The organism is Mycolicibacterium holsaticum DSM 44478 = JCM 12374, from assembly GCF_019645835.1.
Classification (GTDB): domain Bacteria; phylum Actinomycetota; class Actinomycetes; order Mycobacteriales; family Mycobacteriaceae; genus Mycobacterium; species Mycobacterium holsaticum.
This window is the reverse complement of the sequence record NZ_CP080998.1, coordinates 1,019,573-1,077,243: the sequence shown is the minus strand read 5'-3', so window position 1 is coordinate 1,077,243 and position 57,671 is coordinate 1,019,573. Positions and strand designations below refer to the sequence as shown.

General features: G+C 66.5%; 50 protein-coding genes and 1 tRNA gene (2 of these 51 running past the window's edge). 30 read left to right on the top strand and 21 right to left on the bottom strand.

Annotated features, from left to right (window positions below; translation table 11 throughout):
- The 3 genes in view from K3U96_RS05285 to K3U96_RS05275 are tightly spaced (at most 20 nt apart) and all read left to right on the top strand, a layout consistent with a single transcriptional unit that may run on beyond the window.
- Positions 1 to 1,050: the 3' portion of an NAD(P)/FAD-dependent oxidoreductase gene (locus tag K3U96_RS05285; protein ID WP_220692301.1), read on the top strand. Its footprint begins 129 nt before the window's first position; the window shows 1,050 of its 1,179 coding nt (coding positions 130–1,179); the start codon falls outside the window, past its left edge; the stop codon is at positions 1,048 to 1,050.
- Positions 1,047 to 1,946 (top strand): RNA polymerase sigma-70 factor, encoded by a 900-nt coding sequence (locus tag K3U96_RS05280; RefSeq protein WP_220692300.1) that lies wholly within the window; start codon positions 1,047 to 1,049, stop codon positions 1,944 to 1,946. Before K3U96_RS05285 ends, K3U96_RS05280 begins: the two co-directional genes overlap by 4 nt.
- Before the next feature lie 20 nt (positions 1,947 to 1,966).
- Positions 1,967 to 3,217: an aminodeoxychorismate synthase component I gene (locus K3U96_RS05275; RefSeq protein WP_220692299.1), complete on the top strand. Its 1,251-nt coding sequence runs from the start codon at positions 1,967 to 1,969 to the stop codon at positions 3,215 to 3,217.
- Here the strand turns inward: K3U96_RS05275 and rsmI are convergent.
- Positions 3,173 to 4,009 carry a 16S rRNA (cytidine(1402)-2'-O)-methyltransferase gene (gene rsmI, locus K3U96_RS05270; protein ID WP_220692298.1) on the bottom strand — a complete coding sequence of 279 codons (837 nt, stop codon included), beginning with the start codon at positions 4,007 to 4,009 and terminating at the stop codon, positions 3,173 to 3,175. The genes K3U96_RS05275 and rsmI overlap by 45 nt on opposite strands.
- 24 nt (positions 4,010 to 4,033) lie before the next feature.
- Here rsmI and K3U96_RS05265 point away from each other — a divergent pair, with 24 nt between their 5' ends.
- A complete protein-coding gene (locus tag K3U96_RS05265; protein WP_220692297.1) occupies positions 4,034 to 5,575 on the top strand; it encodes a dolichyl-phosphate-mannose--protein mannosyltransferase in 1,542 nt (513 codons plus the stop codon).
- A 104-nt stretch (positions 5,576 to 5,679) separates the two neighbouring features.
- Positions 5,680 to 6,546, top strand: coding sequence for a putative endonuclease domain-containing protein (locus tag K3U96_RS05260; RefSeq protein ID WP_220692296.1), 867 nt, complete (start codon positions 5,680 to 5,682; stop codon positions 6,544 to 6,546).
- Positions 6,547 to 6,596: 50 nt separating this feature from the next.
- Here K3U96_RS05260 and arcA read toward each other — a convergent pair whose 3' ends face one another.
- Positions 6,597 to 7,808 (bottom strand): arginine deiminase, encoded by a 1,212-nt coding sequence (gene arcA, locus K3U96_RS05255; protein WP_069405480.1) that lies wholly within the window; start codon positions 7,806 to 7,808, stop codon positions 6,597 to 6,599.
- Positions 7,809 to 7,854: 46 nt separating this feature from the next.
- Here arcA and soxR point away from each other — a divergent pair, with 46 nt between their 5' ends.
- Both soxR and K3U96_RS05245 read left to right on the top strand, forming a co-directional pair.
- Entirely contained in the window at positions 7,855 to 8,289 is a 435-nt protein-coding gene (gene soxR, locus K3U96_RS05250; protein ID WP_069405479.1) for a redox-sensitive transcriptional activator SoxR, read from the top strand.
- 33 nt (positions 8,290 to 8,322) lie between these two features.
- Positions 8,323 to 8,928: an alpha-ketoglutarate-dependent dioxygenase AlkB family protein gene (locus K3U96_RS05245; RefSeq protein WP_220692295.1), complete on the top strand. Its 606-nt coding sequence runs from the start codon at positions 8,323 to 8,325 to the stop codon at positions 8,926 to 8,928.
- Here the strand turns inward: K3U96_RS05245 and K3U96_RS05240 are convergent.
- Both K3U96_RS05240 and K3U96_RS05235 read right to left on the bottom strand, forming a co-directional pair.
- Positions 8,925 to 9,581: a DUF5642 family protein gene (locus K3U96_RS05240; RefSeq protein WP_069405477.1), complete on the bottom strand. Its 657-nt coding sequence runs from the start codon at positions 9,579 to 9,581 to the stop codon at positions 8,925 to 8,927. The two genes, K3U96_RS05245 and K3U96_RS05240, sit on opposite strands and share 4 nt — an antisense overlap.
- Positions 9,582 to 9,610: 29 nt before the next feature.
- Positions 9,611 to 10,261, bottom strand: a complete 651-nt coding sequence (locus K3U96_RS05235) for a DUF5642 family protein (protein ID WP_308206787.1) — start codon at positions 10,259 to 10,261, stop codon at positions 9,611 to 9,613.
- 60 nt (positions 10,262 to 10,321) lie between these two features.
- Here K3U96_RS05235 and K3U96_RS05230 point away from each other — a divergent pair, with 60 nt between their 5' ends.
- Positions 10,322 to 10,633 carry a hypothetical protein gene (locus K3U96_RS05230; protein ID WP_069405476.1) on the top strand — a complete coding sequence of 104 codons (312 nt, stop codon included), beginning with the start codon at positions 10,322 to 10,324 and terminating at the stop codon, positions 10,631 to 10,633.
- Here K3U96_RS05230 and K3U96_RS05225 read toward each other — a convergent pair.
- Positions 10,630 to 12,216, bottom strand: coding sequence for a PE-PPE domain-containing protein (locus tag K3U96_RS05225; RefSeq protein WP_230982372.1), 1,587 nt, complete (start codon positions 12,214 to 12,216; stop codon positions 10,630 to 10,632). The genes K3U96_RS05230 and K3U96_RS05225 overlap by 4 nt on opposite strands.
- A gap of 218 nt (positions 12,217 to 12,434) precedes the next feature.
- On the opposite strand from K3U96_RS05225, the gene lpqN reads away from it, so the two are divergent.
- On the top strand, positions 12,435 to 13,127 hold the full coding sequence (gene lpqN, locus K3U96_RS05220) for an envelope biogenesis lipoprotein LpqN (RefSeq protein ID WP_069405474.1): 693 nt from the start codon (positions 12,435 to 12,437) through the stop codon (positions 13,125 to 13,127).
- Positions 13,128 to 13,139: 12 nt separating this feature from the next.
- Here the strand turns inward: lpqN and pat are convergent, their stop codons facing one another.
- Positions 13,140 to 14,138 (bottom strand): acetyltransferase Pat, encoded by a 999-nt coding sequence (gene pat / locus K3U96_RS05215; RefSeq protein ID WP_220692294.1) that lies wholly within the window; start codon positions 14,136 to 14,138, stop codon positions 13,140 to 13,142.
- A gap of 595 nt (positions 14,139 to 14,733) precedes the next feature.
- Between pat and K3U96_RS05210 the strand changes: the two genes are divergently transcribed.
- From K3U96_RS05210 to K3U96_RS05160, 11 genes are all read left to right on the top strand, one after another.
- Positions 14,734 to 16,482, top strand: coding sequence for an AMP-binding protein (locus K3U96_RS05210; RefSeq protein WP_220692293.1), 1,749 nt, complete (start codon positions 14,734 to 14,736; stop codon positions 16,480 to 16,482).
- A 166-nt stretch (positions 16,483 to 16,648) separates the two neighbouring features.
- Complete coding sequence (locus K3U96_RS05205; RefSeq protein ID WP_069405471.1) at positions 16,649 to 17,128, top strand: hypothetical protein; 480 nt, start codon at positions 16,649 to 16,651, stop codon at positions 17,126 to 17,128.
- Between the two features lie 209 nt (positions 17,129 to 17,337).
- The gene (locus tag K3U96_RS05200) at positions 17,338 to 18,699 is read left to right on the top strand and encodes a UDP-glucose dehydrogenase family protein (RefSeq protein WP_220692292.1); all 1,362 of its coding nucleotides are present in this window, start codon (positions 17,338 to 17,340) and stop codon (positions 18,697 to 18,699) included.
- Between the two features lie 43 nt (positions 18,700 to 18,742).
- Positions 18,743 to 19,678 carry an efflux ABC transporter ATPase subunit, DrrA-related gene (locus tag K3U96_RS05195; RefSeq protein WP_220692291.1) on the top strand — a complete coding sequence of 312 codons (936 nt, stop codon included), beginning with the start codon at positions 18,743 to 18,745 and terminating at the stop codon, positions 19,676 to 19,678.
- Complete coding sequence (locus K3U96_RS05190; RefSeq protein ID WP_069403480.1) at positions 19,675 to 20,418, top strand: ABC transporter permease; 744 nt, start codon at positions 19,675 to 19,677, stop codon at positions 20,416 to 20,418. The genes K3U96_RS05195 and K3U96_RS05190 overlap by 4 nt, the downstream gene beginning before the upstream one ends.
- Positions 20,415 to 21,212, top strand: a complete 798-nt coding sequence (locus tag K3U96_RS05185) for an ABC transporter permease (RefSeq protein ID WP_220692290.1) — start codon at positions 20,415 to 20,417, stop codon at positions 21,210 to 21,212. The genes K3U96_RS05190 and K3U96_RS05185 overlap by 4 nt, the downstream gene beginning before the upstream one ends.
- 55 nt (positions 21,213 to 21,267) lie before the next feature.
- Positions 21,268 to 22,095: a glycosyltransferase family 2 protein gene (locus K3U96_RS05180; protein WP_230982371.1), complete on the top strand. Its 828-nt coding sequence runs from the start codon at positions 21,268 to 21,270 to the stop codon at positions 22,093 to 22,095.
- A gap of 41 nt (positions 22,096 to 22,136) precedes the next feature.
- A complete protein-coding gene (locus K3U96_RS05175; protein ID WP_220692288.1) occupies positions 22,137 to 23,150 on the top strand; it encodes a glycosyltransferase in 1,014 nt (337 codons plus the stop codon).
- A gap of 47 nt (positions 23,151 to 23,197) precedes the next feature.
- Entirely contained in the window at positions 23,198 to 24,073 is an 876-nt protein-coding gene (locus tag K3U96_RS05170) for an FkbM family methyltransferase (RefSeq protein WP_220692287.1), read from the top strand.
- Between the two features lie 176 nt (positions 24,074 to 24,249).
- A complete protein-coding gene (locus K3U96_RS05165; RefSeq protein WP_220693398.1) occupies positions 24,250 to 25,191 on the top strand; it encodes a methionyl-tRNA formyltransferase in 942 nt (313 codons plus the stop codon).
- 121 nt (positions 25,192 to 25,312) lie between these two features.
- Positions 25,313 to 26,113 carry an ATP-grasp fold amidoligase family protein gene (locus tag K3U96_RS05160; RefSeq protein ID WP_230982370.1) on the top strand — a complete coding sequence of 267 codons (801 nt, stop codon included), beginning with the start codon at positions 25,313 to 25,315 and terminating at the stop codon, positions 26,111 to 26,113.
- Between the two features lie 10 nt (positions 26,114 to 26,123).
- On the opposite strand, the gene K3U96_RS05155 is transcribed toward K3U96_RS05160, so the two are convergent.
- A complete protein-coding gene (locus K3U96_RS05155) occupies positions 26,124 to 29,345 on the bottom strand; it encodes an MMPL/RND family transporter (protein WP_220692285.1) in 3,222 nt (1,073 codons plus the stop codon).
- Between the two features lie 278 nt (positions 29,346 to 29,623).
- Here K3U96_RS05155 and K3U96_RS05150 point away from each other — a divergent pair, with 278 nt between their 5' ends.
- The gene (locus tag K3U96_RS05150; protein WP_220692284.1) at positions 29,624 to 30,874 is read left to right on the top strand and encodes a glycosyltransferase; all 1,251 of its coding nucleotides are present in this window, start codon (positions 29,624 to 29,626) and stop codon (positions 30,872 to 30,874) included.
- Here the strand turns inward: K3U96_RS05150 and K3U96_RS05145 are convergent.
- Complete coding sequence (locus tag K3U96_RS05145) at positions 30,864 to 32,174, bottom strand: hypothetical protein (protein ID WP_069405633.1); 1,311 nt, start codon at positions 32,172 to 32,174, stop codon at positions 30,864 to 30,866. The genes K3U96_RS05150 and K3U96_RS05145 overlap by 11 nt on opposite strands.
- 252 nt (positions 32,175 to 32,426) lie before the next feature.
- Between K3U96_RS05145 and K3U96_RS05140 the strand changes: the two genes are divergently transcribed.
- Positions 32,427 to 33,236 carry a phthiotriol/phenolphthiotriol dimycocerosates methyltransferase gene (locus tag K3U96_RS05140; protein ID WP_069405649.1) on the top strand — a complete coding sequence of 270 codons (810 nt, stop codon included), beginning with the start codon at positions 32,427 to 32,429 and terminating at the stop codon, positions 33,234 to 33,236.
- Here the strand turns inward: K3U96_RS05140 and K3U96_RS05135 are convergent.
- From K3U96_RS05135 to pks2, 4 genes are all read right to left on the bottom strand, one after another.
- Entirely contained in the window at positions 33,233 to 34,552 is a 1,320-nt protein-coding gene (locus K3U96_RS05135; RefSeq protein ID WP_084223226.1) for a hypothetical protein, read from the bottom strand. The two genes, K3U96_RS05140 and K3U96_RS05135, sit on opposite strands and share 4 nt — an antisense overlap.
- Before the next feature lie 97 nt (positions 34,553 to 34,649).
- Entirely contained in the window at positions 34,650 to 36,008 is a 1,359-nt protein-coding gene (locus K3U96_RS05130) for a WS/DGAT/MGAT family O-acyltransferase (protein WP_069405635.1), read from the bottom strand.
- A gap of 23 nt (positions 36,009 to 36,031) precedes the next feature.
- A complete protein-coding gene (locus K3U96_RS05125) occupies positions 36,032 to 37,477 on the bottom strand; it encodes a condensation domain-containing protein (protein WP_220692283.1) in 1,446 nt (481 codons plus the stop codon).
- Positions 37,478 to 37,504: 27 nt separating this feature from the next.
- Entirely contained in the window at positions 37,505 to 43,795 is a 6,291-nt protein-coding gene (gene pks2, locus K3U96_RS05120; protein ID WP_268928468.1) for a sulfolipid-1 biosynthesis phthioceranic/hydroxyphthioceranic acid synthase, read from the bottom strand.
- Between the two features lie 1,255 nt (positions 43,796 to 45,050).
- Here pks2 and K3U96_RS05115 point away from each other — a divergent pair.
- The 4 genes from K3U96_RS05115 to K3U96_RS05100 all read left to right on the top strand — a co-directional run bounded on the left by K3U96_RS05115 (position 45,051) and on the right by K3U96_RS05100 (position 48,027).
- Positions 45,051 to 45,671: a superoxide dismutase gene (locus K3U96_RS05115; protein WP_220692281.1), complete on the top strand. Its 621-nt coding sequence runs from the start codon at positions 45,051 to 45,053 to the stop codon at positions 45,669 to 45,671.
- Between the two features lie 97 nt (positions 45,672 to 45,768).
- On the top strand, positions 45,769 to 46,533 hold the full coding sequence (locus K3U96_RS05110) for an SDR family NAD(P)-dependent oxidoreductase (RefSeq protein ID WP_069405639.1): 765 nt from the start codon (positions 45,769 to 45,771) through the stop codon (positions 46,531 to 46,533).
- Between the two features lie 70 nt (positions 46,534 to 46,603).
- Complete coding sequence (locus K3U96_RS05105) at positions 46,604 to 47,206, top strand: TetR/AcrR family transcriptional regulator (protein ID WP_220692280.1); 603 nt, start codon at positions 46,604 to 46,606, stop codon at positions 47,204 to 47,206.
- Entirely contained in the window at positions 47,203 to 48,027 is an 825-nt protein-coding gene (locus K3U96_RS05100; RefSeq protein WP_220692279.1) for a hypothetical protein, read from the top strand. Before K3U96_RS05105 ends, K3U96_RS05100 begins: the two co-directional genes overlap by 4 nt.
- 38 nt (positions 48,028 to 48,065) lie before the next feature.
- Here K3U96_RS05100 and K3U96_RS05095 read toward each other — a convergent pair.
- The 5 genes from K3U96_RS05095 to K3U96_RS05075 all read right to left on the bottom strand — a co-directional run bounded on the left by K3U96_RS05095 (position 48,066) and on the right by K3U96_RS05075 (position 52,399).
- Positions 48,066 to 48,141 (bottom strand) — tRNA-Ala (locus tag K3U96_RS05095).
- 62 nt (positions 48,142 to 48,203) lie between these two features.
- Positions 48,204 to 49,280 (bottom strand): divisome protein SepX/GlpR, encoded by a 1,077-nt coding sequence (sepX, locus tag K3U96_RS05090; protein WP_220692278.1) that lies wholly within the window; start codon positions 49,278 to 49,280, stop codon positions 48,204 to 48,206.
- Positions 49,281 to 49,489: 209 nt separating this feature from the next.
- A complete protein-coding gene (locus K3U96_RS05085) occupies positions 49,490 to 50,143 on the bottom strand; it encodes a GNAT family N-acetyltransferase (protein WP_069405650.1) in 654 nt (217 codons plus the stop codon).
- A gap of 14 nt (positions 50,144 to 50,157) precedes the next feature.
- A complete protein-coding gene (gene glp / locus K3U96_RS05080; RefSeq protein WP_069405643.1) occupies positions 50,158 to 51,420 on the bottom strand; it encodes a molybdotransferase-like divisome protein Glp in 1,263 nt (420 codons plus the stop codon).
- A 67-nt stretch (positions 51,421 to 51,487) separates the two neighbouring features.
- On the bottom strand, positions 51,488 to 52,399 hold the full coding sequence (locus tag K3U96_RS05075; RefSeq protein WP_069405644.1) for a UTP--glucose-1-phosphate uridylyltransferase: 912 nt from the start codon (positions 52,397 to 52,399) through the stop codon (positions 51,488 to 51,490).
- 65 nt (positions 52,400 to 52,464) lie between these two features.
- On the opposite strand from K3U96_RS05075, the gene K3U96_RS05070 reads away from it, so the two are divergent.
- From K3U96_RS05070 to mscL, 4 genes are all read left to right on the top strand, one after another.
- Positions 52,465 to 53,085 (top strand): 5-formyltetrahydrofolate cyclo-ligase, encoded by a 621-nt coding sequence (locus tag K3U96_RS05070; protein ID WP_220692277.1) that lies wholly within the window; start codon positions 52,465 to 52,467, stop codon positions 53,083 to 53,085.
- A gap of 58 nt (positions 53,086 to 53,143) precedes the next feature.
- Positions 53,144 to 53,491 carry an FmdB family zinc ribbon protein gene (locus K3U96_RS05065; protein WP_220692276.1) on the top strand — a complete coding sequence of 116 codons (348 nt, stop codon included), beginning with the start codon at positions 53,144 to 53,146 and terminating at the stop codon, positions 53,489 to 53,491.
- 71 nt (positions 53,492 to 53,562) lie between these two features.
- On the top strand, positions 53,563 to 54,225 hold the full coding sequence (locus K3U96_RS05060) for an SAF domain-containing protein (RefSeq protein ID WP_220692275.1): 663 nt from the start codon (positions 53,563 to 53,565) through the stop codon (positions 54,223 to 54,225).
- A 107-nt stretch (positions 54,226 to 54,332) separates the two neighbouring features.
- Positions 54,333 to 54,794, top strand: coding sequence for a large-conductance mechanosensitive channel protein MscL (gene mscL, locus K3U96_RS05055; RefSeq protein WP_220692274.1), 462 nt, complete (start codon positions 54,333 to 54,335; stop codon positions 54,792 to 54,794).
- A 66-nt stretch (positions 54,795 to 54,860) separates the two neighbouring features.
- Here mscL and mspA (K3U96_RS05050) read toward each other — a convergent pair whose 3' ends face one another.
- The 4 genes from mspA (K3U96_RS05050) to K3U96_RS05035 all read right to left on the bottom strand — a co-directional run.
- Positions 54,861 to 55,505 carry a porin MspA gene (gene mspA, locus K3U96_RS05050; RefSeq protein ID WP_220692273.1) on the bottom strand — a complete coding sequence of 215 codons (645 nt, stop codon included), beginning with the start codon at positions 55,503 to 55,505 and terminating at the stop codon, positions 54,861 to 54,863.
- A 500-nt stretch (positions 55,506 to 56,005) separates the two neighbouring features.
- Complete coding sequence (gene mspA / locus K3U96_RS05045) at positions 56,006 to 56,650, bottom strand: porin MspA (protein WP_220692272.1); 645 nt, start codon at positions 56,648 to 56,650, stop codon at positions 56,006 to 56,008.
- 383 nt (positions 56,651 to 57,033) lie between these two features.
- Entirely contained in the window at positions 57,034 to 57,192 is a 159-nt protein-coding gene (locus tag K3U96_RS05040) for a hypothetical protein (protein ID WP_220692271.1), read from the bottom strand.
- Between the two features lie 58 nt (positions 57,193 to 57,250).
- Positions 57,251 to 57,671: the 3' portion of a MogA/MoaB family molybdenum cofactor biosynthesis protein gene (locus K3U96_RS05035; RefSeq protein WP_372514910.1), read on the bottom strand. Its footprint extends 125 nt past the window's final position; 421 of the gene's 546 nt are visible here — the last part of the coding sequence; its start codon lies off the right edge, out of view; the stop codon is at positions 57,251 to 57,253.

The window sequence follows — 57,671 nt, the reverse complement described above, 5'->3', positions numbered from 1 at the left end:
CGGATCCGGCTGCACCAGCTGGTCGCGGGCAGCGGCGAGGCCACCGTGGACTACGACACCCTGCTGGGTGACGGCGTACGGCTCGTCGTCGACACCGCCACCCGCATCGACACCGCATCGCGCACCGTGGCGCTGGCCTCGGGCGACACCGTGGGATACGACTACGTGATCTACGCGGTCGGCAGCACCGGCGCGGTGCCCGACTCGGTGCCCGGCGCCGCCGAATTCGCCTACCCGATCGCAGAGTTCGAGCTGGCGCAGCGGCTGCGTGCGGCGCTGAACGAGCTGCACATCAGCGCGCCTGTCACCGTGGTCGGTGCCGGGCTCACCGGCACCGAGACGGCCGCGGAGCTGGCCGAGCAGGGCCGCAACGTCACGCTGGTCTGCGGCGGCCGGCTGCTGCCGAGCCTTTCGGAGCGGGGCCGACGCTCGGCGGCCAAGTGGCTGCGCAAGCGCGGGGTCAAAGTCCTCGAATCCGACGTGGTGACCGAGGTTCGGCCGGACGCGGTGGTGTTCGCCGACGGCGCGGTGCGCCCGAGCGCGGTGACCGTGTGGACGGCCGGCTTCGGTGTGCCCGCGTTGGCCGCGGCCTCCGGTCTACGCACCGACGCGCTGGGCCGGTTGCTCACCGACGAGACGCTGACCAGCGTGGACGATCCGCGGATCATCGCCGCGGGCGACTGCGCCTCCCCGTCGGCGACGCCGCTGCGGATGAGCTGCCAATCCGCCACGCAGCTAGGACCGCAGGCGGCCAACACCGTGTTGAGCCGGATCGCGGGCACCGAACCCGCGCTGATGCGGTACGGCTTCGTGGGATCCAACGTCAGCCTCGGCCGTCGCGCGGCCGTCATCCAGTTCGCCCGTCAGGACGACACCGCGGTGCGTTACTACGTCGCGGGTCGGCTCGGGGCAGCGATCAAGGAGTTCGTCTGCAAGGGCACGGTGTGGGGCCTTCGTCTCGAGGCGCGCAGGCCCGGGTCCAGCTTCTGGTTCAAGGGCGGCCCACGCCCCGAACAGCCGGCGCACACCGGGGTAGCGTCGGTGCGATGAACACCGGGCCCGGTGACGAACACGTCGAGCGGTTCACGCTGCTGCGTCCGCTGCTGTTCACGATCGCCTACGAGATCCTGGGCAGCGCAACCGAATCCGACGACGTGTTGCAGGAAAGCTACCTGCGGTGGGCCGAGGTGGACCTGGCGACGGTGAGCGATTCCAAGGCCTACCTGGCCCGGATCGTCACCCGCCAGGCCCTCAACGCTCTGCGCGCACAGACGCGCAGGCGGGAGGACTACGTCGGCCCGTGGCTGCCCGAACCGCTGCTGGTGGATACCGGCGACGCCTCCTCGGATGTGATTCTCGCGGAATCGGTTTCGATGGCGATGCTCGTCGTGCTGGAAACGCTGAGCCCCGACGAACGTGCCGTGTTCGTGCTGCGCGAGGTGTTCGGCTTCAGCCACGACGAGATCGCCGCGACGATCGGCAAGTCCGAGGTCGCAGTGCGGCAGATGGCACACCGGGCGCGCGAGCATGTGCAGTCCCGACGCAAACGGTTCGAGCCGGTCGATCCCAAGGTGTCCGCGGAGATCACCTCCAGGTTCTTCGCGGCGGCCTCGAGCGGCGACGTGGACGCGCTGTTGGAGATGCTCACCGACGACGTCACGTGGACCGCCGACAGCGACGGCAAGGTCAGCGCGGCCCGCAAGCCGATCGTCGGCGCCGAGAAGGTCGCCAAGGTGCTCGTCGGATTGATTCGCGTCGCCGGGGAACGCGGCCGCGTCGAACCGGTGATGTACAACAACGCGCCCGCGCTCAAGCTCTACCTCGGCGACAGCTTCCAAGGCGTCATCACCGTGGAGATCGTCGACGGGCGGATCTCGCACTTCTACGCGATGCGCAACCCGGAGAAGCTGGTAGGCATCGACATCCCGCGCGCGGTCAGCCGGTAGCTCTCTGACACGCTTGACCGGTGCGGATCGAGCGTCTCGGCGAGCTGGGCAGCGCCCCCGCGGTGCTGCGCGCCGTCGCGCTGGCCGCGGCCCGTCGCGGCGCGCCGCCACCGGCCGCGCTGATCGGCGACTGGTTTACCTCCCGCGCGGTCATCGCACCGTCGGTGGCCGTCACGCCCGTCGACCCCGCAGCGGTATTCGACGTCGCCCCAGGGGTATCCGCCGACGCGGTCGGGGGCGGCTGGTTCGGCTACCTGTCGTATCCCGACGGCGCCGCCGACGGGGCCGGGCCGCGCATCCCCGAGGCGGCAGGCGGCTGGTCGGACTGTGTGCTGCGGCAGGATGCCGGCGGCCGGTGGTGGTACGAATCCCTTTCTGGCACAGCGCTTTCCCCGTGGGTCAGCGATGCGCTCGGCGCGCCAGCTGTACATCGGCCGAACACGATCGCATGGGACCAGCCCGACCGCGACGCGCATCGACGCGGGGTGTCGGCGTGCCTGGAGGCGATCGCGGCCGGCGAGGTCTACCAGGCGTGTGTGTGCACGCAGATCCGTGGTCGGCTCACCGGTTCGCCGACGGACTTCTTCGTCGACGCCGTCGAGCGCACCTCCCCGGCCAGGGCGGCCTACGTCGCGGGCGACTGGGGCGCGGTGGCGTCGCTGTCCCCGGAGTTGTTCCTGCGCAGGCGTGGTGAGGCGATCGCGTCGAGCCCGATCAAGGGCACGCTGCCCCGGTATGCCGATCCGTCCGCGCTGCGGGCATCGGTCAAGGACGTGGCGGAGAACATCATGATCGTCGACCTGGTGCGCAACGATCTCGGCCGGATCGCGATCACCGGTTCGGTGACCGTGCCCGAGCTGCTCGCGGTCCGGCCGGCCCCGGGCGTGTGGCATCTGGTGTCGACGGTGACCGCGCGGGTCGGCCTTGACGTGCCGATGGCCGCGGTGCTCGATGCGACGTTCCCGCCCGCGTCGGTGACCGGGACACCCAAGACGCGGGCGCGTCAGCTGCTGCGCGGCTGGGAACCGTCCCGGCGCGGGGTGTACTGCGGGACAGTAGGTTTGGCGTCACCGGTTGCGGGCACCGAGTTGAACGTGGCGATTCGGACAGTCGAGTTCGACGCGGCGGGCAACGCGGTGTTGGGCGTCGGCGGCGGCATCACCGCCGACTCGGATCCTGACCGCGAGTGGGAGGAATGCCTGCACAAGGCCGCCCCGGTCATCGGCTCAGGTGCGCGACCGCAGCACCGCATCGTAGAGCTCGCGCCGTGACGGCGACCCCGGGTTCGCGGCGACCACCTCGGCGCAGGCGTCCTTGACGCGGACGCCGGCGTCGACCAGCTTGGCCACCTCGGCCACCAGCGTGTCGACGTCGGCCTTGGGCACCGCGCCGGCCAGCACGACGGTGATCTCGCCGAGCACACCGTCGGCGGCCCAGTCGGACAGTTCGGCCAGCGTGCCGCGCACCACCTCCTCGTGGGTCTTGGTCAGCTCGCGACACACCACCGCGCGACGGTCCCCGCCGAGCACGTCGACGGCATCGGCGAGCGTCTCTTGGAGCCTGCGCGGCGACTCGAAGAACACGCAGGTGCGCCGTTCGGCGGCCAACGTGTTCAGCCAGGTGCGGCGGGCGGACTGCTTACGCGGTGCGAAACCCTCGAAGCAGAACCTGTCGGCCGACAGCCCGGACACCGCCAGCGCCGTCGTCACCGCGGACGGGCCGGGCAGACAACTGATCGGCAGACCGGCGTCGATGCAGGCCGTCACCAGCCGGTACCCCGGATCGCTGATGAGCGGCATCCCGGCGTCGCTGACCACCAGCACCGTCGCGCCGCCCCGGATGTCATCGACCAGGCGCGGCACCCGCGTCGCCTCGTTCTGGTCGTAGAGGCTGATGACCTTGCCGACCGGTCTGACGTCCAGCGCGGCGGCCAGCGTCCGGATGCGCCGGGTGTCCTCGGCGGCGATGACGTCGGCGCTGCGCAGCGCCCTGACCAGGCGCGCCGAGGCGTCCGCGGGCTGACCCAACGGCGTGGCACCGATTAGCAGCCGACCGACACTCATGCCGGACAGCCTACGATCGCATGCGTGACCGCCACCGCCACCGATGCGCCGCGCGCGGTCCCGGTCATCAGCCCGGCGCCGCAGGTACCCGTCGCCGACTTCGGGCCCGTCGACCGGTTACAGGGCTGGATGATGACCGTCGTCATCGGGGCGCTCGCGGCGGTGACGCGCTTTTTGAACCTGGGCTCGCCGACCGATGCCGGCACCCCGATCTTCGACGAGAAGCATTACGCACCGCAGGCCTGGCAGATGCTGCACAACCACGGTGTCGAAGACAACCCGGGCTACGGCCTGGTGGTGCACCCGCCCGTCGGTAAGCAGCTGATCGCGATCGGTGAGGCGCTGTTCGGCTACAACGGGCTGGGCTGGCGGTTCTCCGGCGCGGTGTGCGGGGTGATCATGGTGGTGCTGGTGGCGCGGACCGCGCGGCGCATCAGCCGCTCGACGCTGGTGGGCGCGATCGCCGGGCTGCTGGTGATCGCCGACGGGGTCAGCTTCGTCACCGCGCGCACCGCGTTGCTCGACGGGTTCCTCACGGTGTTCGTCGTCGCGGCGTTCGGCGCGCTGATGGTCGACCGTGACCAGGTGCGCGAGCGCATGCACGTCGCGCTGTTCGAAGGCCGGATCAGCGAGACGCCGTGGGGGCCGCGGCTGGGCGTGCGTTGGTGGCGGTTCGGTGCCGGCGTGCTGCTCGGATTGGCCTGCGCCACCAAGTGGTCGGGGCTGTACTTCGTCGCGTTCTTCGGCGTGATGACACTGGCTTTCGACATCGCCGCGCGCCGCCAGTACCGGGTGCCGCGGCCGTGGCTGGGCGCGTTGCGGCGCGACCTGGCTCCGTCGCTGTACGCGATCGTGGTGATTCCGTTCCTGGTATACCTGGCGTCCTACACGCCATGGTTCGCATCCGAAACCGCGGTGGACCGATACGAGGTGGGCAACTCGATCGGTGAGCACAGCGTGTTGCCGATCCCCGACGCGCTGCGGTCGCTGTGGCATTACACCTACGGCGTGTACAAGTTTCACGCCGGCCTGACCAACGCGGACGGCAACCACCACCCGTGGGAGTCCAAGCCGTGGACGTGGCCGATGTCGCTGCGCCCGGTGCTGTATGCGATCGACAACCAGGACGTGCCGGGCTGTGGCGCGCAGTCCTGCGTGAAGGCGGTGATGCTGGTCGGTACGCCTGCGATGTGGTTCATCGCGGTGCCGGTCCTGGGGTGGGGGTTGTGGCGGGCATTCATCAAACGCGACTGGCGCTATGCGGCGGTGCTGGTCGGTTACGGCGCAGGGTTTCTGCCGTGGTTCTTCGACATCGACCGGCAGATGTACTTCTTCTACGCGTCGACCATGGCGCCGTTCCTGGCGATGGCGATCGCATTGATCCTCGGCGACATCTTGTACAAGCCGAACCAGAACTCGGAGCGCCGAACGCTCGGGCTGATCGCGGTGAGTTGCTATGTCGCGCTTGTCCTGACGAACTTCGCGTGGCTGTATCCGATTCTGACGGGCATCCCGATCTCCCAGGAAACCTGGAACATGCAGATCTGGCTGCCGTCCTGGCGCTAGCTCTTCTGGGCGCCGAAATAGCATTCCAGGCGGTTGCGCTGGGTTATCCACAGCCCCAATTGCTATCTCGGCGAATCGCTCGTCATGTGCAGCACGATCACTGCATGGGGAGGATCTTCTTGGGAACCGAAGCGATAGAGCGCGGCGAATTGACCCGGGGGCAATTGCGGTCGAGGTACCGGAGCATCTACCGCGACGTGTATATCCCTCGAGACGCAGAACAATCACTGCATACGAGCACCGTCGGCGCTTGGCTGTGGTCCGGGCGACGAGGCGTAATCACCGGGCGCGCCGCCTCTGCGCTGCACGGTGACCGATGGGTCGACAATGGCACACCGGTCGAACTGCTGTGCGCCAACAACCGGCCACCCACTGGCATCATCACGCGCCGCGATCGCATCGGCGACGATGAGATCGTCCGGGTCGACGGTATACCGGTCGCCGCGGCGCAGCGCACGGCGTTCGATCTGGGCCGGTACCTGCCGCGCGGCGTCGCAGTCGCACACCTTGACGCGTTGGCTCGTGCCACCGGTTTAACCGCACACGACGTTCTCCCACTGGCGGAACGCTACAAGGGCGCCCGCGGCGTGCGCCGATTCCGGGAAGCCATCGACCTGATGGACCCCGGCGGTCACTCCCCCAAAGAGACGTGGTTGCGGCTCTTGCTGGTCGACTCAGGATTTCCACGCCCGCAGACGCAGGTTCCCGTGTACGACACGGAGTACGGCTGGGCGTACATCGACATGGGCTGGGAGGATCTGCTCATCGGTCTCGAATACGACGGGGACCAACATCGCACGGATCCGCGTCGGTATGCCATGGACATCGCCAAACACCGGATGCTGAGTCGCCGCAACTGGATCATCCTGCGCGTGATCAAGGAACACCGCCCGCATCAGATCATCAACTGGGTCCGCGAAGCGTGGTCCCGACGCGAACGTGAAGCCATGGCTGCAAATCGCGCCGCATAGCAACCTGGAATGCTATTTCGGCGGTTCCAAGGGGCGTTCCAACGGAAGGACTACAGCGGGTCGCGGGCCGCCGGGCACGACATGCACCTCGGCCCGCCGCGGCCGGTACCCAGTTCGGACGCCTCGATCGGCAGCACCTCGATACCCGCATCGGCCAGCCGCGCATTGGTTTCGGTGTTGCGCTCGTAGGCCACCACGACACCCGGCGCCAGCGCCAACGTGTTGTTGCCGTCGTCCCACTGCTCACGCTCGGCGGTCACCGGGTCCAGACCCGTCGCGATCACCCGCAGCCGATCGATGCCCATCGCCTCGGCCGCAGCGTCCACGAACGGCACCGCATCGTCGATGCGCACCCCACCGCTACCGTTGCGATGAATCGTGAACGCCGACAACGAGTCCACCACGCCGGGATACATCACCACCGCGTCGAGGTCGACCATCGTGCACACCGTGTCCAAGTGCATCTGCGCCCGCTGCTGGGTGATCGGCACCGCCAGCACGGTGTGCGCCAGGTCGTCGTCGAACAGGCTGCGGGCCAACGCTTCTGCGCCCGCGGGGGTGGTGCGCTCCCCCACCCCGACGGCCACCACCCCCGGCGCGAGCAGCAGCACGTCACCACCCTCGACCGGCGCCGAGCGGGACTCATATGCCCGTCGCACCCCCAGGAACCGCGGGTGGTGCGCATAGATGACGTCGGTCAGCGACGTCTCGCGCACCCGTGCGGGCAACGCCAGCGAGGTGATCGCCACCCGCGGCCCGATCCAGAACGACGAGTCCCTGGTGAACATCAGGTTCGGCAACGGGTCGATGACGAAGTCCGCGCTGTGATGCATCCTGCGCACCAGCGACAACTCGCTGTCGGTGAACGGCAACTCCTGAAACGTCATCCCGGCCGTCAGCACCCGCGCCAGCGAGGCCGGCTCGAGATCGCGCAGGTACTCCGAGAGTTCCTGTGCCAGCTGGATTCCCAACCGTCGCGGATCCACCGCGGCGGCGATGCCGTGCATCCTGGCGGCGCCGCTGTGCGACAGCGCCTCGGTCAGCAGATCGGCGAGCAACAACACCTCGACCCCGCGCGAAGCCAACAGCGCGGCGAACGCGTCGTGCTCCCGCTGCGCCTTGGCCACCCACGGCACCCCGTCGAACAACAGCGCGTCGTTGTTGCGCGGGGTCAGCCGCTGCAGTTCGGCGCCGGGCCGGTGCAGGATCACGACCCGCAGCGCGCCGACCTCGGAGTCGCAGCCCAGCGCACCGCCCGTCACATCTAGCACCGTAGCGCGATCAGCCACCTCAACTATTGTTCAGGTCATGGAGCGCAACACCGAGTTGACTCCCGGCGAGATGGCCGTTCGCAGTGGTGTGGCCGTATCAGCGCTGCATTTCTACGAACGCGAGGGGCTGATCACCAGCCGCCGCACCGGGGGCAACCAACGCCGCTACGCCCGCGAAACCCTGCGGCGCGTGGCCTTCATCAGGATGTCGCAGCGGTTGGGCATACCGCTGGCGCGCATCCGTGAAGCGCTGGCCAGCCTGCCCACCGATCGCGTGCCGACGAGCAAGGACTGGGCCAGGCTCTCGGCGGGCTGGCGTCAAGACCTCGACGACCGCATCCTGCATCTGCAGCGGTTGCGCGACAACCTGAGCGGCTGCATCGGCTGTGGCTGCCTCAGCCTGAAGACGTGCGCGCTGTCCAACCCCGAGGACATCCTCGCCGCCGAGGGCCCCGGCGCGGTCCGGCTCTGATGCTTCGAACGCTTGTGCGATAGGATCGCGGTCATGGAGCTGGCTCTGCAGAGCTCGCTGTTCGAGCACGCCGAACGACGCCATCTGAGCGGCGGCGCCTGGATCGATTTCCGGTCCGGCTGGCTGGACGACGCCGACGCGCTCTTCGCCGAACTGCAGCACGCCGTGCCCTGGCGGGCCGAACGCAGGCCGATGTATGACCGCGTGGTCGACGTGCCACGTCTGGTCAGCTTCGTGGATTTCGCGGACCTCGCCGACGAGCCGGCGCCGCACCCGCGGCTCAAGCACATCCGGCGTCGGCTCAACGACGCCTACGCCGGCGAACTCGGCGAACCCTTCACCACCGCGGGCCTGTGCCTGTACCGCGACGGCAACGACAGCGTGGCCTGGCACGGCGACAACATCGGCCGCAGCAGGACCGAGGACACCATGGTGGCCATCGTCAGCCTCGGCGCCACAAGGACTTTCGCGCTACGCCCCCGAGGCGGCGGTAAGTCGCTGCGCATTCAGCACGCACACGGCGACCTGTTGGTGATGGGCGGCTCGTGCCAACGCACCTGGGAGCACGCGATACCGAAAACCACCAGGCCCACCGGCCCGCGTATCAGCATCCAGTTCCGCCCGCACGACGTCCGCTAACCCCGGACCGCGGCGACCGCGGCGGTGAGCAGATCGCGGGCGCGCTGCGTGTCGACCGGCGCGACGGGCTTGTCGGGCACGACCAGCGGGTTGGCGGTGACGATCACCAGGAAGCTGCCGAAGCTCGCGACGTAGTTGTAGAGCTCACCGGTGCGCGTACCGCCCCCGACCGTCGTCTGCAACACCCGATGGGTTCCGACGGTCTTCGCCCCCTCGATGTGGGGTGCCTCGGTCGTTTCGACCAGTCCCCGTACCCCGGGCCCGACGAACCCGACCTTGGCACAGTTTTCGCCCGGACCATTCACCGCGGCGGCTTCCGACGTCTCGATCGCGATGGCGATGAACCGGTTCCCCTCGCCCTCGGCGGTGGTGGCCGCCATGTTGCCCTTGGCCCCGGCGGGCACCATCTGCTGGTTGGCGAACGAGGCGCAGTCGGCGGGGTCGAACTTCATCCCGGGCGGCAGCGCCTGCTTGCCCAGCATCCGCGGGTCGATACCGCTCGGCCCGACGTCGGTCACCGTGAACTCCGGGCCGAAACTCGACCGCACATCCTTGACCCGCGCGATGTCGGCGTTGGACAGGTCGGGTTCACCGGTCCCACACGCGCTGAGCACACCCACACATGCGATCGCGACCGCCGCCCTCTTCGACATCGCCGCACAGGCTACCTGCCGACCTGAGCTCAGCCCCGCAACGCCGACACCGTTTCCGTCAGCAACTCGGCGGCGAACTCATGTCCGAGTTGCGGATTCGGCGAGCCCGGGTCGGTGACGACGGCGACGAACGCGACATGGGAACCCAGGTACGCGGTGACGGTCCAGGCGTCCGAACGGGTTTGGGTGCCGCCCTCGACGACGGTGATCGAGTCGGTGGCCGTTGCGAGCGTCACCGCGTCGCCGACGGTCGGCGCCGGGGTGAACGTGACGCTGCCGCGACCCTGTCCGCCTGACACCGTCCATCGCGCACACTCGTGGCGCACCGCCGGATCCAGGTGCACCGGTTGCGCCGAGCCGAGCACGACGGCGTAGACGATGCCGCCCGGTCCGGAGGCCGACCACCCCGTCGTCATCGTGGCGTCGGGAACGGGATCGGCCACCACCGCGCACTGCGGTGGGTCCGCGGTCCACCCTGCGCCGTAGCCCCACAGCTCGGCCGGCGAGGCTCGAGCGGGCACGGCGGCGAACTCGTAACCGGCAGGCACCTCGGCACGCACCCGGTCGATGCGGGCGGGGTTGACGTGACCCGCCGTCGTCGACGACGTGGGTGGCGGCGCGGGCGGACCGCCGCACGCCGCCGCGGCCAGCGCCACCACAGCGACTACCGCACGCAACACTTCTGGGTCCCCCAGCGATCAACAAGTAACAAGGCTTCATTCTGAAGGACGGAGACCGTCATGCGCGCGTCATGGAACGTGGCAGCAGCGGTGGCGGCCGCGGGTATCGTGCTGGCCCCGGCGACCGGCGCTTTCGCACAACCTGCGCCATCCGGTAACGCTCAACAGACGATCGGGCAATTGGAGGCCTCCGGTTACGACGTCGTCATCGACCGCGTCGGCAGCGGGCCGATCAGCCGGTGCGTGGTGACCAGCGTGCGCAATCCGCAAGAAGTGACCCAGACCGTCGCCGTCGGCAAGGGCAAGGACCGCGAGCTGATCACGGTTGTGGTCAGCAGGTCGATCACGGTGTCGTTGAACTGCGCAGCCTAGGCGGCGGCCTGGTCGTCGTTGTCGGGGGTCGACGCCGCATCGCCGGTGCTCGTCGCCGGCGCGGGGGCCGGCTGGGAAGTGTCCTCGGACTCTTCTGCCTCGGTGACGTCGTCGACGGTCTCTTCTTGCGTTTCGGGGGCCTCTTCGTCGATGTCCTCGACGTCCTCGACGTCCTCTTGCGCTACTACTTCTACTACTTCTTCTGCTTCTTCTGCTTCTTCTGCTTCTTCGTCGGCGCCCTGTTCCTCTTCGGTACCGCCGGTGTCGCTGTCCTGCTCGGACGCCACGATCGCGTCGACGACCTCGTCATCGGGTGCCGCATCACCGCTTTCCGACGACGACACGTCCAGCTCGTCCTCGTCCTCGGTGTCGGGCGCCGACGGCGGCTCGGGCAGCTCCGGGCCGCCCACGCCGAACGGACTCGTCACCGGCTTGGTCCCCAGCGGGCGGAACGTCGGATCGCCGCTGACCTCGGCCAGCGCGTCGTCGATGCCGACGGGGATCGCGACGATGATGTTGACGATGGTCTGCACCGGGTCCAGGAACGGAAACCAGCTCACCTTCGTCGGGACACCGGGGTTGATGTCTCGCGCATAACCGCCTTCGATGGCGGCTCGCAGCGGTGCGTCGAGGAAGGTCAGTATCGGCGAGGGGACGAACGGCTCGAACGGCATCAGGATCGGCAGCCGCTTGGTGGCGTAGAGGTAGTAGTCGGTGTCACCGTACGACCCCTGGTAGAGGGCGTCGTCGAAGCTCCCTTTCTGCAGCGGCCCGTGCAGGTAGATCGAACCGGCCAGGGCGTTGAGCCACGCCAGCACATTGGTGACGCTGGCCGGGGCGTCCCCACCGCGGAAGTCGTACTGCACGGCCGCGTCGATGGTGGGCATGCACACCCCCGTTTCGCAGCTGTTGGTCGGCGTGGGGCCGGAGAACGTCACGCCGAGGATCGGAACGGTCCAGCCGCGAAGGCCGCGCGCCAGGATGCCGCCGTTGGGCCGCATCGGGTTGCCGAGCAGAAAGAACGAGGCGTCAGGCGGGGTCTGGCCGGGGTTTTCGATCAGGTCGCGCTTGACCAGCGAGGCGATGACCGCGCTCTGCGAGTAGCCGAATACCACGAACTCGTCCCCCACTGCGGGCGCCGTATCGGGTGCCGCGGGGTCGATGAGGTCGTTGTCGTTGTAGAGACATCCGGTGCCGCGCATGCAGCTGTTCAAGTTGGCCCGGCCGATCGCCACGGAGCGGTCGAACGTCATCGACCCCGCCAACGGAAAGAAGTCCTCCGGGGTGATCACGGCGTACCGGTCGTCGCCGGCGCCGACGCCCGCCAGCGGTTCGCCTCCGGTGCCCGTCGGCCTGGCGGCAGCCGGGTTGATAAAGCCGTCGATCGCGTTGTCCATATACGGGTTGACGAACGAAACGGGGTCGTCGCCCGGGGTGCCCAGCGAGTGCCCGGTGCCGCCCATGATCAGTGCGGTCGCGGCGAGCTGCACGCCCGTGGCCGCCGTCCATGCCACCGCAAGGACCACCGTGCCGAACAATGCCAGCCCCGCAGCAACGAACGAACGACGAACTCTGCGCAACAAGCAAAACCCCTCAGCAACGGCGACAGGCACTGACCCAGATGCATATTGCACCAGATTCGAGCCGTCGACAACGCAATACCGGACATCCGGGAGCAAATGACTTAGGTTGCCGTACCCGGCAGCTGGGCGGATAACCGCGCGTGGTGCGGCGGGTTTCGACTGCGCACAGCCGGTGCCGACCGTAGGCTACGGCCGTACGCCAACGATGGGAGACCCAATTGAGCAGTTCCGTCAGGGGCGGCGTCGTCGCCATAGCCGTCGTCGCACTAGGCCTCGGCTTGGCCGGCTGCAGTTCGGACACCGAGAAGGAGTCGACGGACACCACCGCCGAAACGACGACGACCACCACCAGCGAAGCCGCGCCCACGACGTCGGCCCAGGCCGCGGGTCCCCACTACACGATCGTGGACTACGTCCGGGACAACAACCTCACCGAGGAACCGGTGAAGCGCGACACCCCCGGAGCGCCGGTCGTCACCATGCCGATGCCGCCCGGCTGGGCCGATGCCGGCCCTAAGACACCGCAATGGGCGTACAACGCAATACTTTTCACCGCCCCGGAATTCGCAGCCGATCCGCCGACGGTTGTCGCACTGATGTCCAAGCTGACCGGTAACGCCGACCCTGCCAAGATCCTGGAGTTCGCCGCCGGTGAGATCCAGAACCTGCCCAACTATGAGGGCGGGGACAAAGGCCAGCCGAGCAAGCTCGCCGGATTCGACGCGGTTCAGCTCGGCGGGTTGTACGTCAAGGACGGCGTCCGGCGTGCGATCGCCCAGAAGACCGTGGTGATTCCCGTCGACAACGCGCTGTATGTGTTGCAGCTGAACGCCGACGGCCGTGAGGACCAGATGGGTGTGCTGATGGATGCCACCGTCGCGATCGACGAGCAGACCACGATCACGACCTGACCAAGGACCCCCTCAGCCGACCGCCCGGACGACCTGGCGGGTGACATCGCGCACCTGCTTGGTCAGTTCGGGGGTGAACGGCGGGTTGCGCGGCGCGGGAACGTCGATCTCGGTGGTGACGACGCCGAGGTCCTCGCGGTGCCAGTGCGCGCCCGCGTGGTCCAGAATCGCACGCATCGCCAGGTTGTCACTCAACACCCGCGCGGTGAACCGTTGCACGCCATGATATTCCGCGGCGACCGACACGGCGCCCATGAGCAGGGTGCCGATCCCCTTGTTCTGGTACGCGTCGGCGACGATGAAGGCGACCTCGGCGATGGTGGGGTCGTTCGCGTCAAGGACGAACCGTCCGTCGGCGACCACGGGACCCTCGGACCCCTCGGTCATCACCCAGACGAAATGGTGCACGTAGTCGACCTCGAACAGGTACCGCATCAGCGATTTGCTTGGCGCGCTGACCGATTGGAACCGTCGGTACAGCGTCTCGCTGGAGAACTCGACGGGCCCGCGCGACGCGCGTTCGTTGTCGCCGGGCAGCACCGGCCGCAGGTCCATCTCCGTACCGTCGCGCAACTGGACGGGTATCGGCGTGATGAACGCGGCCAGGCGCTGACGCGCGGTGCGCAGCAGTTTGTCGAGCATGCTCGGGATCTCGAGCAGCGTCGCGAACGCGTCGCGGTTGCCGACCCAACCCTTCACCGCCCGGGTGGCGATCACCGTCGCGGTGCGTGGCGCGTCGCGCAGCAGGGCGATCTCGCCGACGATCATTCCGGGCGTCAACCGCGCCACGGTGTCGTGCCCGTCGGCTCCGGTGTGGGTCACCTCCGCCTCACCGGAGCCGATGAGCAGAAAGGACACCGCGAGCTCGTCCTGCTGCATGAGCACCTGCCCGGGCGCCGCGCTCAGCGGCCGCAGTTGCGCCGCGAGCGGTACCAGGGTCTCGGTTGGGCAGCCGGCGAAGATCTCCAACGCGGCGAGTTCGTCGGCGCGGACGACAGTCAGGCCGGCCACCTCACGAGGCTACGGGGCGGCGGTTCGGCCGAGCAAGGAACGGGACGAACCGCTCCGCCCGACCCGCTACACCTGAAGGCGCCGCTGTCGGCGCCGGTGCGACTCGGCGACTCGCCCGAGCGCGTGTTGCGCATTTCGCGGCGCCGACGGCCGGTGCCGTCGACGCGCACAGCGAGCCGGCGGCCGCCGAAATTGACGGCTGGGGCAAATATTGGCTGGGCGGCTGGCAAGCTACCCCCGCCGGCGTCGGGACGGCGGCCAGAATTCGGACCAAAATCACACTCGCGGCACGATCCACTGCGCTGCAATGGCACTTTTCGGCATGGTGGCTAGCGCCAATGTGTTTGCTGCGCTGCGCGATTGGTCGCATTTGCGCTTGAGATGAGGCGCTCAGCAAATATCTTTCCGGAGCCGCGGTGTTAGCCGTTCGGGTCGCGGTTCACCCGCTCGGAGCCCCAGATAGGGTGGCAACTTTGGACGTAAGCACGCACACTAACCGGATGTTGCATAATCTTTAAGCAATTGTCCGCGCGGTCAAATAGCAAATGCCCTGCTCGCGGCATGGCAGGCCGAACCGGAAGGTCGACGTACGTTGATGTTGGGGTCCTCGATACCTGCTGTACTGCGCGAACGCGCCAGTCTGCAACCCAATGACGCCGCATTTACCTACATCGACTACGACCACAACGGAGCGGCCCTCTCAGAAACCCTGACCTGGGCGCAGTTGAATCGCCGAGCAGCAAACATCGCTTCGGCGTTGAACGTTTGCGGGTCGCCCGGTGACCGCGCGGTCATCCTGGCGCCGCAGGGGCTGGATTACATCTCGGCCTTCGTGGCGTCGCTGCAGACCGGCCTCATCGCGGTACCGCTTTCGGTGCCCCAACCCGGCGCCCACGACGAGCGGATCACCTCGGTGCTGCGCGATACCGACCCTGCGGTCATCCTGACTACCTCCGCGGCGCTCGGCGACGTCACCGACTACGCGAACGCCACCGCATCGGTCCCGACCGTCATCGCCGTCGACGCGCTCGACGAAACCTCCCGCAAGCGTCCCCGGCAGCGCAGCGATTCCGGGCAGGAGATCGCATACCTGCAGTACACGTCGGGTTCCACCCGTGAACCCGCGGGGGTGATGATCACCAACCGCAACCTGTCGGCGAACTTCGAGCAGATCTACGCCGATTTCTTCGTCGACTTCGGCAAGGTCGCCCCGCCCGACACCACCGTGGTGTCCTGGCTGCCGCTGTACCACGACATGGGCTTGTTGCTCGGCCTGTGCGTACCGATCCTCGGCGGGCTCCGCACCGTCCTGATGAGCCCGATGTCGTTCCTACAGAGCCCGGCGCGGTGGATGCAGCTGATGGCCAGCCACACCAACGTCATGAGCTCGGCGCCCAACTTCGCCTTCGAGCTCGCAGTACGTCGCACCACCGACGACGACCTGGCCGGCTACGACCTGGGCAACGTGCTCGGCCTGTTGAGCGGAAGCGAACGCGTGCATCCGGCGACGCTGCGACGGTTCAGCGACAGGTTCAGCAAGTTCGGTTTCCGCGAGACCTCGATCCGGCCGTCGTACGGTCTGGCCGAAGCGGTCGTGTATGTGGCCACCCGCAGGCCCGGCGACCCGCCCGAGATCGCCCACTTCGAATCCGAGAAGCTGTCCATCGGACATGCCAAGCGCTGCACGAACGCCTCCGGCACCCCGCTGGTCAGCTACGGCAAGCCGGAGTCGAACACCGTGCGGATCGTCGACCCCGAAACGTTGCGGGAGTGCCCGGCGGGCAGCACCGGCGAGATCTGGGTGCACGGCGAGAACGTGGCGAAGGGTTACTGGAACAAGCCCGAGGAGACCGAGCGCACGTTCGGCGGGACGCTTGTCGCGCCGTCGCCGGGCACCCCGGAGCGGCCCTGGCTGCGCACCGGTGACCTGGGGTTCATCTCCGACGGCGAGCTGTTCATCATGGGCCGCGTCAAGGACCTGCTGATCGTGTACGGGCGTAACCACTACCCCGAGGACATCGAGGCCACGATCCAGGAGATCTCCGGCGGTCGGTGCGCCGCGATTTCGATCGCCGACGACGGCGGCACCGAAGAGTTGGTGACCATCGTCGAGGTCAAGAAGAAGGGCGACTCGCCGGAGCAGGTCAACGAGCGGTTCGCCACCATCAAACGCGATATCACCTCGGCGATATCCGAGACGCACGGTCTGCGGGTGGCCGATCTTGTGCTGGTGGGTCCGGGTTCGCTCCCGGTGACCACCAGCGGAAAGATTCGCCGGTCCACCTGTGTGGAGCACTACCGCACCGGCCAGTTCGCTCGACTGGATTCTCAAGTGGACGATTAGTGTTTGCTGAAAATATCGATAAATCGGTATTTTGCGTGGCCGTAAGTACCAGCCTGCGCCAGATCACCATTGCTTTGCCGGCGGTGAAGCGGTCTGGGCCGACAAAGACAACGACAATTCGGAGTTCCGGACATATGATTAACGCGTCTACGGCGGGAGTGAATCAGTGACCATCAAGCACATAGCCACGTGCGCGGCTGTTTCGAGCGCAGCGGGTCTTGCGGCCTTGTTCCTCGGCAACGCGGTAGCCGCCGCCGATCCAGTTGCGCCGGCACCGCCGGGCCAACCCGGCGCCGTTGCCGCAAGCGAGAACCCGCCACCGGACGAGCGGCGCGAAGAGCCCGCCAAGCCCGACTGCAAGGGGCCGTGGTGCGAGGTCATCAACGCCGCCAAGCAGCTGCCACCGCCCGACTTCTCCAAGGTGGACGTGCCCAAGATCGCCGACGTTTCGGTGCCGGTGTCGTTCGGGGTCGGGATGCCCGACGTGGTGCCGGACATCGGCATCCCGATCGCGTTCCCGCTGCCGGACATCCAGATGCCGCCGGCACCGGCGGTCGGGCTGCCGAAGTTGCAGGCGCCCAAGGTGCAACTGCCGGCGCCGAAGATCGGCCTGCCGAAGCTCGGGCCGCCCAAGCTGCCGTTCTGATCCCGTATCCGACACCAGACGGCCGGTTTGCTTGTAGACCGGTTGTGGTCGAGAATCCTCATGGATCAGAACTGTCCGGTGCGCAACGCCGGCTACCGTGATCTGTTCGCTACCTATTCGCGCTTACGGCCAGTCACAGGCCATTATGCTGACCGGTACGAACACGAATTGTTAGCGGAGCGGCCTTGCGAGAGGCGGAATTCAGTCGAATGCGGATAAGCGTTATCGGTACCGGTTACCTGGGTGCGGTTCATGCCGCATGTATGGCGCATATCGGCCATGACGTCTGCGCATACGACACCGACGCAGCGAAAATATCGCTGCTTTCCGACGGTAGCTCGCCGTTTTACGAACCCGGGTTCGAGGAATTGCTCGCCGCGGCCCTCGGCACCGGCCGGTTGCGGTTCACCCACGACCCGGCCGAGGCGGTCAGCGGAGCCGCCGTGCACTTCGTCTGCGTCGGCACACCGCAGCTACCCGGCTCCAACGCGGCCGACGTGCAGTACGTCGACAGCGCCGTGCGGACCGTCGCCGCCAACGCCGACTGCCAGGGCCTGATCGTCGGCAAGTCGACGGTGCCGGTGGGTACGGCGCAGCGGCTGGCCGCCGAGGTGGCCGGGTCACCGTCACAGGCGCTGCTCGAGCTGGCGTGGAATCCGGAGTTCCTCCGCGAGGGCAAGGCGATCGAGGACACGCTGCACCCCGACCGGCTGGTCTTCGGCGTCACCTCTGAATACGCCGAGAAGGTGCTGCTTGAGGTGTACGGCAACCTCATCGAGCAGGGCACCCCGCACCTGACGACGGATCTGCCGACCGCCGAGATGGTCAAGGTGGCCGCCAACTCCTTCCTGGCCACCAAGATCTCGTTCATCAACGCGATGGCGGAGGTCTGCGAGATGGTCAACGCCGACGTTGTGACGCTGGGCCGCGCCCTGGGTTACGACGACCGGATCGGCAGGCGGTTCCTCAACGCCGGCCTCGGATTCGGCGGCGGTTGCCTACCCAAAGACATCCGGGCGTTCAGCGCGCGGGCGGGCGAGCTCGGCGCCTCGGACTCGCTGAGGTTCCTGCACGAGGTCGACAAGATCAACATCCGGCGCCGCGAGAAGGCCGTATCGGTGGCCAGCGCGCTGCTTGACGGGGACTTTCTCGGTAAGAACATCGCTGTCCTGGGCGCCGCGTTCAAGCCGAACAGCGATGACGTCCGCGATTCTCCGGCGTTGAACGTCGCTGCGGCAATGCATCTCAGGGGCGCCGGGGTGCGGGTGCACGACCCGCGGGCGATTGTGAACGCCAAGGCGATGTTTCCCACGCTCACATACTGCGAAAGCGTCGAAGACGCATGCCGCAACGTCGATCTCATCGTGCTGGCGACCGAATGGGATGAGTATTGCAACATCGATCCCGTGGCGTTCCGGTCGATCGTCAGGGTGCCGCGTCTGCTCGACACCCGAAACGCGATCGACCGCGATTACTGGTCGAGCGTGGGCTGGCACGTGTACGCGCTGGGCCGGGGCGAGACCAAGCCCGCCGGCGCGCGCGGTGGCGACAGTGCTGACCGGTCGTCATGAACCTCGGTTCCTGGCTGGATCGCGGCGCTTTGGAGGTTGACTCATGGCGATAGAACTCAACGGCGTCTCAAAGACGTTCGGCGGCACGGTGACCGCGCTCAACAACGTCAGCTTCTCGGTTCCGACCGGGACGGTTTGTGCGTTGCTGGGCCACAACGGCGCGGGTAAGACGACGGTCGTCAAGCTCCTGTCCACCTTGCTGCGACCCACATCCGGGCAGGCGGTGGTGGCCGGTTACGACGTGGTACGCCAGGCCAGGAAGGTCCGCGCGAGCATCGGGCTCACCGGGCAGGATGTCGCGCTGGACGGATCGCTCACGGGTCGGGAGAACCTGGTGCTGTTCGGTCGGCTGCGGGGCATGCGCCGCCGCACGGCACGGATGCGCGCCGATGAACTGATCGAGCAGTTTCAGATGCAGCATGCCGCCGATCGGCGCGTGACGACGTATTCGGGCGGGATGCGTCGACGCATCGACATCGCCGCGGCGCTGGTGGATCCGCCGAAGGTGCTGTTTCTCGACGAGCCGACGACGGGGCTGGACCCGCGCAGTCGCCGCGACGTCTGGGGGTTGGTGTCCGAACTCTCCGCTCAACAGATCACCGTCCTGCTCACCACGCAGTATCTCGAAGAGGCCGACATTCTCAGCGACTCGATCGTCATCCTCGACGCCGGTGAGATCATCGCCAGCGGTACCTCCGAGGACCTCAAACGCCGGGTGGGTCTGAGCTATTGCGAAGTGACGCCGGCTAATCCGGCTGACCTGTCCCGCATCTTCGGCGTGCTGGCCGATATCGAGGGCGCAGAAGCCGCTTACGATTCGAACACCGTGTCGGTACCGGCTTCCGACGGGGTCGCGACGCTGATCGAGGTACTGCGCAGGGTCGATCAGCTAGGCGTCGAACTGCACGACATAACACTGCGCAAGCCCTCACTCGACGAGGTGTTCCTCCACCTCACCCCGGGGACCGTCAGCGTATGACCGCGCTGACCGCGTTGACCGAGCGCGTCGTGCTGAGCACGCTGCGCGACCGCGATCTGTTCTTTGCGATCCTGGCCCCGGTGGGCACGTTCCTCGGGTTCGTGGTGGTGCTGCAGAACGTGATCGACACGGGTGGCATGAGCTATCCGCAGTACGTGTTGCCCGCGGTCGTCGTCCAGGCGATGCTTCTCGGCGCGATGACGACCGCAGAGCGGGCAGCCAAAGATCAACGGCCCGGCTTCGGCACCCGGCTGCGCACGCTGCCGATCACCGCCGTGGTTCCGTTGCTGGCCCGCATGCTCTATTGCCTTCTGCGGGGCGCGCTTGCGCTCGTCGCCGCGATAGCGGTGGGCTACCTGTTCGGCTTCCGGATGACCGGTGGATTCCTGAACGGGACGGCGTTCGTCGTCGTCGCGTTGTTGTTGACCCTGGCGCTCTCGCTCGTCGCGGACGCGACGGGATCGCTGGGCTGGCGCATGAACGCGGCCAGCCACCTGCTTCTGGTGCCGCAACTGCTTCTGGTGCTGTTGTCCACGGGTATGGCGCCGGTCGAGGCCTTCCCCGACTGGCTGGAACCGTTCGTGCGCCACCAGCCCGTCTCGGTCGTCACCGACACGCTGCGCGGGTTCACCAGCGGCCAGGTCGTGGGCAGCAACCTGGCAGCCAGCCTGGCGTGGTGCATCGGTCTTCTGGTCGTCTTCGGTGCGATCGCGCTGCGGATGCAGAGGCGTAGGGAATGACCGCAGACGTGTCGTCGCGCTCCGGATGGCTTGCGGAGAGCTTGGTGTTCGCCGGCTGGTACATCAGGCGCTGGCGCAGCGAGCCTCTGGTACCGCTCCAAAGCCTGGCCTTCCCAACCCTTTTGCTGGTCGTCTACCACATGCTGGTATCGGAGTCCATGACAAAGCTCACCGGCACGAACAACCTCAACGGGTTGGTGCCGATGTGCGCCTTGGCCGGCGGGATGTTGGGCGCGCTCGGTCTGGGTTTTGCCATCCCCGCTGAACGGGCGGTCGGACTTCTCAGCCGCCTGTGGGCGTTTCCGGTCGAACGGGTGAGCGCGCTGATCGGCAGGCTGCTCGCCGAAGGCGCGCGAACCCTGATCAGTACCGCGTTGGTCACGGCGATCGGGGTGGGGATGGGGTTCCGGTTCCACGGCAACGTGCTCGCGTTCATCGCGTACCTGTTCGTGCCGGTGCTGGTGATCCTCGTGGTCGCCACCGTCGTGATCACGCTGGCGCTCAAGGTGGGTCCTGACGGCAACGCCATGATGACCTGGGTGGGCACCGCCTCGATCGGGTTGGTGTTCGGCAGCTCCGGGATCGCTCCGGTCGAGGTGTTTCCATCCTGGCTGCAGCCGTTGATCCAATACCAACCGATGTCACCGGCCATCGAGTCGATGCGCGCGCTGAGCGAGGGACGCCCGGCGGTCGAGCCGCTGATGCTGACACTGGCATGGGTTTTCGGCTTCGCGGCGGTGTTCGTGCCGCTGGCCATCCGGAACTACCGCACCGCGGCTGAAACCGCAATTTGACGCTCTGACAGAGCAGTTGGTAAGACAAGCTCGAAAGCGAGGAATGGCAACCACGATGCCTAGACAGTTACCGGTAGTCGCGGCGATCCCCAACTACAACATGGGAAACCACCTTCGCACGTTGCTGCCCCAGACCCTGGAGCAGGGCTATGACCGGGTGTTCGTGCTCGACGACGGTTCCACCGACGACAGCGTCGAGGTGGTAACGGCCTTCGGCGGTGACGTGACGTTGGTGAGAAGCGCTCAGAACCAGGGCTGCACCGCCAACCGCAACCAGATCATCGACCATGTCAGTGACGACGAGCTCATCCACTTCATCGACGCCGACATGGACCTGGAGACACCGCAAACCGCGTCGGTCGCCAGGGAACTCGCCGCCCGCTACGCCGACCGGGGAGTCGGTGCGATCGGCGGTCTGGTGAGCCGGAAAGACGGCAGCCAGGAACCCTACAACTACGGTCCGGTCTTCTCGCTCAAGAGCCACCTCCTGGCCCTGCCTCCGCTACTGGACAGGGTGAGGGACAAGCCAAGGCTTGCCCGCGCGGTGCAGCGCCTGGCCGCGCCCGGGGCGAAATACTGGCCAGACGTACTCGAATCACCGAAACCGGCCCCGGCATACTGGCTTCACGAGGGCAATATGCTCATCCGCTCCGATGTGTTCAAGGCGGTCGGTGGCTATGACCCGCTGCTGCGCAACCACGGGGCACAGGATCTGGCGATACGGCTGGAGAAGCGGGGCGTCAAACGCCAATTCGATCCCAGCATCGAAGTCGTTCATCACTACATCGATGTCCGGGGCCGAAAGCGTAAGTGGCAACAGGCCAAGTCGCTGCGTTACCTGTTGCGTAAGCATGGATTCGTGCGTTGGTTGACAGACGGCTAGCCGAGGCCTTGTCGCTTCGGAAGTCCGGCGCCGTACGTGTCGTGGCATGGCCACGCTGGTTCTCCAATCCTTATCTGCCCCAGTTGATTGCGGCGCTGCGGGAGGAAGGCATCGACGCCAGCGCTTCGTACACGCTTGCCGTATGCGCGGCCCGGTTGCGCGGCGGGGATTGGCTGCACCTTCACTGGCCCGGCGAGGCGCACACCCACAGGACGCGCTGGCTCTACAGCGCGCACGCTGCGCTGGTCGGTATGCAACTGCGCGCGCTCAAGCGCCGCGGTGTCCGCATCGCCTGGACCGCCCACAACCTGGTTCCCCACGACGACCCGCACCCCGATCTGGGCCACCGTGCCCGTCGCGACATGCTCGCCGTCGTCGACCACGTATTCGTGCACTTCGCCGGCGCGCGCACCGACCTGGCCGAGACGTTCGGCTACACCGGCCCGACCACGGTCATGCCTCATCCACATTTCATGGACACCTATCCGCCGCCCGCGCCCCGTGCCATGGCCAGAGCACGCCTCGGCCTGCCAGATGACGGTTTCGTCTGTCTGGCGTTCGGCCGCATCCGCCCCTACAAGGGCATCGGTTCGATCATTCAGGCGTTCCGAACCATCGCCGGCGATCGTGACCGGCTCGTCATCGCGGGCATCCGCGAGGGCGACGTCGCCGCCGAACTCGCACTGGCCCAAGACGACCCACGAATTGTGGTGCACGCGCGAAAGATTCCGCACGACGACGTTCCGCTGTACTTCGGGGCAGCCGATGTCGCCGTCACCGCGCACCGGGAGTTCTTCACCTCGGGCACCGCGCCGCTGGCCCTCACGATGGGCTGCCCGGTGGTGGGCCCTTCGGTTCACCACCTCGCCGACCTCGCAGGCGCCCAGCGCGTATTCCCGATCCAGGACGGACCCGACGGCCTGGAGGCGGGCCTTGCTCACGCACGCGACGCCGCGGCCACCATCGACCACGCCGAGGTGCGTGCCTGGACGGCGGCCCGCCTTGGCGACTGGCGCGACGCAGCAGCAAGGGTCGGCACCGTTTTTCGCGGCTGAGCACAACGGAGTGCCATGGCAGCCCCGGGCTGACTATGGTGGAGAAGATGGTCGAATCCCGCCGTCGGCACCAGAGAATCGTTCGAGCCGCAGCCCGGTTGGGCCCGCTCGGCGGTGGGTTGTTGGACTGGTACTCGATGGCGCTGCGACGGTGGGCGTCCGAGCAGGACTGCGAAACCTATTTCGGCGCGAAGATGACGTGTGATCCCGCCGATTCGGTGCAGCGGACGATCATGTTGTTCCAGGTGTGGGAACCGGGCATCACGCGCCTGATCGAACGCAATCTGCGACCAGGTGCGGTGTTTGTCGACGTCGGGGCGAACGTCGGGTACGACTCGCTGCTGGCGGCTACCCGAGTGGGTTCGGAAGGCGCTGTCGTTGCGGTAGAGGCGTTCCCCGCCATCTTCGAGCGGTTGCAGCGCAACCTGGCGCACAATCCGGTGCTGTCGGGTCGTGTCCGCCCGGTCAACATGGCGGTCTCGGACCGACCCGGGTCGATCGATTTATACGGGTTTGGTCCGCGCAACATCGGTGCCACAACGACGCTCGCTTCACGGCACGGTAAGCGGGTCGCCACCGTGCCCGCCCAGCGGTTAGGCGACATCCTCACCGACGACGAGATGGCGCGGGCGCGGCTCATCAAGATGGACGTCGAAGGGGCCGAGCCGGCCATCCTTGGCGACATCCTCGACAACCTCGACACCTACCCCGATGACATGGACCTGATCGTCGAGGCGAATCCAGAGGATGACGTGGAGATGATGGGCCGGGTGTTTGGCCGCTTGAGTGCGGCCGGGTTCAGCGCCTGGATAGTCGAGAACGAGTACAGCAATCGGTGGTACCTGCGGTGGCGTGACAGCGAATTGCGCAGGCTGGATGCGCCGCCGACGAAACGGTGTGACCTGTATTTGACCCGGCAGTGAATGAAACGTGCCCACCGCACACCGTGTTTGACGCCTGAGCCGGCAGGCCTCACCGGGGCTGTCAGAGGCGATTTCCCGGGGTCACCGTGTAGCTTAGCTTAGGCTAAGGTAAGTTGACTTGCCGTAGCGTTCGGGGGATCGCCCTCACCGCCAGCAGAGATCCAGTGAGGTTCGTCATGCGCATCGTGTCGTTCGGCTTCCAGACGTGGGGAGTCAAGACCCTGCAAGCGCTGATCGATCTGAACCACGACGTCGCGCTCGCGGTCACCCACCCGGCTAGCGACGACTCCTACAAGGGGATCTTCTCGGATTCGGTCGAGGACCTCGCGCACAGCCTCGGCATCCCGGTGCACCTCACCGAGCGGGTCGACAACGACACCATCGACCTGGTGAAGCGGGCCGAACCCGACGTCATCGTCGTCAACAGCTGGTACACCTGGATGCCCCCGGAGCTGTACGACCTGCCGCCGCACGGCACGCTGAACCTGCATGATTCGCTGCTGCCGAAAGGTACCGGCTTCTCCCCGGTCATCTGGTCGTTGATCAGCGGCGAATCGTCCATCGGGCTGACCATTCACCGGATGGACGAGCAGCTGGACACCGGCGACATCCTGGTCCAGCACTCGCTCCCCATCGGCCCCCACGACACCGGTACCGAGTTGGTGGAACGCGGAATCGACCTGATTCCGGGCGCGTTGGCCGAAGCGCTGACCGCGCTGGAGTCCGGGACCGCGGTGTGGCGCCCGCAGAACAAGGCTGAGCGCACGTACTTCCACAAACGTTCCGAGCGTGACAGTTTGATCGACTGGAACTGGCCCGCCGAAGATCTGGAGCGCTTCGTGCGCGCGTTGTCGGATCCCTATCCCCGCCCGTACGCCTACTACCGGGGCGAGCGCATCGAGGTCCTCGAGGCGAGGGTGTCCCAAATCCGTTATGGCGGAACGCCGGGGCGGGTGATCGTGCAGGAGGGCGGCGGCGCGGTGGTGTGCGGGCCTGCGGCGTATCGCGGGACGAACCGCGGCCTGGTGATCACCCGGGTGCGCGCTGCCGATGGCGTCGAACACCGCGCCGACGAGTTCTTCCGCCGCGGCGGTTACCTCACCGACCAGGCCTCGTAGACAGGGGTTTTCGATGCCGCTGTTGATGAACAGGACTCCCCCGGCGGCCTTTCTTGCAGCGCACCGGCGGATGATCAGCAAGCTCCCACTACCGTTGCTGCGACAGGCTTTTCACCTGACAATGATTCACCGGCCGGGAAACTTCAGGCAGCCGAGCACTTTCAACGAGAAAGTCAACTGGCGCATCCTGTTCGACCGGCGAGAGCGGATCATCGCCGCCTGCGACAAGTTGCGCATGAAGGAGATGGCGCGCGCGGCGTATCCCGGTGACTTGATGCGGATCCCGCAGACCTACTGGTCCGGCACCGACCTGCGCGATGCCCCGGACCTGGCCGCCCTCCCGCCGTGGGTGCTCAAGCCCAACCACAGCAGCGGTCACGCGTTGTTCGGGCCGGACCCGGCGACTGGTCTCGCCGATCTGCTGGAGCAGACCAAGGATTGGTGGAAGCGGACGCCGCTGGAGCTGGGTGAGTGGGGCTACGGCGCGGCCCGGCCCCTGCTGCTGCTCGAGGAACGCATCCCGACCCCGGACGGCGCCCCGCCACCCGATTACAAATTCTTCGTGTTCGACGGCCGGGTGGAGCTGATTCAGGTCAACAGTGGCCGGTTCGGCCATCAGACCGCCACCTTCGTCGACGCCGACTGGAACCGGCTACCGGTGCGCTGGCGAATCCGCCCGGTAGCCGACGAGCCGCGGCCGCCCGAATTGCCGACCATGCTGGAGATCGCCAGCGCCCTGGGCTCGGGCTGGGATTTCATCAGGATCGATCTCTACGCGGTCGACGGGACTGTCTGGTTCGGGGAGTACACGCCCTACCCCGGCGGGGGTTTACTGCGTTATCGGCCACGGCAATTCGACCACGAGCAGGGCAGGCACTGGCGGCTACCCACGCTGGAGCAGGTCCAGCGCGGACAGCCCTGATACACCGACGTCAGTAGGTCACGCCCGACGGCGCCGGCCGCGCGGGTGAGCGCGGTGATCGCCGCGGACGCACAGCCGCATCCCTGCGCGCCTTCACGGCGCTGCCGATGCGGGCCGTCGGCGCCGATGCTCCCGCCAAATCCAGTTCGTCCGTGGGAAAGTCGTCATCAAAATGCTGCGGGGGATGTTGCGCAGGTTGCTTCCGATGGAAAGTCAGCTTGCCCGGCCACCAGTTCTTGTCACCTAGCAGCACCGCCATCGCCGGCACGGTGATGGTGCGCACGATGAAGGTGTCCAGCAGCAGGCCGATACCGATCACGAAGCCCATCTGGACCACGCCGGCGATACTGCTGAAGGTCAGGCCGAACATCGACGCGGCGAAGATCAGCCCGGCCGATGTGATGACGCCGCCGGTGGCGCCGACCGTCTTGATCACACCTGACCGGATACCGTGGCGCGCCTCGTCGCGGATCCGGGAGATCAGCAACAGGTTGTAATCGGCGCCGACCGCCACGAGCACCAGGAACGCCATCCCCGAGACACTCCAGGCGAGTTCCTGGCCGAGGATGAACTGGAAGAACACCACCCCGATGCCGAGCGCGGACAGATACGACAGGATGACCGACCCGACCAGATAGATCGGTGCCACGATGGAACGCAGCAGCGCCACGAGCACCACGAACACGATGATCAACGTGAAGAAGATGATGAACCGCAGATCGCCGTTGTAGTAGTTGCGCATGTCGTTCTGCACCGCGGAGAACCCCACCATCGAGATCTTCGCGTCCTCGAGCGTGGTGTTGGGGCGCGCGCCTTCGGCGGTCTCGATGATGGACTTCACCTGGTCCATCGATTCGCTGCCGAACGGGTTGAGCGCGGTCTGCACCAAATACCGCGCCGTGTGGCCGTCCGGTGAGATGAAGACATCGGCTGCCTTCTTGAACTCGTCCTGCGTGAGGATCTGCGGCGGGACGTAGAAGCCCGACATCGGCGGTTCGTTCGCATCCTGCTTCATCGCCCGCAGGAATGCCGAAGCCTGATCAAGGCCGCCGCCCAAGTTCTTGGTCTGGTCAACGAGCAGTTGGACGCCTTCGGCGAGCTGCCTGCTGGAATCGGCGAGCAGGTTCGCCCCTTGCTCGGCCTTCTTGAGTTGCTCGCGAATCGCGTTCGGCTCGTCCAAGCCGGCCTGGCGGGCCGCGTCCACTGCGGTTTTCATCGTGGTGCCCAGATCCCGCACGGTCTCGTCGAGGGTCTGGGTCGCCTTGGTCTCTTTGAGCACGCGACCGAGATTGGCGACCTTCTCCGCCGTGCCGTCGTTCTGGAACGTGGTGACGCGCTGGAGGTAGGACCGCGACTCAACACACGCCGGATCGAGGTTGCACACCGGGCTGGTGTTGAGGGCGTTGACGATCGGCGCCGCCCAGCTGTACATCTCGGAGATCTCCATCAGGCTGTCGCCCATAGCATCTCCGAGCGAGTTCATGTTCGCGACGAGGTCGGCGGTCTTGTCGATCTCCTCGAGAGTGGTTTCACCACCGTACTTTTCCTGCATGTCGATGAGGACGTTCGTCAAGGGCCGCACGGTGATGAGCCCGTTGAGTACGCCGTCGCGGAGCTGGTCGAGGGTGTCGGCGAGCTTGTCGGCGCCTCCGCTGAGCAGGTTGAGGTTGGAGTCGTTGTCGGAGATGAGCTTGGAGGCGTCGCCCAGCTTGGAGCCGACTTCACCGGCCTGGTAGGTGGCCTTGGCCTGTTCGAGCACTTCTCCGGTGGGCCGGGTGATGCCACGCACGACGGCGATATCGGGCAGGTCGGCGACCCGGTCGGCCATCTCCTCCATATCGGCCAGCGCCTTGGGGCTGCGCAGATCCTGATGGGGGGCCTGGACGAGGATGAACTGCTGGACGGTGCTGCTGACGTCGAAGTGCTCGTCCATGATTTCGTAGGCCTTGTTGCTCTGCGCCTCCGGCGGCAGGTTCTTACGCTCGTCGTAGTTGTACCTGATCAGCCCGACAGCGCTGGCCAGCGTGCCCAGAATGAGCAGGCTGACGAGCAGGTGCGCCACCGGCCTGCGCACGATGTGCACACCCGAGCGCCGCCACAACCGTCCGGTGAGGTCTTTACGCGGTTTGACCAAGCCGCGCCGCCCGGCGAGCACAACCATCGCGGGCAGCAGTGTCATCGAGGCCAGGAAGCCGATCCCAACCGTGATCGACAGGGCCGCGCCGACCGTGGAGAAGACACCGAGTTGGGTGAAGCTCAGGCCGAAGAACGCGAGCGCGGTGGTCGCCGCCGAGCCCGCGATCACCTTCCCGATCGACGACATGGCCTCGATCACCGCGTCATCTGAAGTCATCCCGTGCCGTAGGCACTCGTGATAGCGGGTGAAGTAGAACACCGCGTAGTCGACGCCCGCCCCCATGATCATCGCCGTCATGAACATGAACGTCTGCGGGCCCAGCCCCAACAGATCCGCCTCACCGAGGCCGGCCACGGTCTGTTGGGACACCACCAGCGCGACGCCGATCATCAGCAACGGCAACAGCATCGCGACGATGTTGCGGTACACCACGATCAAGATCGTGAAGACGATGAGGACGGTGGCGGTTTCGATCACATGCTGGTCTCGCACACCGACCCTGTTGAGATCGGCGACCGTGGCCGCCGGCCCGATGACGTTGGCCTTCAGCGAGGTGCCCGCCGTCGTTTCCTCGACGACCTTGACGACGTTCTTGTAGGCCCGCTGCCCGGGGCCGGTCCCCATCGTGCCTTCCATGCTGATCGGCAGCTGCCAGGCCTTCTTGCTCTCGCTGGTCATCACCTGCCGCAACTCAGGGATGGTGACGAAGTCCTGCGTCGAGGACACGCTCTCGGGTATGGCGTTGAGGCGTTCCACCAGGGTGCGGTAGACGGTCTCGTCTTCAGGAGTGAGCCCGTTGTCGTCGACGAGAACGATGACGCCGACGTTGCCGGAGCTGCCAGATCCGCCCTCGCCGCCTTCGTTGAAGGCCTCGCTCATCTCACGGCTGGCGATGAGTACCGAGGAATCGTCCGGAAGGAATCCCGGCGGCTTGCGTTCTGCCACCTCGGTCAGCGGCGGCAGCGATAGGAAGAGTGTGAGCGCAAGTAGAAGCCACGCTACGATCACCAAGATCGGATGACGGACCACCAGACGACCCAGTGCCGGAAAGCCCGCGCCCTCGAACGCACCGGTGGATAAGGCGCGCCTCAACACCCCAAATACGGTACACCGGTACCCGCGCAGACGAGGAATCACCGAGTTTGCTCAGATCGAACTACGTAAATGTCGGAATCCGGTGTAAGCATTCCTGTTACGGCCTCTGGTCACCCGGCGCCGGTGGTAACTGTGTTGTAATCGGGGCGTGCCTGCGCATGCATTTTCGCCGATGAACTCGCAGCGATCGGTCGAATGTCCGCATAGTGCCGTTAGTATATTTGCTGAATTGGCAGGTAAAGGCACTCTGCCTTTCTAAAACCCCGTTGGAGCGGCTAGTGAAGTTTGCTGTGGGCGTGCACGGCACCCGTGGCGATATCGAACCCTGTGCTGCCGTCAGCCGCGAGCTCCTCCGTCGCGGGCACGACGTCCGCCTGGCAGTTCCACCGAACCTCCTTCGGTTCGTCGAAACCGCTGGTCTTCCGCCTGCGGCGCCGTACGGGGTGGATTCACAGCAGCAGATGGACGCCGACATCTTCCGCAAGTACTGGAAGATCCAGAATCCCGTCACCGCGCTGCGCGAACTACGGGACTACATCACCCAGGGCTGGGCCGAGATGAGCCGGACGTTGGTTTCGCTGGCCGATGGCGCGGACTTGGTTCTGACCGGCACCACCTATCAAGAGGTCGCAGCCAACGTCGCTGAGTACTACGACGTGCCGTTGGCCGCGCTGCACTACTTCCCCGCGCGCGCCAACAGCCAGGTGCTGCCCATTCCGCTGCCGGCAAAGGTGGTCCGATCGGCGTGGGCAGGCGCTGAGTGGGTGCACTGGCGCGCGTTGAAGAACGCCGAGGATGCGCAGCGACGCGAGCTCGGCCTACCCAAGGCGCGGGCCCGCGCGGTGAGCCGCATCGTGGCGGGCGGAGCGCTGGAAATTCAGGCCTACGACGAGCTGTTCTTTCCGGGGCTGGCCGAAGAATGGGGTGGCAGGCGACCGTTCGTCGGCGCGATGACAATGGAGCTGGCCACCGCAACCGACGACGACGTTTTCTCCTGGATCGCCGCGGGCACCCCACCGATCTACTTCGGGTTCGGCAGCATGCCGGTCCAGTCCCCTGCTGCCGCCGTCGCCACCATCACCGAGGTGTGCGCAGGGCTGGGTGAGCGGGCGCTGATCTGTTCTGGATCTTGGGATCTCGGTGACTTCCGGCCCGCCGAGCACGTCAAGATCGCGCCCGCGGTCAACCATGCCGACGTGTTTCCCCTCTGCCGCGCGGTGGTCCATCACGGCGGTGCGGGAACAACCGCCGCAAGCATCCGGGCGGGCGTGCCGACGTTGGTCCTGTGGGTGGGCGCCGACCAGCCGGTCTGGGCCAAGCAGGTGGAGCGCTTGAAAGTCGGTGCATACCAGCGTTTTTCGAAGATGACCACCGAGTCGCTGAGTGCGAAACTGCGGGCGGTGCTGGCACCGGAATACGTCGCGCAGGCCCGCGAGGTCGCCACCCGGCTCACGAAGCCCGCCGTGAGCGTCTCCACCGCCGCCGACCTGCTCGAAGCGGCCGCCCGCGACGGCCGCGCTACTCGATGAAGGCCGTCAACTCGAAGTCGGCGAGCGTCGCGGATATCTTCTCGAGCAGGGCCTGCCTCGAGTTGTCCCAATTCGGGTGATAGGCCCGGAAACTGACGAACAGCTTTCCAGCGACCCGGCCCGAGGCCACGTAAAGCTCACCCGAGGCCACCTCGGGACTGTTGGCCGTCAGGTTCTGCTCGACCATCCGCATCCCGTAGTAGTCCGCCTCGCTGCCGTCCACATAGGCGACGGCGGGATCCATCTCCCCGAAGTTCGAACACCCGACGGTGAGATCGGCGTTCATCGCCGCCAGTGGAAGTTTTCGAAGGACAATCGTCGGCACGAACGGGGTCAGCGGGAAGGCCCGCTCCTGTTCCTTGAATTTGCCGAGCCCGGCGTTGATCGTCTCCCGAAAATCGTTGCGGATCTTGCGCAGGTCCGATGTCACCGGCCGCGGGTCCACCGGGAAGTCGATGCCCTTCAACGCATTGGCCCGCATGTCGTTTTCGGTTCGGTCGTTGATCGGGTAGGACAACGTCACCAACCCGTCGCCGCGGAGCCGCCCGTATTTCTCGGCCAGCTTCGCCGCGAAGCCGGCCATCAGCGCGTTACTCGTCCCTCCCAGGCTTTCGGCACGGGTGTCCCACTCGGCGCCGTCGATGTAGATCGTCGCGCCCGGCACCATCGCCGGTCGGTTGTCTTTGCGGTTCGGCTTGGGCGCCGACGGTTGTCCACCCGGCCCTTCTTTGGTGGGCCGATTCTGGCGCGCGACGGTCACCGTCGCGCGAAGCGCATCGCCGATCTCGGGCAGTCCGCGAAGGGTTTGTCGGAAGTCTTCGACGAGCGCCTGGCGTTTCGGGCGGGCCCCCGGAGGCGGTAGCCGCAGATCCCGCCGCACCCCCTTGACGGCGTCGGTGAGCGCAATGCACGTACCCACTCCGTCGACCACGGTATGGGACGCCACCAGGGTGACCGCGGTCCCGTAGCCCTCGATGGGCAGGACACCCAGATGCCAGCAGGGGCCGAACTCCGGGTCGATCGGGACCCGTGCGCGTTCGTCGAACCAGTCGGTCACGGCGTCACGGCTGTCGACGGGATTGGCGACGTCGATACCGGGCAGTTCGTGACATGACACCCAACGATGGCGGCCGAATGGCAGCGCAGACGGTTCGACACGTCGCCCCAGCAGTCCGTGCGCGAGGTTGTCGTGCACCCGACGCAACCCGTCGTGGTCGACTTCGCGCCGATACACCCACGTGCACTGGATGCCGTGGACATGGCCGCTTGCCCGCACCCACAGGTACGACGCCTGGTCCATGTAGGCAAGCGTGCTGTCGGGCCCAGCGGCATTTGCCGCCCGTCCGGATCGCAAATTGGATTCGGGCACGTCACCTCGTCTCACCGGCGCTCAGGGTTCACCGCACATCGAGGCTATCAACGGCAGATCCGCTACGCGCGCGGCTCCCGCGATGTCCTCCTGCCGGCCATGTTGCAGAGCAGTTTCGCCGGTTTTCTCATGTTGCTGACAACAGGCGGGCCACCGTGAATACTTGCGCACGTGATTGAGGAGATCTACCGGCCGTTGGTGTCCAAAGTCGTTGGCTTTTCGCACCGCCACCTTGGGAAACTCGTTGGTAAATATGGCTACAGCTTGATGACCCGCCGGCTGGGCGACGACGAGGTGCTCTTCCTCAATTGGGGTTATGAGGAGGACCCCCCGATGGATTTGCCGCTGGCGGCCTCCGATGAGCCAGATCGCGTCTGCATTCAGCTTTATCACCGCGTGGCCAGCCAGGTCGACCTGAAGGATAAACGGGTGTTGGAGGTCAGTTGCGGCCACGGCGGCGCCGCCTCCTACATCATGCGGACGTTCAGCCCCGCCTCCTACACGGGGCTGGACCTCAACCCGTCGGGTATCTCCTTTTGCCAACGGCGGCACAACATTCCCAATCTGACGTTCGTACAGGGTGACGCGGAGAACCTGCCGTTTCCCGACCAGAACTTCGACGCGGTGATCAACGTCGAAGCCGCTCACCTGTATCCGGACTTCCGCCGCTTCCTCGCCGAGGTGACGCGGGTGCTCAGCCCCGGTGGACACTTCTTGTACGCCGATCTTCGTGGCCGAAACGGCGTCGAGGAATGGGAAGCGGCCCTTGCCGATTCCGCGTTGCAGGTGGTGTCGCAGGAAGAGATCAACGCCCAGGTTCTGCGGGGTCTGGAGCGCAACTCCCCTCGCTACCAGGAGCTGGTCAATCGCCACGCGCCGCCGCTGCTGCGCAGGTTCGGCCGCGATGTCGCTGTCACACAAGGCTCTCCGCTGTATGAACAGGTCGAACGGGGCGATCTGTCCTACCGGCTGTACTGCCTGGTCAAGACCTAGACGATCTCACCGGTGAGGCCGAATTCGGCCAGGGTGCGCGCGGCCACGTCGCGCAGCCGCTGCTTGGAGTTCTCGACGCCGACCTGGTAACCGACAACGTCGATGGAGATCCGTCCGCTGATCCGTGCCACCACCAGCACGAGCTGACCGCCGGCGCGCTCGACGTCCGCGCGCCGCACGTTCTGGTCCACCCCGCGCAGCATGGTGTACTCGGCCGGGGTCCCGTCGGCACAGGCTGCCGCCGGGTCTATGTCACCCATGTTCGAACACGAAACCGGAAGCTCGGCACCGGATCCCAAGAACTGCTCGACCACTCGCTTGAGCGCCGAACGCGGCACGAACGGCACCAGCGGAAGGAGTTGCAGGACCGGGTCGGGCTCGTCTCGTGCCTTCTGAAGTGCCTGCCGCACGGCGCTGCGGGCATCGGTCAGATCCGTGGTCACCGAGGTCGGGTCGATATCGGCGGAACCGAAAATCATCGCGTTCGCGCGGGTGTCGTCGGGCAGGTTACGCGCGTTGAGTGCCATCACCAGTGTCACGGTGCCGTCGGCGCGCCTGCGCCCCAGGTGTTCACCCAGCTTCGCAGCGAAACCGGCCACCAGGGAATGACTCGTACCGTTGAGCGAAGCTGCCCGGGCGTCCCACTGCGCCAGGTCCACCAGCACCGAGACCGCAGGCAGCACAACGCGGGTATCGTCGCCGGTTCGGCCGGTGACCGGCGACGCGGACGCGGTCGAGGCCGCCGCCTCACCTCGGCTCTGATAGCCCAGTCTCGCGGCCACCCCCACCGTGCGGACCGCCTCGGGGATCTGCTTGGCGGTTCCGCGAAGTTCTGCCAGCGCAGCACGAAAGCGCCTGCGCGCCTGTGGAAGCGGATGGCCGAAGTCCCGCCGGGTTTCCGAGACCGCCTCGGTGACCGACTGCAAGCCGCCCACACCGTCGGCGAGGTAATGCGAACCCACCACGCTGACCGCGGTGGACCCATCGGTCATCGGCAGCACACCGAAGTGCCATCCCGGCCCACGTTCGGGATCCACCGGTATCTGCGCTCGTTCATCGAACCAGTCGCTGACCTCTGACCGAGGCCGCGGTTCGGCGATGTCGAGTTCGGTGGCCGGCCCCAACGCAGACACCCAGCGGTGCCGGCCGAACGGCAGCGGTGAGCGTTCGATCAACCGCCCGTAGACCGCGTAGCCGAAATTGCGGTGGAACCGCCGCAGGCCGTCCATGTCGACGGGATGTTCGTAAATCCACAGCACCTGCATGAGTTGACCGCGCCCGGTCGCACGCAGCAGCTGGAAACCGGCCTGATCCATGAATGTGAGCTGATTATCCTGCGCCGTACCGGTTTTGGCTGCTCGGCGGCTCAGCCGCTGCAACGCTGGACGAGCTTGGATGGCCATGTCCTTCCTGCTAGTCGATCACACCGGTGAGCTCGAACTCGGCCAGCACCTTGGCGGCCAGCTCACGCAGGCGCGGCTTGGAGTTCTCTTCACCGGACTGGTACGCGACGACGGTGATCGACACCTTGCCACAGATTCGCCCGGCCAGCACGGTCAGCATCCCGCCGCGGTGCTCGAGATACCCGCGCGACACCTGCCGGTCTACCCCACGGAGCATGACGTACTCGGATTCGGTTCCGTCGGCCCGGGCAACGATCGAGTCGATATCGCCGAGGATGGAACAGGATACGGGCATATCCGCGAAGTTGAACACCACATCTGAACCGCGCTTGACCGCGCGCTTGGGGATAAACGGGGTCAGCGGTAAAAGTTCCAGGTTCTCGTCTGGCTCCTCGCGCATGGTCGTCAGCGCACGTTTGATCTCGCGGCGGGCCGCGGAGAGATCCGTGGTCACCGAGGTGGGATCGATGACGACGGTGGCGATCGATGCGGCATTCGCCCGCGTATCGTCGGCAACCCGGTCACTGATCGGAATATGAAGGGTGACACCGCCGTCGGGGCGATGACGCTCGAGGCGTTCGGCCAACTTGGCGGCGAATGCAGCGACCAGCGAGTGGCTCGTTCCGTTGAGAGCGTTCGCCCGGACATCCCAGTCGTCGACGTCGATGTAGATGGTGATCGCAGGCACCACAACGTTTTCCGTCATGTTCTCTGCTGTGACCGCGGCTCGCGGTCCGGTCGACCTCTTGATCTCGTGGCGCCGACGCACCGCCTGCTTACCCACCCTCACCAGCGTGCGCGCCACCTCGGGAAGTCCACGCACCGTCTCCTTCAGGTCGGCGGTCGCGGCCTGCAGCGTCGGGCGCGACCGCGGCGGCGGGTAACCGAGGTCGCGACGGTTGCCGATGATGCCATCGACGATCGTCAGTAACCCGCCGAAGCCGTCGGCCAAGCAGTGCGAGCCCACCATGGAGACCGCGGTCGACCCGTCGGTCATCGGCAGCACGCCGAGATGCCAGCTGGGTCCGGTTTCCGGGTCGATCGGCAACTGCGCGCGTTCGTCGATCCAGTCGCTGAGTTCCTCTCGAGGGACCGGGGTTTCGACGATATCGAGGCTCGATTTCGCCCCCGGCGCAGAAACCCACCGGTGCCTGCCGAACGGCAGCGGCGAGCGTTCGATCAACCGACCGTACAAGCCGTAACCGACGTTCTCGTGCAGCCGTCGTATTCCGTCCAGGTCGACGGGGTGTTCATACACCCACACACACTGCATGACGAGTTCCTGGCCGGTGGCCCGCTGGCCGAGGAACAACAGCTGGTCGGTGAAGGAGAGCCGGTTGTCCAGCCGCGCTTGTGCCGCCACAGTCATCGAGCCGCCCGCTTGACCGCGATTCAGGACGACTTCTGGATGACGCCTACGAGTTCTGGCGTCGCCATCAACTCGCCGCGGCCGTCGGCGACCCGCAGGAACACCGCCTTCATCGCCTCGACGTAGCGGGTGACCGACTCACGCGCGATCGGATTGTTCGGGAACGCCAGTGTCACCGACGTGCCGTTGCCGAACCGGTTGATCCACATGCCGACCTGGTGGGCCGCCCCGAGTTCGCTGTAGATCTTGCCGTTCAACCCATTCCACTCGGCGACCACCGCAGGTGACAGCGGCGCGATGGTGGCGTCGAGGTAGGAGATCATCGGCACGCCCGGCTTCGGCTGCGTCAAGCCACGTTCGGCGGCCGCCAGTTCCAACACCCGGTCGAACGGAACATGCGCCAGAGCCTGGCCGGAGTCGAAAGAAGCCTGTGCGGCCCTCGCGGTTTCGGCGAACGACGTCGGGCTGACGGGCACCGTGATGGGAACCGTGCCGGTGAACCAGCCCGTCGTCATCACCTCGGCCTGCGTGGTTCGCGTGCTGGTGGGCGTGATGACGTAGTAGGTGTCGGTACCGGTGAGTTGGTGCTCGGCCATCGCGGTCGCGGCGAACACGCCGCCGATGAATCGCGCGCCGGCCTTGATGCACGCCGATTCGAAGCGGTCCGACTGGTTTTCGTCCATCAGCGACACGGTGAGCAGGTCGCCCTCGCACGGCACCGCCGGATCGCCGAGCGGAAGTGGGAACCGCGGCAGGGTGCCGTCGTTGCCCCTGGCGAACTTGATCCATTCGTTCACCTGCGGCGAGTCCAGCGTCAGCGCGGACGTGAACTCACGCTGGCGCACGCAGTAGTCCTCGTAGCTGCCCGCTTCCGGCAGCGGAATGGGCGCGCCGCCGCCGACCAGCGCGGCGTACATCATGTGGATCTCGACGAACGCCAACCCCATGAACATCGCGTCGACGTGCAGATGGTCCACGCTCATCCAGAACGTGAAGTGGTCGGCACGCTGAATGACGCCGAAACGGAAGCAATCCCAGTTCAGCGGAGACGGTGTGGCGAGAATATGCTCACGCCACTCGGCCGACGACTTCTCGCCGCGCTCGGAGGCGACGAACTTGATGTCCTTGGGGTTGCGCAGCGTGCGCCGCACGATGCGGTCGTCCTCGGTGAACTGAAACCAGCTGCGGTACGTGTCGTGGCGCCGAAGGTAGGCGTTGAGCACGTGCGTCATCGCCCGCACATCACAGCGGCCGGCGATGTTCCAGGCCGGAATGGTCAGGCGGGCCATCTCGTTACCGCGGGACGCATGCTCGCGGTAGTTCCGAAGATGTTGGGCCTGCTGATAACTGGCGGGCACCTCGGCGATCGGTGCATCGCCGACCTTGGCAAGGGTCGCCGGTGAGGGATCCCAGGTGATGAGTTGGCCCGGAGCGTCCACCCACTCGTGGATTGCTTCTAGCGCGAACATTCCTCGCCTCCTACTTCGGTGCCGTCGTCATGAGGACGCCGCGACCGTGTCGTCCGCCGCGAGCGTCTCGCAGAGGCTGTCGGCCAATGCGCGAACAGTATTGACCCCCATTGCGGTAATGCGAATTCCCGTTTCAGCCTCGATCCTGGTGCGCAGTTCGAGGTTGCCCAGCGAGTCGAGCCCGTATTCGGACAGCGGGCGGTCAGGATCGATCGCGCGCCGCAGGATCAGGCCGACCTGCTCGGAGATGAGCCGCCGCAGGTGCGTTGGCCACTCATCGCGCGGCAACGCGGCCAGCTCCGCCCGAAGTTTCCTCCCCTCGGTGGAACTTTGGCTTGCCGACTTGAACGCCGAAGCGAACGGGCTGCGCTGCGCGAACGCGGTCAACCAGGGCGTCCCGAGAATCGGGGCGTAACCGGTGTACACGCGGTCGTATGCCAGCAGCGACTCGAACGCGTAAGCACCCTCGTCGGGAAGGATCGCCGCATCGTTTTCGGCAAGCGCCGTGCCGCGACCGATCTCACCCCACGCGCCCCACGCGATGGCGTTGGCCGGAAGGCCTTGTGCCCGGCGCCAACGCGTGAACGCGTCCAGCCAGCTGTTGGCGGCCGCGTAGGCACCCTGGCCCGGCGAACCGACCAGCGCAGCGGCAGACGAGAACGCACAGAACCAGTCCAGCGGCTGCCCCTCCGTCGCGCGGTGCAAATGCCAGGCGCCGTACACCTTTGGTGCCCAGTCCCGTTCGACGAGTTCGTCGGTGATGTTCGGCAAGGTGGCGTCCTCGACCACGGCGGCTGCGTGCAGCACCCCGCGAAGCGGTAACCCGGTCGCGGTCGCCGCGGCCACCAGCCGTTCGGCCGTGCCCGGCGCGGAGATGTCGCCGCACTCGACGACGATGTCGGCACCCGTGGACCGGATGAGTTCGACGATCTCCTGCGCCTTGACGCTTGGCTGGCTACGCGAGGTGAGAACGACGCGCCCGCAACCCTTCTCCGCCATCTTCTCGGCGAGGAAGAGGCCCAGACCGCCAAGACCACCGGTGACGATGTATGCGCCGTCGGAGCGGAATGTCGGTGCCTGTTCTGGCGGCACCATCACCTCGGTGCTGCCGCTCTGCGCGACGTCGAGCACCAACTTCCCGGTGTGCTGGGCGCCGCCGATCTTGCGGATCGCGCTGGCCGCGTCGGCGAGTGGGTAGCGCGTGATGTCCGGCAGCGGCAGCGAGCCGTCGGCGGTCAGTTGGTACACCTTTTCCAACAGGCCACGCACCTTGTCGGGATGGGTGATCGTCATCAGCGCCAGGTCGATCGCATAGAACGACAGGTTGCGGCGGAACGGGAACAGACCCACCCGGGTGTCACCGTAGATGTCGCGCTTGCCGATCTCGAGGAACCGGCCGCCGAAGGCCAGCAGCTCCAACCCGGCGCGCTGGGCGGCACCGGTCACCGAGTTCAGCACGATGTCCACGCCGTAACCGTCGGTGTCGCGCCGGATCTGGTCGGCGAACTCGGTGCTGCGCGAGTCGTAGACATGCTCGATGCCCCAGTCCCGCAACAGCTGTCGGCGCGCCTCACTGCCTGCGGTGGCGTAGATCTCCGCACCGGCCGCGCGCGCCACCGCGATCGCGGCCTGACCGACGCCGCCGGTGGCCGAATGGATCAGCACCTTGTCCGTCGAGGAGATCCTGGCCAGCTCCTGCAGGCCGAGCCACACGGTGCCGTACGCGAGGCCGACCGCGGCGGCCTGATGCTCTTCCAGCCCGGCAGGCAACGTCGTCGCGAGGTTGGCCTCGCAGATGACATAGTTGCCCCAGCAGCCGTTGGCGGACACGCCGCCGACGCGGTCGCCCACCCGGTGGGTCGTGACGCCGGGACCGACCGCGGTGACGACGCCGCCGAACTCCGAACCCAGTTCCGGCAGCCGCCCGTCGAAGCTCGGGCACCGCCCGAAGGCGACGAGCACGTCGACGAAGTTGATGCTGGACGAGCTCACCGCGACCTCGATCTGGCCGGGACCCGGTGCCACCCGCTCGACCGAAACCATTTCCAGCGACTCCAGATCGCCTGGGGTGCGGACCTGCAGCCGCATCCCGTCGCGTTCGTTGGATGCCGTCGCGGTGTGTCGTTCGTCGGCGTGCAGCGGAGCCGGACTCAACCGCGCGGTGTACCAACGGCCGTCGCGCCAGGCGGTCTCGTCCTCGTCCGAACCGCTGAGCAGCTGACGGGCCAACTGCTCGACGCCGGTTGCCTCGTCGACGTCGATCTGGCTGGCGCGCAGCCGCGGATGTTCCATCCCGATCGCGCGGACGAAGCCGCGCAGACCGGCATGTTCCAGATTCGGAACATCCTGCCCGACAACCGATTGCGTGTTGCGGGTCACGACGAAGAGCCGCGGGGGCTCACCCGGGGCTTCGGGCAGCTCCCGGATCATCCGCACCAGGTGACGGACATGCTCGCCGCCTCGCACCGTCGCATGGGCGTCACCGTCGCCCTCGGCGAGGTCCGGCACGACCACCACGCCGGACAGCGCCTGCTCACCGACGTAGGACATCAGCAGCTCACGGTTGGTCTGATGCTCACCGTCCGATGGCCACGTCATCGTCGTGCACTCTGCGCCTGCGGTCTTCAAGGCATCACCGAGCGCGGCGGCGAGGATGTCTCCGTTGGTGCTGGTGTCGATCAGCAGCCAGGACCCCGCGTCCACGGGGTTGGCCTCGGGCAAGTCGCGCTGGTGCCATTCGATGGTCAGCAGCCGCTGGTTGAGCACCCGGTCGGCCTGAGCCTTCTGCGAAGCACCCGTGCCGAGCCGTAAACCTTCCAGGCTCACCAGAATTGCGCCGCGCTCGTCGAGAATGTCGAGGTCCGCCTCGATGCCGTCGGCGTCCGCCTTGACGATCCGGCTGTAGCAGTAGTGGGCGTTTCGCGCCGAGCCGTTGGCCCGCAGCCGGCGCACACCCAACGGCAGCAGCATGCCGCCGGTGGCCGCGTTCTGGGCGACCGGATGCGCGACGACCGACTGGAAGCAGGCGTCCAGCAGTGCCGGATGCACCCCGTAGGCGCCCTGGTTTGCCCGCAGCGGGCCGGGCAGCGCGACGACCGCCAGCACCGTCTGCGCAGGCACGTCGGCGGTGTAGGCCGTCGCCAGCCCCGCGAAGGCCGGTCCGTGGGAAATCCCCAATGCACCGAAGGCGGTTCGCAGGTCCGCACCGTCAACTCCGTCGGCGTGAGCGGTCAGCAGCGTGTCGATGTCATGGGCGGCGGGTTCACCGGCCGTCACCTCGGCGTGCAGCACCGCGTGCGCGCGCCGCGTACGTTCGCCGGCTTCGTAGGTCTCCACCGCGAAATCGAGGATCCCCGGCGCCAGCGCCGACGCCGAGGCCGAAATCGGCGTCGTCTCATCGAGCATCAGCATCTGCTCGAAGGCGATGTCCCGCACCTCTGCGGTGTCACCGAGCACGGTGCGCGCCGCGGCAAGCGCCATTTCGCAGTACGCGGCACCCGGTAGCACCGCCACCTCGTGGACCTGGTGGTCGGCGAGCCACTCCTGGGCGTCCGTGCCGACCTCGCCTTGCCACACGTGCCGCTCGGGCTCCTCGGGCAGTACGACGTGCGAACCCAGCAGCGGGTGCACCGAAACCGTGCATCCCCCGCGCGCGGTCGCGTCCTGCCCGTCCCGGTCGAGCAGCAACGACTCGTGCGTCCAGGTGGGCAGCGGCGCGTCGACCAGCCGTCCGATCGGGTAGAGCACGGAGAAATCGACTGCCGCGCCGGCATTGTGGACGTCTGCGACCAGTTGTCGCAGCCCGTGGGGCAGCTGCTGGTCGCGCCGCATGGCCGCCAACACGGTCAGCGGAATGTCGAGGCCGCGGGCGGTTTGGTCGACCGCGTGGGTCAGCAGCGGATGCGGGGACAGTTCCCCGAAGACCCGGAACCCGTCCTCGAGCGCCGCCTGCACCGCCGCGGCGAACCGCACGGTGTGCCGCAGGTTGTCCACCCAGTAGTAGGCGTCCCACTCCGGCTCGTCGCGCGGGTCGTACAACGTCGCGGAGTAGTACGGGATCTCGGGTTGCATCGGGTTGAGGTCGGCCAGCACCTCTTCGAGCTCGTCGAGGATGGGATCGACCTGCGGTGAATGAGACGCGACGTCCACGGCGACCTCGCGCGCCATCACATCGCGCTGCTCCCAGCCGGCCACCAGGTCACGGACCGACTGTGTGGCGCCACCGATCACGGTCGACTGCGGTGAGGCGACCACCGCAAGTGACACATCGGTGATGCCGCGTGCGGCGAGTTCCGAAAGAACTTGGGAAGCAGGCAATTCCACCGATGCCATCGCACCCGAACCGGCGATGCGCGACATCAGCGTCGAGCGCCGACAGATGACCTTCACGCCGTCCTCGAGCGTCAGCGCACCCGCGACCACCGCGGCCGCCACCTCACCCATGGAGTGTCCGATGACCGCACCGGGCGTGACCCCGTACGACTTCATCGTGGCGGCCAACGCCACCTGCACCGCGAACACGGTCGGCTGCACCCGATTGATCCCGGTGATCGTCTCCGGCGCCGACATCGCCTGCGTGACAGAGAAGTTCGACTCCTGCCGGATCAATTCCTCCAGCTCGGCGACCGTCGAGGCGAACACCGGCTCGCGCGCCAGCAGCTCAGCACCCATCGCTGCCCACTGCGAGCCCTGCCCGGAGAACACCCACACCGGCCCGCGGTCGTCCTGGCCGACAGCGGCCTCGTAGGGGCTCTCCCCGTCGGCCACCTCACGCAGCGCGGCGATCAGCTCTTCGCGACCACCGGCGAGCACCGAGGTCCGCACCGAGCGGTGACCGCGCCGCCGCGAGAGCGTGTAACCCAGGTCGAACAGGTCGACTGCCGGTCCGCGTCCGTTGCCGTCTCCGCTCTTGGCCAGCCAGTCGGCCAGATTCCCCGAGGTACGCCGCAGTTGTTCGGCCGACGTCGATGACAACGGGAACAGCAGCGGTCCGGTCGTGACGTCGGGCTTCGGCGGTGCCACCGGCTCCGGAGCCTGCTCGACGATGGCGTGCGCGTTCGTCCCCGACAACCCGTACGCGGACACCGCGGCCCGGCGCGGCTGCTGGCCGCTGGTGGGAAACGCCGTCGTGGACTGAGGGACGAACAGATGTGTCTCGATGTGGGTCAACTCGTCGGGCAGACGGTTGAAGTGCAGGTTCTGCGGGATGATGCCGTGCTGCACGGCCAAAACCGCCTTCATCACCCCCAGCGCACCGGCCGCCGACTGGGTATGGCCGAAGTTCGTCTTCACGGACGCCAGCGCGCACGGCCCATCGGCGCCGTACACCGCGGCCACGCTCGCGTACTCGAGGGGATCGCCGACCGGGGTTCCGGTGCCGTGCGCCTCCACCATGCCGACGGTGCCCGCCTCCACGCCGGCGGCCGCCAACGCAGCCCGGTAGACCGCGGACTGCGCCTCCGAGGACGGCGTGGCGATATTGACCGTGCGGCCGTCCTGGTTGACCGCGGTGCCGCGGATGACCGCCATCACCCGGTCGCCTGCCTCAAGCGCGTCGTCGAGGCGTTTGAGCATCAGGACGACGCAGCCCTCGGCGGAGACGAAGCCGTCGGCGGCTTCATCGAACGCCCGGCAGTGGCCGGTCGGTGACAACATGCCCGCCGCCGAACCTCCCGCGGCCTTGCGGGGTTCGAGCAGCACCGACACCCCGCCGGCCAGCGCGAGATCGCTTTCACCGTCCTGCAGGCTGCGGCAGGCCATGTGAATCGCGCTCAAGCCCGAGGAACAGGCGGTGTCGATGGTGTAGGCGGGGCCGTGGACGCCGAGCGCATAGGCGATCCGGCCGGAGGCCAGGCTGAAGCTGGTGCCGGTGAACCCGTACGGGCCCTCGAGGGTCTGGGTGTCGGCGGCCAGGTACGCGTAGTCGTTGTGCGTCACGCCCATGAACACGCCGGCTTTGGATCCGGTCAGCGTCGTCGGGTTCATACCCGAGTGCTCCACGGCCTGCCACGCGGTCTCCAACAGCAGGCGGTGCTGTGGATCGATCGCCGTGGCCTCACGGGAAGTGATCCCGAAGAAGTCGGCGTCAAAGCCCGCCACGTCATCGAGGAATGCGCCCCACTTGGAGACGGACCGCCCGGGCACGCCCGGCTCCGGGTCGTAGTACTGCTCCGCGTCCCAGCGCTCGGCGGGTACCTCAGTTACGAAGTCGTCGCCACGCAGCAACGCTTCCCATAGCTGCTCAGGGGAATCAATCCCCCCCGGAAGGCGGCACGACATTCCGATTACAGCGACGGAAATTGTGCGCGTTTCACCCACGTCTGTAAACCTCTCTCAGGAGTGAGCACTGAATGCGACCGGAACAGAATAAGGCGAAAGTCGCGCCCTGTCTCAACTCCTGAAGACTAATGGCACCGCCGGCCGGCATTGGTTGCTGGCCGCATGTAGATGCGCATCATAAACCGCGATCGATGACAACAAATGTTGCCTCCCCTGCCAACCGCAGCTGCACCGCCCACGGGAGCGCCACGCGTCCCTGATGACGGCAACTATTCCGCAGTTTGCGCGATCACCCTCGGAAGGCATCGCCGACTCCGCAAACCAGCCACGGGAGTCGACCGTTTGCAGATCTGGTGGCCACGCTGCAGCGGAGCTGGTTTGCTTCGGGCCAGTGAGATCGAGCATGGCCGTCAATCTAACAGGCGATTCCCAGCAATGGGACATATTTCCCAGATTCGCTCCCCGCCCGAACGGCCGTCCAGGCGGCCATCGGGTGAGCAAACCCACCAAAACTAACGAAACCGTCAATATACTGCGGTGTTCATATCCTATAACGGAACTGGGCAAAGAGTATCGAATAACGGTTCAGAAGGTGCCTGGAGCACCATATGCACCACCGAAAAGACCGATCCGGCAACGGTTGCGTCACGGTTAGAGCGCGAACAATGCAGAGCACCGCTCGCGCCCCTGTTCCGGGGCCTTCCGCCCGGCCGTTTACCCATGGCAATTTTCCGTCCTGCGGTGACATTCGTCACACCGCCCAGCTCGACGTGGTGGTTTGCCGGGAGGCGCTCAACTACCGCACGGGAATGGCAAATAAAGAGACAAAGACAAGTGCGAGAAAACGCAAATTTCGCAAATAGTTAGTGGTGCTCATTAAAAGCGTTCATACCCGCGCTGAGCAGCGAACTTGGGTTCCTCAGGCTGCTCTCAGCAACTTGTAAGCAGGCCCTCGTAGCTACGTCGGACACGTCCCTTATGCCGGGTTGCCGGGTTGCTCGGTCACGGTTGGGGAACTGTTTGGGGAACTTTTGGAACGGGCCGGCCGTGGCGCCACCCACCGCCTCGATGACAAGTCGGTTCCGATGTGCTGCATCGACGTCGCACCCAACCGGCCCGCAAGCGCCAACGTAACACATGAACATATGAACAGTTGGACAGATGGGCTGGCCAGGCCATATGCTGCCAGCGGATCGAACGCCCCGGCCGCGGATCCGCGCCGACTCAACCCCGGCGGTGAGATCACGGCGACCGCGGGCACAGAGACGACAACTGAACATCAGAAAGGACGCTCATGGCTGAGTACACGCTGCCGGACCTGGACTACGACTACGGCGCGCTGGAGCCCCACATCTCCGGTCAGATCAACGAAATCCACCATGGCAAGCACCACGCCACGTACGTCAAGGGCGTCAACGACGCCATCGCCAAGCTCGAGGAAGCGCGGGCCAACGGCGACCACTCGGCGATCTTCCTGCACGAGAAGAACCTCGCCTTCCACCTCGGCGGACACGTCAACCATTCCATCTGGTGGAAAAACCTCTCCCCCAACGGCGGCGACAAGCCCACCGGCGACCTCGCCGCCGCCATCGACGACCAGTTCGGGTCTTTTGACAAATTCCAGGCACAGTTCACCGCGGCCGCCAACGGACTGCAGGGCTCGGGCTGGGCGGTGCTGGGCTACGACACGCTCGGCCAGCGACTGCTCACCTTCCAGCTCTACGACCAGCAGGCCAACGTCCCGCTCGGCATCATTCCGCTGCTGCAGGTCGACATGTGGGAGCACGCCTACTACCTGCAGTACAAAAACGTCAAGGCCGACTACGTCAAGGCGTTCTGGAACGTGGTGAACTGGGCCGACGTACAGGACCGGTTCGCCGCGGCCACCAGCAAGACCATCGGCCTGATCTTCTAACGCAGACGCGCCCGGATGGCCCCGTCGCAGCCCGCTTAGCCTGCCAGGTCAGGATGTCTCAGGACGACCACCGGCCGACGCGAAAGGGCTCAATGCAATGACGATTCTGGACAGGTTTCGGCTCGATGACAAAGTGGTCATCATCACCGGAGCATCGTCGGGCTTGGGGGTGTCGTTCGCCGAGGCATGTGCGCAGGCAGGCGCCGACGTCGTGCTGGCGGCTCGGCGGGCCGAGAAGCTTACTGCCACAGCTGAACTCGTCCGAGAGGCGGGGCGTCGTGCGCACATCGTGCCGACGGACGTCACCGATCCCGAGCAGTGCACCGCGCTCGTGGAGTCGGCCGTGCAGGAATTCGGCCGGGTCGACGTACTGGTCAACAATGCCGGCGTGGGCACGGCGGTTCCGGCCAGCCGCGAGACGCCCGACGAGTTCCGCGCCGTCGTCGACATCAACCTGCACGGGTCGTATTGGACCGCTCAGGCGTGCGGCAAGGTGATGCGGCCGGGTAGCTCGATCATCAACATCTCCAGCGTGCTGGGGTTGACGACGGCGGGGCTGCCGCAGGCCGCCTACAGCGCCAGCAAGGCGGCCATCGTGGGGCTTACCCGCGACCTCGCCCAGCAGTGGGGGTCACGCAAGGGCATCCGGGTCAACGCCATTGCGCCGGGCTTCTTCAAATCGGAGATGACCGATCAGTACGTTCCCGGATATCTCGAGCAGACGCTCGCGAATCGCGTTGTGCTGCAACGGGTTGGTGACCCCGCAGAGCTCTCGGCAACGGTGATCTGGCTGGCGTCGGAAGCGGGCGGTTACGTGACCGGCCAGACGATCGTCGTCGACGGCGGTGTGACGATCACCTAGCGGCCGACCCCCAGCCGTTTCGCTGACGACTGTCATTGACGGTCGTCAGCGAAAGGCGTAGGGTCGGCCCGTGCCTTCGAAAACCGCCGCCCTGACCGGACCGCCGGTCGGCGTCCGAGAGGCGCGACGACTCGAAACCCGGTCGCGACTGTTCGACGCGGCGCTGGCCGAAATCGCACGGCGTGGTCTGGCCGACGCCGATGTCAGCGCGATCGCCGCGACGGCGGGTGTGGCCAGAGGAACGTTTTACTTCCACTTCCCGACGAAGGAACACGTCCTCATCGAGTTGGAGCGCACCGAGGAGACCCGGATCGTCACCGAACTCGGCGACGCCGAGGGCGATCTGGAGTCCGTGCTCTCGCAGGTCGTCAACCATGTGCTCGACGCTGAACGCCGTTTGGGCACAGTTGTTTTCCGCGACATGCTGGGATTGCATTTCTCGGCGACACGTCCTGTCGAGGACGAGTTGGTGCGACACCCGCTGGCCGAGTTCGTCATCGCCCTCATCCAAGGAGCACAAGACGTCGGCCAAGTGCCCTCGGACGCAGATCCTGCAGAACTCGGGATCTTCTTTCTGACCGGCCTTTTCGCGCTCTTAGCCACCGGGGCCCATGACCCCGCGGTGTTACGTCGCTATGTGACAACGATTGTCAACGGAATGGAGAAACGATGAACCCTTCAGGCATCGAAGGCTACCGGGAGTTTCTGGCAAGGCGCGACGGTGAAGCCGACCTGCTCAATCGCCGCCTGGCGAACCGGGAGCGGTTCTTCAGTGAGCTGGAAACCAACCCGGTACGGTCGGCCCGTCCGGCCGACCGTGAGATCTTTCTGCGCAATCTACGCCGCCGCCGACCTGAACCCGGACTGGACGACAAGATGCTGTTCCTGCTGGCGACCGCCAAGCTGAACCAGGCAGAACGGTTCGGCGTCGGGCTCGGCGAAACCTACGGGCGCAACAGCGACGAGAATCTGCCGCCGGAGAACGTCTACCTCGAACTCGAGGAGCACTACCACACCCGCTTGCTGGCCTACGCCCTCGACATCTTCGACCTGACGTTCCAGGTAGTCCCGCCGCCGTTCATGATGCGACAGTTCGTCAAGGCCGGCGTGTTCATCCCGGAGCGGCTCAGCTTCCTGTTCGTCGGAGCCGCGGAAATGGCGGGCTGCATCATGTTCGACGAACTACGCCGTGTCGGCGGCCGACTGTTCGCCGACGAACCCGAAGTCGCCGCCCGGATCGAACTGCTTTACAGCGAAATCCTCACCGACGAAATCGGTCATGTCGGGTATTGCGCGTCGCGCTGCACCTCTGCAGAGCGGGCGATGATGCGTCGGATCTACCCGCTCATCGGCCGGTTCTTCGCCCGCCAGACCGCTGAGATCAGTCTTCTCATCGAGCCCAAAGCACTACACGCCCGGCTGGACCGGCCATTCAACGTCGCGGAGCTCACCGCCGGGCTGGACAACGAGACCTATCTCGTCACGCATCCGTGAGAGACGAACCAGGCGTAGGGATCTGACCTGCTCAATCGTGGTGGAGCTAAGGGGAATCGAACCCCTGACCTACTCGATGCGAACGAGTCGCGCTACCAACTGCGCCATAGCCCCTGATACCGATAGCAGGTTACCAGCCTGCGCACGGCGCCTGAAAATCGGAAACCGGTGCTGACCTACTGGCCCGCGGCCCGCGGCAGGTCAAACCCTCGGGCGAACGGCACATATTCCAGGTGCTCGAAGTCGGGATCCTCGTCGTCGATCTCCAGCACCACAGAACCCGGCCGCCGCAGCCGCGCAGGCACGACGTCGAACTCGCTGTCAAGGGTGTTCTCCACGCCCAGTCGCGAGCGGGCGATCCGCTGGGCCCTGCGACGCCGCAGCCGCTCCTCGATGCGGGTCTGACGGCGCAGATAACCCAGGTACAGCACCGTCACACCGCCGACTGCGCCACACAGCCACCACAACGACGGTGACAGCGTCGCCGCCGCGATCGCGGATACCACCAGCATCGCCGCCATCGCGGTCAGCATCCGCTTGCGGAAGTTGTACTTGCGGGCACTCACCGCGGCGGCCGTCTTGGACTCGTGCCTGCGCCGCCTTGCCGCAGTCATCGAGTCGGCGAGCTGCAAATCGGTTTCCGAGGGCGCCTCGAGCCCCGACGAGTCGTCGACATATTCGTACGCGTCGTCGTCGGAGTCGTCGGAGTCGTGGGAGTCGTGGGAGTCGTGGGAGTCGTGGGAGTCGTGGGAGTCGTCGTGGGCCTGCGGCGGCGTGTCGGCGGGTTCGTCTCCGGCCGACTCGTCGAATTCCAGTGTCAGCTCGCCGGTTTCGGCATCGGGTTCGTCGTCCTCATACATCGCCGACTCGCCGACGGGCAGCGCCCCGGAGTCCTCACCGATGACATCCACGTCGAGGTACTCGGACTCCGCGTCGCGCTCGGCCTCGACCACAGCCGCGCGCACCAGCGTTCGCTCGGGCGCACGGGCCGGCGCTTCGTCGACCGCGTCGCCATAGTCGTCGTCCAGATCGTCCTCGGACGGGCGCCAGTCCGGATCGCTCGCGTGCCCGGCCGCCGGACGGGGGCGTCGCAGCAGACGTGCGTTGCGGCCGCTGTTGAGCACCCGCGTCGCCAGGGCGACGTCACTGGTGCGGCGAACCGCGTCCCGCTTGCTGATCAGCATCGGGACGAGAACGAACAACCAGAGGACGACGAGCGAGATCCACAGCAGAGATTGGGGGATGCTTGGCATTGCGCCTGCTCCTTTCCCCATCAGGCTAGGTCTGCGACCAGCGCATCCGTGGACGGCGCGCCGAGACAATTACACACCTGTAATTCGCTGCTGACAAGCACCACCAGTCACAAATGTCACATTTGTAACAACCCGGTGTCGCGAAATGCGCGTCGGAGCCGGAGTCCGAGCCCGCCCGCAACCCTCGGCGAAGAGCCGAGAAGAAGTGGCTACACCCAGGCCGCGCGCCCCCGGCGGACCAGCGTCGATGACGCCGAACCGTCGACCTCCTCGACGGTGACGGCAACCAACAGGTGATCACGCCACGCCCCGTCGACGTCGAGATAGCGGCGCAGCAGGCCTTCCTCGCGGAAGCCGACCTTTGCCAGCACCGCGCGGCTCGCCGCGTTCTCCGGCCGTACCGTCGCCTCGACGCGGTGCAGCGAGACGGGGCCGAAGCAGTGGTCCACACCCAACGCCAAGGCTGCGGTCGCGACCCCGCCCCCGGTGACAGACCTGGCCACCCAGTACCCGATCCACGCCGACCGCAGCGCTCCGTGCGTCACGTTTCCGATCGTGAGCTGGCCGCAGAACTGGCCGTCGAGTTCGATCACATAGGGCAGCATCCGGCCCTTGCGCGCCTCGGCCCGCAGCCCCGAACACACCGCCGGCCACGACGTAACAGCATGGCGCGCTTTCCAATCCATCCCGGTGGCCGGCTCCCACCGCTCCAAGTGCTCTTGGTCGGCCAGCCGGATCCGGCTCCATTGGGCGCCGTCGCGCAGCCGTACCGGTCGCAGTCGCACCACCCCTGCGGGTACCCGGAGCGGACCTACGGGCACTGGCCACCCGGGATGCAAGGAGGTGGACCGCCAGAAGTTCACGTTGCCCGCGCTGATCAACCGCGTTGGGCCAGGAACGCGACGTCGACGATCTCACCGGTGCGGATCTGCTCTGCTTCGCTGGGAACGATCACCAGACAGTTTGCCTCGGCCAGCGTGGCCAGCAGATGCGACGACGCGCCGGGCGCACCGCCGAGTGCCTGCACCAGATACTCGCCGGTGTCCTGATCGCGCATGAGCTGTCCACGCAGATAGCCCTTGCGACCCACCACCGAGCTGATCGGCGACAGCGCCCTGGCCTGCACGATCCGTCGGTGCGCTTGGCGCTTGCCCAGCGACAGCCGGATCAGCGGACGCACCATCACCTCGAAGACCACCAACGCGCTGACCGGGTTGGCCGGCAGCAGAAACACCGGCACGCGTTCGGGTCCGAGCTGGCCGAAGCCCTGGACGGAACCGGGATGCATCGCGATGCGGGTGACCTCCATATCGCCCAGCTCGGCGAGCACCGACCGCACCCCTTCGGCAGCGGCCCCGCCGACCGCGCCCGCGATGACGAGTGCCTCGGCGCGGTTGAGTTGGCCCTCAACGACTTCGCGGAGTTTCGCGGGATCGGCGTCGACGATGCCGACGCGGTTCACCTCGGCACCGGCATCGCGGCCCGCGGCGGCCAACGCATAGGAGTTCACGTCGTAGACCTGACCGTTTCCGGGTGTGCGGGAGATATCGACGAGTTCACCGCCGACGCACATCACCGACAGCCGCGGGCGCGGATGTACCAGCACGCGTTCACGCCCGACCGCGGCCAGCAGCCCGACCTGCGCGGGTCCGATGATCGTGCCTGCGCGCACGGCGACGTCGCCGGGTTGTACGTCGTCGCCGGTGCGACGGACGTATGCGCCCGAGCGCACGCCGCGCAGCACGGTCACTCGGGAGTCGCCGCCGTCGGTCCAGCGCAGCGGAAGTACCGCGTCGGCCAGTGTCGGCATGGGTGCGCCGGTCTGCACTCTGGCGGCCTGGCGCGGCTGCAACCGGCTGGGGGTGCGCGCGCCGGCCTCGATCAGCCCCATCACCGGCAGGCTGATCTCCCGGTCGACCGGACCGCCGTCGTCGGCATCGTCGGAGTCCACCCCGAGGACGTCCACGCTGCGTACCGCATAACCGTCGATGGCCGCCTGGTCGAAGCCGGGCAGGGGACGCTCGGTGACCACCTCCTCGGCGCACATCAGGCCTTGGGCCTCGGCGATCGCCACCCGGACCGGCCGGGGAGCCATCGCGGCGGACGCTACTCGAGCCTGCTGCTCCTCCACCGAACGCACAACACGCCTTTCTGCCTTGCGGGGCATTTCCCCAATGTCGCCGACCCGGCGGCTGCGGCGCGTGGTTCTACCGTTCGGCCAAGCCCAGTCGCTCTACCAACCATCGCCGCAATTCAGGCCCGTAGTCGTCGCGCTCCAATGCAAAGTCAACCGCAGCCTTCAGGTAGCCGCCGGGATTTCCCAGGTCGTGTCGGGAGCCGCGATGCACGACGACGTGCACGGGATGACCTTCGTCGATCAACAGCGCGATCGCGTCGGTCAACTGGATCTCGCCACCCGCCCCTGGTGACACGCGGTTGATCGCGTCGAATATCGCGCGGTCCAATATGTAGCGGCCGGCGGCGGCATAGGGCGACGGTGCGTCCTCGGCCTTGGGCTTTTCCACCATGCCCTTGACCCGCAGCACGTTCGGATTGTCGGCGTCGGGGAGGGTTTCGACGTCGAAGACGCCGTAGGCGCTGATGTCCTCGCCCGGGACCTCGATGGCGCAGAGCACCGAGCCGCCGCGTTTGCGCCGGACCTTCGACATCGTCTCCAGCACGCCGCTGGGCACCACCAGATCATCGGGCAGCAGCACCGCGATCGCGTCTTCGTCGGCTGCCAGGACGCTCTCGACGCAGCTCACCGCGTGGCCGAGGCCGAGGGGTTCGGCCTGCACCACCGACTCGACCTTGATCAGTGCGGGCGCGCGACGCACCTTCTCCAGCATCGACTGCTTACCGCGCGCTTCCAGCGTGCCCTCGAGGATCAGGTCCTCGACGAAGTGCGCGACCACGCTGTCCTTGCCCTCGGAGGTGATGATGACCAGGCGCTCGGCGCCAGCCTCTGCCGCCTCCGCCGCGACGAGCTCGATGCCCGGTGTGTCCACCACCGGCAGCAATTCCTTGGGCACCGTTTTGGTCGCAGGCAGGAACCGGGTCCCCAACCCGGCCGCTGGAACCACCGCCGTCAGCGGTATCGATACCGAACCCCGTGTCATCGTTCACACATTAACCTCCTCGGGTTGGATTAACCTCCCAAGGTTCGTTGTTTGGAGGCGGTCCGGTGAGCGTGGTGAAAACCGAGTTGCGTGCCGCGATTCTTTCGGCTCGTCGTGCGTTGCCAGCGCAGCAGCACGACGCCGATGCGCACGCCTTGGCCAAGCACCTCGCCGGCTTGGTGGCCGACGGCCAAACCCTATGCGGCTATGTGCCTGTGGGCTCCGAACCGGGCTCTTCTGAGCTCGTCGATTCGCCGCATCGGCGCGGGGTGCGGGTGTTGCTACCGGTCGCGCGCCACGACGCGGGCGGCATCCCGTTACCCCTGCAGTGGGGTGAGTACCGGCCCGGCGAGTTGGTCGACGCGCGGTTCGGGCTGCGTGAGCCGGCACCGCCGTGGCTAGCCGCCGAAGCCGTGACCAGCGCGTCGATGATCCTGGTGCCCGCGCTCGCCGTCGACCGGGCCGGCGTGCGACTGGGCCGCGGAGCGGGGTTCTACGATCGGTCGCTACGGCTGGCCGCGCCGGGCACCCGGATGATCGCGGTGGTGCGCGACGAGGAGATCCTCGACGAGTTGCCCGCCGAGCCGCACGACGTGCCGATGACCCACGCGTTGACGCCGCGACGCGGGCTGATCGCGCTCGGAGCCGGCGCGGAAAAGCGGGCGGGAATGACGCAGCCCACATAGCGGTTCTAGCACTTGGCACGGTAGAGTGCTAAGTTGTTTGACCACCTCGGAGGTTAGCGTGCCCACCTATTCTTATGCGTGCACTGAATGCGATAACCGGTTCGACGCCGTGCAGTCCTTCAGCGACGCCGCGCTGACCACGTGCAGCAAGTGCAACGGCCGGCTGCGCAAGCTATTCGGCAATGTGGGCGTGGTTTTCAAGGGCAGCGGGTTCTATCGCACCGACAGCCGCGAGCCGAGCAAGAGTTCCTCCAACGGCTCCTCGAGTAGCTCCAAGAGTTCCTCGTCGGAGAAGTCCAGTTCCACCGACAACTCGAGTTCGGGCTCAAGTTCGAGTTCGACTTCGGGCTCGACGTCGAGCGCTGGCTCGTCGAGTTCGACGCCGGCCGCCGCGGCATCCAACTAACCGCCCAGGGTTATCCACAGGCGGGCGCCGCGCCCGCACCATTTCGGGGACCGGCTGCCTAATTTGGCGGTATGGGGGAATCTCTGAGCCCGTCGGTGCTGAGCCGAATCCAAGACGCGCTGCGCCCTGACTGGACCCGCACGCTGGCGGCCCGTCGCGCCGCCGCAGGTGTGCTCGTCGTGCTGGCCGCCGTCGCGGCCGTGCGTCCCGATCCCGACGACCGACGCGCCGACGTCGTCGTCGCCGCGCACGATCTGATGCCGGGCGTGAAGCTCGACGCCGCCGACGTCAAGGTCGAATCACGCAGTGCCACAATGATTCCCGATGGTGCGCAGACCGACCCGGGTTCCGTCGTCGGCGCGACGCTTGCCGGTCCGGCCCGGCGCGGCGAAGCGCTCACCGACGTGCGCGTGCTGGGTCCGCGGCTGGCCGAATCCGCGGCGGGTCCCGATGCGCGGATCGTGCCGTTACGCCTCGACGACACGGCGCTACTCGACCTCGTGCGCCCTGGCGATGTCGTCGACGTGCTGACGGCCGGCGCGGAATCGACGGTGGCCGCCGACGCCGAACCCAGCGTGGTCGCGCGGGACGCCGTCGTCGTGGTGGTGTCCGAGAAGCCGACGGGCGCAGCGACCGGCGGCGATCGGGTGGTGTTGGTGGCGCTGCCGGCTCGTGCCGCCAACGACGTCGCGGCGGCCACGCTGGTTTCGGCGGTCACGCTAACGTTTCACTGATCACGTCGACGCTGCGACGCGGGCGCGATCCATCGTCAAAGCAGCAACACCCGACTAACGTGGCGTGTCTGACAGCTAACACCATGGCAGGGAGGGATCGGGAGACCATGTTGAAGGGGTTCAAGGAATTTCTCGCCCGCGGCAATATCGTCGACCTGTCGGTCGCGGTCGTCATCGGTACCGCGTTCACCGGCCTGGTCACGAGGTTCACCGACAGCATCATCCAACCGTTGATCAGTCGCATCGGCGCGGGCGGTGAATCGAATTACGGCGTCTTGCGGATCAATATCGGCGGCGGGCAGGCCATCGATCTCAACGTCCTGTTGTCCGGGTTGATCAACTTCGTCCTCGTCGCCGCGGTGGTGTACTTCCTCGTCGTGGTGCCCTACAACCGGCTGCGCAAGAAGGGCGAGGTCGAACAGGCACAGGACACCGAGCTGTCGCTGCTGACCGAGATCCGCAACATTCTCGCCGAAACCAACGGCTCCTCCTCGGGCAAGCATGTCAGCGGGCCTGGCACCGGCCCGAGCCCCGACACCGCCGAGACGACGAGCGCCGACAAGTCCTGAGCCACAACGTGAAACGACCCCCGGCGGGGTGCCGGGGGTCGTTTGCGCTTTGCCTGGGCAGCTAGGTCAGTTCATGTTCCAGGGCTCGCCGTAGGTGGTGACGCTGTCACCGGCCGAGGAGATCAGCCGGGCGAACGGACGCAGCAACACACCGCCGGCCGCACCGGTCACCGTGCCGTGCGCATTCGACACCGCCACACCGCCTTCCGCGCCTTCGACGTCGACCGAGAACGTCGCGACTTCCTGGATGCCCGGCCCGTTGCCCAGATCCGCGCTGATCGACACCCCGGGAAACAGGTTGGGCGTCGTGATGAAACCCGGACCGAAGATCGCGGCGGGCTCACCGGGAAGCGGCGCCTGATCCAGCAGGATGTTGGGCGTGGTGTAGCTGAAGTTGATCCCGACACCCAACGACCACGGGAAGCCGATCTGATAACCCAGCTCCAGCGTGCCCTCGAAGTCGTCGGCCTTCGGGCCCGCCACGATGTACTTGGCCCGACCGGAATGGAACCACTCACGGGTAAGCCGGTTGCGGTCCAACGGGAACACACCGTTGAGGAAGGTGTCCCACTGCTGAATCGTCAGCGTGCGATCCTTACCGTCGACCAGGCTCAACTCGTTATCCAGGCCCGCGTGAGAGGTGCCCGTGCTCACGAACAGAGACGCGGCGGCCGCAACCAACGCGATCAGCACCCGACTGATTGCCTTCATGATCTCCCTAGCTTGTCGGCGCCGGGCCCGGCTGACCCAGCGTGTTGTCCCTGCCCCCGAGCAGCGTCATGCGGTGCGGATGAGAGACGCCACATGCTGCTCTTAGGTTTTGCTCATCGTTGACGAGAGGAACATAACGGGCGGTCGGACAACCGGCAACGCGAACAGAATCGCGCGGTCTGGGCGTGCGGGGTGTTGATGTCGGGCTCGTCGACACGTCGCGTTCGTCTCGACGACGGCTGGCCGTTCCGGTGCCGCAACCGTTTTGGCTAGAACTGCAGATGGCGGGGACCACGGCGCTGCATCAGGCGGCAGTTGCGCGCGGAGGTGAAAACATTGCACGTGCGCACGCGATGTCGCTGGCTGTGATCAAGACCACTTAGCCGACCTATTTTTGTTCACCGTGCGGCAATATCCGCGACACCCTGGCGAAACCACGAAAGCGGCCCCCGGCGTGGTTGTCGGGGGCCGCTTTCTGTGGCGCTTGGGAGAGGACTAGGTCAGTTCATGTTCCAGGGCTCGCCGTAGGTGGTGACGCTGTCACCGGCCGAGGAGATCAGCCGGGCGAACGGACGCAGCAACACACCGCCGGCCGCACCGGTCACCGTGCCGTGCGCATTCGACACCGCCACACCACCTTTAGCGCCCTTGACGTCGACCGAGAACGTGGCGACTTCCTGGATGCCCGGGCCGTTGCCCAGATCCGCGCTGATCGACACTCCGGGAAACAGGTTGGGCGTCGTGATGAAACCCGGACCGAAGATCGCGGCGGGCTCACCGGGAAGCGGCGCCTGATCCAGCAGGATGTTGGGCGTGGTGTAGCTGAAGTTGATCCCGACACCCAACGACCACGGGAAGCCGATCTGATAACCCAGCTCCAGCGTGCCCTGGAACTTGTTGGCATTGGGGCCGGTCACCTCGTACTTGGCCCGGCCGGAATGGAACCACTCACGGGTAAGCCGGTTGCGGTCCAACGGGAACACACCGTTGAGGAAGGTGTCCCACTGCTGAATCGTCAGCGTGCGATCCTGACCATCAACCAGGCTCAACTCGTTATCCAGGCCCGCGTGAGAGGTGCCCGTGCTCACGAACAGAGACGCGGCGGCCGCAACCAACGCGATCAGCACCCGACTGATTGCCTTCATGATCTCCCTAGCTTGTCGACGCCGGGCCCGGCCGCCCCGCGTGGTTGTCCCGTTCGTGCCTGGTCCTACCGCTACACCACACATGACTCAGCAGCCCCATGTGACGCAAATGAGAATCCCCATAAGCGGCTCTTACGTTGTGCTCATCCTTGACAGAAGGAACATAACGGTCGGTCGATTACCCCGGCAACGAGAGATCGCCCGCCGCCTGCCGCGCGTTACTGGACCTCCCCGTTCACCCCTGGCCTTGCGCCGCCGGCAGCAACCGGAACGCGTGCCCAGCATAAGGGTCGACGCCCGCCGATCCGGCCGTACCCCCTCGGCCGGGAACCCCGCCGCCGCTGCCACCAGCTAACCCCCGGCGGCTCGTTCCGGATCACTGATCAATCATGGTGGGGCGGCACGTTTTCCCGCAGCCAGTGTTCATGTGCGAGGTCCTCGGTGCGGGTGGAAATGTCGTCCTCGTCAGTTTCCTTGGACGGCAACGAGTCACCGAAAATCCGGTCTATCGCCTCGCGCGAGCGCTTGGATGGGTCGGCCATCGAGAGTCCCCTATGTGATGAAGATCACATCTTTGCCGGCATACGGCTGACGGATACGTCAAATCTCCAGGCTGGACAGCTGGCCGATGATCTGTACCGCCAACGGGCTCAGCGTCGCCATGCCGTCGCGCACTGCGGCCCGGGAGCCGGCAATGTTGACCACCAGCGTGCTGCCCGAGATTCCCGCGAGCCCGCGAGACACCCCGGCTTCGACGATGCCCGCCGACAACGCCGACGCGCGCAGCGCTTCGGAGATGCCGAGGAGTTCGCGGTCGAGGATGTCCAAGGTCGCCTCGGGCGTGACGTCACGCGGCGTGACCCCGGTGCCGCCGACCGACACCACCAGGTCGACTCCCCCGATCACCGCGGTGTTCAACGCATTGCGGATCTCGACTTCGTCGGCGGACACCACGACCACACCGTCGACGACGAACCCGGCCTCACCGAGCAGTTCGGTCACCAACGGACCGCTGTGGTCC

Excerpts from the sequence above, each read along its gene's own strand:
- K3U96_RS05110 (WP_069405639.1), top strand. The coding sequence starts at position 45,769 with ATGACGATTCTGGACAGGTTTCGGCTCGATGACAAAGTGGTCATCATC.
- K3U96_RS05240 (WP_069405477.1), bottom strand. The coding sequence starts at position 9,581 with ATGTCGAAGAGGGCGGCGGTCGCGATCGCATGTGTGGGTGTGCTCAGC.
- soxR (WP_069405479.1), top strand. The coding sequence starts at position 7,855 with ATGGAGCGCAACACCGAGTTGACTCCCGGCGAGATGGCCGTTCGCAGT.
- K3U96_RS05185 (WP_220692290.1), top strand. The coding sequence starts at position 20,415 with ATGACCGCAGACGTGTCGTCGCGCTCCGGATGGCTTGCGGAGAGCTTG.
- K3U96_RS05195 (WP_220692291.1), top strand. The coding sequence starts at position 18,743 with ATGGCGATAGAACTCAACGGCGTCTCAAAGACGTTCGGCGGCACGGTG.
- K3U96_RS05190 (WP_069403480.1), top strand. The coding sequence starts at position 19,675 with ATGACCGCGCTGACCGCGTTGACCGAGCGCGTCGTGCTGAGCACGCTG.
- mspA (WP_220692272.1), bottom strand. The coding sequence starts at position 56,650 with ATGAAGGCAATCAGTCGGGTGCTGATCGCGTTGGTTGCGGCCGCCGCG.
- K3U96_RS05160 (WP_230982370.1), top strand. The coding sequence starts at position 25,313 with ATGATTCACCGGCCGGGAAACTTCAGGCAGCCGAGCACTTTCAACGAG.
- K3U96_RS05040 (WP_220692271.1), bottom strand. The coding sequence starts at position 57,192 with ATGGCCGACCCATCCAAGCGCTCGCGCGAGGCGATAGACCGGATTTTC.
- mspA (WP_220692273.1), bottom strand. The coding sequence starts at position 55,505 with ATGAAGGCAATCAGTCGGGTGCTGATCGCGTTGGTTGCGGCCGCCGCG.
- K3U96_RS05125 (WP_220692283.1), bottom strand. The coding sequence starts at position 37,477 with ATGTTCGCGCTAGAAGCAATCCACGAGTGGGTGGACGCTCCGGGCCAA.
- K3U96_RS05280 (WP_220692300.1), top strand. The coding sequence starts at position 1,047 with ATGAACACCGGGCCCGGTGACGAACACGTCGAGCGGTTCACGCTGCTG.
- K3U96_RS05165 (WP_220693398.1), top strand. The coding sequence starts at position 24,250 with ATGCGCATCGTGTCGTTCGGCTTCCAGACGTGGGGAGTCAAGACCCTG.
- K3U96_RS05115 (WP_220692281.1), top strand. The coding sequence starts at position 45,051 with ATGGCTGAGTACACGCTGCCGGACCTGGACTACGACTACGGCGCGCTG.
- K3U96_RS05200 (WP_220692292.1), top strand. The coding sequence starts at position 17,338 with ATGCGGATAAGCGTTATCGGTACCGGTTACCTGGGTGCGGTTCATGCC.
- K3U96_RS05145 (WP_069405633.1), bottom strand. The coding sequence starts at position 32,174 with ATGGACCAGGCGTCGTACCTGTGGGTGCGGGCAAGCGGCCATGTCCAC.
- K3U96_RS05100 (WP_220692279.1), top strand. The coding sequence starts at position 47,203 with ATGAACCCTTCAGGCATCGAAGGCTACCGGGAGTTTCTGGCAAGGCGC.
- K3U96_RS05130 (WP_069405635.1), bottom strand. The coding sequence starts at position 36,008 with ATGACTGTGGCGGCACAAGCGCGGCTGGACAACCGGCTCTCCTTCACC.
- rsmI (WP_220692298.1), bottom strand. The coding sequence starts at position 4,009 with ATGAGTGTCGGTCGGCTGCTAATCGGTGCCACGCCGTTGGGTCAGCCC.
- K3U96_RS05135 (WP_084223226.1), bottom strand. The coding sequence starts at position 34,552 with ATGGATCAGGCCGGTTTCCAGCTGCTGCGTGCGACCGGGCGCGGTCAA.
- sepX (WP_220692278.1), bottom strand. The coding sequence starts at position 49,280 with ATGCCAAGCATCCCCCAATCTCTGCTGTGGATCTCGCTCGTCGTCCTC.
- K3U96_RS05170 (WP_220692287.1), top strand. The coding sequence starts at position 23,198 with ATGGTCGAATCCCGCCGTCGGCACCAGAGAATCGTTCGAGCCGCAGCC.
- K3U96_RS05230 (WP_069405476.1), top strand. The coding sequence starts at position 10,322 with ATGCGCGCGTCATGGAACGTGGCAGCAGCGGTGGCGGCCGCGGGTATC.
- K3U96_RS05245 (WP_220692295.1), top strand. The coding sequence starts at position 8,323 with ATGGAGCTGGCTCTGCAGAGCTCGCTGTTCGAGCACGCCGAACGACGC.
- K3U96_RS05075 (WP_069405644.1), bottom strand. The coding sequence starts at position 52,399 with ATGACACGGGGTTCGGTATCGATACCGCTGACGGCGGTGGTTCCAGCG.
- mscL (WP_220692274.1), top strand. The coding sequence starts at position 54,333 with ATGTTGAAGGGGTTCAAGGAATTTCTCGCCCGCGGCAATATCGTCGAC.
- K3U96_RS05060 (WP_220692275.1), top strand. The coding sequence starts at position 53,563 with ATGGGGGAATCTCTGAGCCCGTCGGTGCTGAGCCGAATCCAAGACGCG.
- K3U96_RS05260 (WP_220692296.1), top strand. The coding sequence starts at position 5,680 with ATGGGGAGGATCTTCTTGGGAACCGAAGCGATAGAGCGCGGCGAATTG.
- K3U96_RS05180 (WP_230982371.1), top strand. The coding sequence starts at position 21,268 with ATGCCTAGACAGTTACCGGTAGTCGCGGCGATCCCCAACTACAACATG.
- K3U96_RS05210 (WP_220692293.1), top strand. The coding sequence starts at position 14,734 with ATGTTGGGGTCCTCGATACCTGCTGTACTGCGCGAACGCGCCAGTCTG.